61 protein-coding genes (2 of these 61 only partly in view) are annotated in these 54,592 nt (G+C 73.3%); 32 read left to right on the top strand and 29 right to left on the bottom strand.

Annotated features, from left to right (window positions below; translation table 11 throughout):
• The 7 genes in view from ABT369_RS41985 to ABT369_RS42015 are tightly spaced (at most 47 nt apart) and all read left to right on the top strand, a layout consistent with a single transcriptional unit that may run on beyond the window.
• Positions 1-896, top strand: partial view of an ABC transporter substrate-binding protein gene (locus ABT369_RS41985; protein WP_350621250.1) — the 3' portion only. The gene continues 124 nt to the left of window position 1, outside the view; the window shows 896 of its 1,020 coding nt (coding positions 125-1,020); its start codon lies beyond the left edge, outside the window; the stop codon is at positions 894-896.
• A 3-nt stretch (positions 897-899) separates the two neighbouring features.
• A complete protein-coding gene (locus ABT369_RS41990; protein WP_350621252.1) occupies positions 900-1,709 on the top strand; it encodes a class I SAM-dependent methyltransferase in 810 nt (269 codons plus the stop codon).
• A complete protein-coding gene (locus ABT369_RS41995) occupies positions 1,706-2,467 on the top strand; it encodes an ABC transporter permease (protein WP_350621254.1) in 762 nt (253 codons plus the stop codon). The genes ABT369_RS41990 and ABT369_RS41995 overlap by 4 nt, the downstream gene beginning before the upstream one ends.
• 15 nt (positions 2,468-2,482) lie before the next feature.
• Complete coding sequence (locus ABT369_RS42000; protein WP_350621256.1) at positions 2,483-3,271, top strand: ABC transporter ATP-binding protein; 789 nt, start codon at positions 2,483-2,485, stop codon at positions 3,269-3,271.
• A 9-nt stretch (positions 3,272-3,280) separates the two neighbouring features.
• On the top strand, positions 3,281-4,117 hold the full coding sequence (gene otsB / locus ABT369_RS42005) for a trehalose-phosphatase (protein ID WP_350621258.1): 837 nt from the start codon (positions 3,281-3,283) through the stop codon (positions 4,115-4,117).
• Positions 4,114-4,626, top strand: coding sequence for a tetratricopeptide repeat protein (locus ABT369_RS42010; RefSeq protein ID WP_350621260.1), 513 nt, complete (start codon positions 4,114-4,116; stop codon positions 4,624-4,626). The genes otsB and ABT369_RS42010 overlap by 4 nt, the downstream gene beginning before the upstream one ends.
• 47 nt (positions 4,627-4,673) lie before the next feature.
• On the top strand, positions 4,674-5,090 hold the full coding sequence (locus ABT369_RS42015; RefSeq protein ID WP_350621262.1) for a hypothetical protein: 417 nt from the start codon (positions 4,674-4,676) through the stop codon (positions 5,088-5,090).
• Positions 5,091-5,109: 19 nt separating this feature from the next.
• On the opposite strand, the gene ABT369_RS42020 is transcribed toward ABT369_RS42015, so the two are convergent.
• Genes ABT369_RS42020 through ABT369_RS42030 form a run of 3 tightly spaced genes read right to left on the bottom strand, consistent with a single transcriptional unit; the run spans position 5,110 to position 8,625 of the window.
• A complete protein-coding gene (locus ABT369_RS42020) occupies positions 5,110-6,306 on the bottom strand; it encodes a pyridoxal-dependent decarboxylase (RefSeq protein ID WP_350621264.1) in 1,197 nt (398 codons plus the stop codon).
• Positions 6,303-7,121, bottom strand: a complete 819-nt coding sequence (locus tag ABT369_RS42025) for a hypothetical protein (protein ID WP_350621266.1) — start codon at positions 7,119-7,121, stop codon at positions 6,303-6,305. The genes ABT369_RS42020 and ABT369_RS42025 overlap by 4 nt, the downstream gene beginning before the upstream one ends.
• 43 nt (positions 7,122-7,164) lie before the next feature.
• A complete protein-coding gene (locus ABT369_RS42030) occupies positions 7,165-8,625 on the bottom strand; it encodes an APC family permease (RefSeq protein WP_350621268.1) in 1,461 nt (486 codons plus the stop codon).
• A gap of 365 nt (positions 8,626-8,990) precedes the next feature.
• Here ABT369_RS42030 and ABT369_RS42035 point away from each other — a divergent pair, with 365 nt between their 5' ends.
• Together ABT369_RS42035 and ABT369_RS42040 are read left to right on the top strand one after the other, a co-directional pair.
• Positions 8,991-9,773 carry a protein kinase family protein gene (locus tag ABT369_RS42035; protein ID WP_350621270.1) on the top strand — a complete coding sequence of 261 codons (783 nt, stop codon included), beginning with the start codon at positions 8,991-8,993 and terminating at the stop codon, positions 9,771-9,773.
• Positions 9,774-9,811: 38 nt separating this feature from the next.
• Positions 9,812-10,195 (top strand): YccF domain-containing protein, encoded by a 384-nt coding sequence (locus ABT369_RS42040; RefSeq protein ID WP_350621272.1) that lies wholly within the window; start codon positions 9,812-9,814, stop codon positions 10,193-10,195.
• 6 nt (positions 10,196-10,201) lie between these two features.
• Here the strand turns inward: ABT369_RS42040 and ABT369_RS42045 are convergent, their stop codons facing one another.
• The 7 genes from ABT369_RS42045 to ABT369_RS42075 form a co-directional block, all read right to left on the bottom strand.
• Positions 10,202-10,522 carry a chaperone modulator CbpM gene (locus ABT369_RS42045; protein WP_350621274.1) on the bottom strand — a complete coding sequence of 107 codons (321 nt, stop codon included), beginning with the start codon at positions 10,520-10,522 and terminating at the stop codon, positions 10,202-10,204.
• On the bottom strand, positions 10,519-11,355 hold the full coding sequence (locus tag ABT369_RS42050) for a DnaJ C-terminal domain-containing protein (RefSeq protein WP_350621276.1): 837 nt from the start codon (positions 11,353-11,355) through the stop codon (positions 10,519-10,521). Before ABT369_RS42050 ends, ABT369_RS42045 begins: the two co-directional genes overlap by 4 nt.
• The gene (locus tag ABT369_RS42055) at positions 11,345-11,845 is read right to left on the bottom strand and encodes a nucleotide exchange factor GrpE (protein ID WP_350621278.1); all 501 of its coding nucleotides are present in this window, start codon (positions 11,843-11,845) and stop codon (positions 11,345-11,347) included. The genes ABT369_RS42050 and ABT369_RS42055 overlap by 11 nt, the downstream gene beginning before the upstream one ends.
• A gap of 9 nt (positions 11,846-11,854) precedes the next feature.
• Entirely contained in the window at positions 11,855-13,678 is a 1,824-nt protein-coding gene (gene dnaK, locus ABT369_RS42060) for a molecular chaperone DnaK (protein ID WP_350621280.1), read from the bottom strand.
• Between the two features lie 93 nt (positions 13,679-13,771).
• The gene (locus ABT369_RS42065) at positions 13,772-15,025 is read right to left on the bottom strand and encodes a glycoside hydrolase family 3 N-terminal domain-containing protein (RefSeq protein WP_350621282.1); all 1,254 of its coding nucleotides are present in this window, start codon (positions 15,023-15,025) and stop codon (positions 13,772-13,774) included.
• 23 nt (positions 15,026-15,048) lie between these two features.
• A complete protein-coding gene (locus ABT369_RS42070) occupies positions 15,049-16,713 on the bottom strand; it encodes a sulfatase-like hydrolase/transferase (protein WP_502891889.1) in 1,665 nt (554 codons plus the stop codon).
• Positions 16,713-17,423 carry a CDP-alcohol phosphatidyltransferase family protein gene (locus ABT369_RS42075; protein ID WP_350621286.1) on the bottom strand — a complete coding sequence of 237 codons (711 nt, stop codon included), beginning with the start codon at positions 17,421-17,423 and terminating at the stop codon, positions 16,713-16,715. The genes ABT369_RS42070 and ABT369_RS42075 overlap by 1 nt, the downstream gene beginning before the upstream one ends.
• Before the next feature lie 104 nt (positions 17,424-17,527).
• On the opposite strand from ABT369_RS42075, the gene ABT369_RS42080 reads away from it, so the two are divergent.
• The 8 genes from ABT369_RS42080 (at position 17,528) to ABT369_RS42115 (ending at position 24,079) form a co-directional block, all read left to right on the top strand.
• Positions 17,528-18,493: a zinc-dependent alcohol dehydrogenase gene (locus ABT369_RS42080; protein WP_350621288.1), complete on the top strand. Its 966-nt coding sequence runs from the start codon at positions 17,528-17,530 to the stop codon at positions 18,491-18,493.
• Between the two features lie 15 nt (positions 18,494-18,508).
• Positions 18,509-18,907 carry a 6-pyruvoyl trahydropterin synthase family protein gene (locus tag ABT369_RS42085; RefSeq protein WP_350621290.1) on the top strand — a complete coding sequence of 133 codons (399 nt, stop codon included), beginning with the start codon at positions 18,509-18,511 and terminating at the stop codon, positions 18,905-18,907.
• Positions 18,907-19,908: a glycosyltransferase family 4 protein gene (locus ABT369_RS42090; protein WP_502891890.1), complete on the top strand. Its 1,002-nt coding sequence runs from the start codon at positions 18,907-18,909 to the stop codon at positions 19,906-19,908. Before ABT369_RS42085 ends, ABT369_RS42090 begins: the two co-directional genes overlap by 1 nt.
• Positions 19,909-19,963: 55 nt before the next feature.
• Positions 19,964-20,914: a lysylphosphatidylglycerol synthase transmembrane domain-containing protein gene (locus ABT369_RS42095; RefSeq protein WP_350621294.1), complete on the top strand. Its 951-nt coding sequence runs from the start codon at positions 19,964-19,966 to the stop codon at positions 20,912-20,914.
• Between the two features lie 9 nt (positions 20,915-20,923).
• Positions 20,924-21,556 (top strand): GTP cyclohydrolase II, encoded by a 633-nt coding sequence (locus ABT369_RS42100; protein WP_350621296.1) that lies wholly within the window; start codon positions 20,924-20,926, stop codon positions 21,554-21,556.
• A 31-nt stretch (positions 21,557-21,587) separates the two neighbouring features.
• On the top strand, positions 21,588-22,283 hold the full coding sequence (locus ABT369_RS42105) for a RibD family protein (RefSeq protein WP_350621298.1): 696 nt from the start codon (positions 21,588-21,590) through the stop codon (positions 22,281-22,283).
• Positions 22,283-23,686: a ferredoxin reductase family protein gene (locus tag ABT369_RS42110; protein WP_350621300.1), complete on the top strand. Its 1,404-nt coding sequence runs from the start codon at positions 22,283-22,285 to the stop codon at positions 23,684-23,686. Before ABT369_RS42105 ends, ABT369_RS42110 begins: the two co-directional genes overlap by 1 nt.
• 123 nt (positions 23,687-23,809) lie before the next feature.
• Positions 23,810-24,079 carry a hypothetical protein gene (locus tag ABT369_RS42115; RefSeq protein WP_350621302.1) on the top strand — a complete coding sequence of 90 codons (270 nt, stop codon included), beginning with the start codon at positions 23,810-23,812 and terminating at the stop codon, positions 24,077-24,079.
• Between the two features lie 28 nt (positions 24,080-24,107).
• On the opposite strand, the gene der is transcribed toward ABT369_RS42115, so the two are convergent.
• The 4 genes from der to ABT369_RS42135 form a co-directional block, all read right to left on the bottom strand.
• Positions 24,108-25,433, bottom strand: a complete 1,326-nt coding sequence (der, locus tag ABT369_RS42120; protein WP_350621397.1) for a ribosome biogenesis GTPase Der — start codon at positions 25,431-25,433, stop codon at positions 24,108-24,110.
• Positions 25,434-25,483: 50 nt separating this feature from the next.
• Positions 25,484-25,741 carry a hypothetical protein gene (locus ABT369_RS42125; protein ID WP_350621304.1) on the bottom strand — a complete coding sequence of 86 codons (258 nt, stop codon included), beginning with the start codon at positions 25,739-25,741 and terminating at the stop codon, positions 25,484-25,486.
• Between the two features lie 101 nt (positions 25,742-25,842).
• Positions 25,843-26,514 carry a (d)CMP kinase gene (gene cmk / locus ABT369_RS42130; protein WP_350621306.1) on the bottom strand — a complete coding sequence of 224 codons (672 nt, stop codon included), beginning with the start codon at positions 26,512-26,514 and terminating at the stop codon, positions 25,843-25,845.
• Between the two features lie 333 nt (positions 26,515-26,847).
• A complete protein-coding gene (locus tag ABT369_RS42135; RefSeq protein WP_350621399.1) occupies positions 26,848-27,519 on the bottom strand; it encodes a MarR family winged helix-turn-helix transcriptional regulator in 672 nt (223 codons plus the stop codon).
• A 110-nt stretch (positions 27,520-27,629) separates the two neighbouring features.
• On the opposite strand from ABT369_RS42135, the gene ABT369_RS42140 reads away from it, so the two are divergent.
• Positions 27,630-28,193, top strand: a complete 564-nt coding sequence (locus ABT369_RS42140; protein ID WP_350621308.1) for an NADPH-dependent FMN reductase — start codon at positions 27,630-27,632, stop codon at positions 28,191-28,193.
• Between the two features lie 254 nt (positions 28,194-28,447).
• On the opposite strand, the gene ABT369_RS42145 is transcribed toward ABT369_RS42140, so the two are convergent.
• The 5 genes from ABT369_RS42145 to ABT369_RS42165 all read right to left on the bottom strand — a co-directional run bounded on the left by ABT369_RS42145 (position 28,448) and on the right by ABT369_RS42165 (position 33,447).
• Positions 28,448-29,443, bottom strand: coding sequence for a helix-turn-helix transcriptional regulator (locus tag ABT369_RS42145; protein ID WP_350621310.1), 996 nt, complete (start codon positions 29,441-29,443; stop codon positions 28,448-28,450).
• Positions 29,444-29,513: 70 nt separating this feature from the next.
• On the bottom strand, positions 29,514-30,347 hold the full coding sequence (locus ABT369_RS42150) for a pseudouridine synthase (protein WP_350621312.1): 834 nt from the start codon (positions 30,345-30,347) through the stop codon (positions 29,514-29,516).
• The gene (scpB, locus tag ABT369_RS42155) at positions 30,334-31,143 is read right to left on the bottom strand and encodes an SMC-Scp complex subunit ScpB (protein WP_350621401.1); all 810 of its coding nucleotides are present in this window, start codon (positions 31,141-31,143) and stop codon (positions 30,334-30,336) included. Before scpB ends, ABT369_RS42150 begins: the two co-directional genes overlap by 14 nt.
• A 257-nt stretch (positions 31,144-31,400) precedes the next feature.
• Positions 31,401-32,405, bottom strand: coding sequence for a segregation and condensation protein A (locus ABT369_RS42160; protein WP_502891891.1), 1,005 nt, complete (start codon positions 32,403-32,405; stop codon positions 31,401-31,403).
• Between the two features lie 106 nt (positions 32,406-32,511).
• Complete coding sequence (locus tag ABT369_RS42165; RefSeq protein WP_350621314.1) at positions 32,512-33,447, bottom strand: ParA family protein; 936 nt, start codon at positions 33,445-33,447, stop codon at positions 32,512-32,514.
• 172 nt (positions 33,448-33,619) lie between these two features.
• Here ABT369_RS42165 and ABT369_RS42170 point away from each other — a divergent pair, with 172 nt between their 5' ends.
• The 4 genes from ABT369_RS42170 to ABT369_RS42185 all read left to right on the top strand — a co-directional run bounded on the left by ABT369_RS42170 (position 33,620) and on the right by ABT369_RS42185 (position 37,234).
• Positions 33,620-34,924: a serine/threonine-protein kinase gene (locus ABT369_RS42170; RefSeq protein ID WP_350621316.1), complete on the top strand. Its 1,305-nt coding sequence runs from the start codon at positions 33,620-33,622 to the stop codon at positions 34,922-34,924.
• Between the two features lie 94 nt (positions 34,925-35,018).
• The gene (locus tag ABT369_RS42175; RefSeq protein WP_350621318.1) at positions 35,019-35,657 is read left to right on the top strand and encodes a SigE family RNA polymerase sigma factor; all 639 of its coding nucleotides are present in this window, start codon (positions 35,019-35,021) and stop codon (positions 35,655-35,657) included.
• The gene (locus tag ABT369_RS42180) at positions 35,587-36,780 is read left to right on the top strand and encodes a hypothetical protein (protein ID WP_350621320.1); all 1,194 of its coding nucleotides are present in this window, start codon (positions 35,587-35,589) and stop codon (positions 36,778-36,780) included. The genes ABT369_RS42175 and ABT369_RS42180 overlap by 71 nt, the downstream gene beginning before the upstream one ends.
• 232 nt (positions 36,781-37,012) lie before the next feature.
• Positions 37,013-37,234: a hypothetical protein gene (locus ABT369_RS42185; RefSeq protein WP_350621321.1), complete on the top strand. Its 222-nt coding sequence runs from the start codon at positions 37,013-37,015 to the stop codon at positions 37,232-37,234.
• 9 nt (positions 37,235-37,243) lie between these two features.
• Here ABT369_RS42185 and ABT369_RS42190 read toward each other — a convergent pair whose 3' ends face one another.
• Genes ABT369_RS42190 through ald form a run of 3 tightly spaced genes read right to left on the bottom strand, consistent with a single transcriptional unit; the run spans position 37,244 to position 39,922 of the window.
• Positions 37,244-37,810 (bottom strand): TetR/AcrR family transcriptional regulator, encoded by a 567-nt coding sequence (locus tag ABT369_RS42190; RefSeq protein ID WP_350621323.1) that lies wholly within the window; start codon positions 37,808-37,810, stop codon positions 37,244-37,246.
• A 37-nt stretch (positions 37,811-37,847) separates the two neighbouring features.
• Positions 37,848-38,789, bottom strand: a complete 942-nt coding sequence (locus ABT369_RS42195; RefSeq protein WP_350621325.1) for a site-specific tyrosine recombinase XerD — start codon at positions 38,787-38,789, stop codon at positions 37,848-37,850.
• Positions 38,790-38,794: 5 nt separating this feature from the next.
• Entirely contained in the window at positions 38,795-39,922 is a 1,128-nt protein-coding gene (gene ald, locus ABT369_RS42200) for an alanine dehydrogenase (protein WP_350621327.1), read from the bottom strand.
• Positions 39,923-40,075: 153 nt separating this feature from the next.
• On the opposite strand from ald, the gene ABT369_RS42205 reads away from it, so the two are divergent.
• Positions 40,076-40,783 carry an RICIN domain-containing protein gene (locus ABT369_RS42205; RefSeq protein ID WP_350621329.1) on the top strand — a complete coding sequence of 236 codons (708 nt, stop codon included), beginning with the start codon at positions 40,076-40,078 and terminating at the stop codon, positions 40,781-40,783.
• Positions 40,784-40,802: 19 nt separating this feature from the next.
• Here ABT369_RS42205 and ABT369_RS42210 read toward each other — a convergent pair whose 3' ends face one another.
• The gene (locus ABT369_RS42210) at positions 40,803-41,756 is read right to left on the bottom strand and encodes a TetR/AcrR family transcriptional regulator C-terminal domain-containing protein (RefSeq protein ID WP_350621331.1); all 954 of its coding nucleotides are present in this window, start codon (positions 41,754-41,756) and stop codon (positions 40,803-40,805) included.
• A 90-nt stretch (positions 41,757-41,846) separates the two neighbouring features.
• Between ABT369_RS42210 and ABT369_RS42215 the strand changes: the two genes are divergently transcribed.
• The gene (locus ABT369_RS42215) at positions 41,847-42,935 is read left to right on the top strand and encodes an FAD-dependent monooxygenase (protein WP_350621333.1); all 1,089 of its coding nucleotides are present in this window, start codon (positions 41,847-41,849) and stop codon (positions 42,933-42,935) included.
• Here ABT369_RS42215 and ABT369_RS42220 read toward each other — a convergent pair.
• Entirely contained in the window at positions 42,925-43,401 is a 477-nt protein-coding gene (locus tag ABT369_RS42220; RefSeq protein ID WP_350621335.1) for an anthrone oxygenase family protein, read from the bottom strand. The genes ABT369_RS42215 and ABT369_RS42220 overlap by 11 nt on opposite strands.
• A gap of 81 nt (positions 43,402-43,482) precedes the next feature.
• Here ABT369_RS42220 and ABT369_RS42225 point away from each other — a divergent pair, with 81 nt between their 5' ends.
• Complete coding sequence (locus ABT369_RS42225; RefSeq protein WP_350621337.1) at positions 43,483-44,421, top strand: AraC family transcriptional regulator; 939 nt, start codon at positions 43,483-43,485, stop codon at positions 44,419-44,421.
• Positions 44,418-44,804 carry a YchJ family protein gene (locus ABT369_RS42230; protein WP_350621339.1) on the top strand — a complete coding sequence of 129 codons (387 nt, stop codon included), beginning with the start codon at positions 44,418-44,420 and terminating at the stop codon, positions 44,802-44,804. Before ABT369_RS42225 ends, ABT369_RS42230 begins: the two co-directional genes overlap by 4 nt.
• On the opposite strand, the gene ABT369_RS42235 is transcribed toward ABT369_RS42230, so the two are convergent.
• Together ABT369_RS42235 and ABT369_RS42240 are read right to left on the bottom strand one after the other, a co-directional pair.
• On the bottom strand, positions 44,786-45,364 hold the full coding sequence (locus ABT369_RS42235; protein ID WP_350621341.1) for a GNAT family N-acetyltransferase: 579 nt from the start codon (positions 45,362-45,364) through the stop codon (positions 44,786-44,788). The genes ABT369_RS42230 and ABT369_RS42235 overlap by 19 nt on opposite strands.
• A gap of 9 nt (positions 45,365-45,373) precedes the next feature.
• Entirely contained in the window at positions 45,374-45,784 is a 411-nt protein-coding gene (locus ABT369_RS42240) for an ATP-binding protein (RefSeq protein ID WP_350621343.1), read from the bottom strand.
• 115 nt (positions 45,785-45,899) lie between these two features.
• On the opposite strand from ABT369_RS42240, the gene arfB reads away from it, so the two are divergent.
• The 6 genes from arfB (at position 45,900) to paaI (ending at position 50,536) form a co-directional block, all read left to right on the top strand.
• Positions 45,900-46,325, top strand: a complete 426-nt coding sequence (gene arfB, locus ABT369_RS42245; protein WP_350621345.1) for an alternative ribosome rescue aminoacyl-tRNA hydrolase ArfB — start codon at positions 45,900-45,902, stop codon at positions 46,323-46,325.
• Positions 46,326-46,337: 12 nt separating this feature from the next.
• Complete coding sequence (locus ABT369_RS42250; RefSeq protein ID WP_350621347.1) at positions 46,338-47,048, top strand: hypothetical protein; 711 nt, start codon at positions 46,338-46,340, stop codon at positions 47,046-47,048.
• Positions 47,049-47,053: 5 nt separating this feature from the next.
• Entirely contained in the window at positions 47,054-47,710 is a 657-nt protein-coding gene (locus ABT369_RS42255) for a Rossmann-fold NAD(P)-binding domain-containing protein (protein WP_350621349.1), read from the top strand.
• A 107-nt stretch (positions 47,711-47,817) separates the two neighbouring features.
• The gene (pyrG, locus tag ABT369_RS42260; RefSeq protein WP_350621351.1) at positions 47,818-49,524 is read left to right on the top strand and encodes a CTP synthase; all 1,707 of its coding nucleotides are present in this window, start codon (positions 47,818-47,820) and stop codon (positions 49,522-49,524) included.
• Positions 49,521-50,108, top strand: a complete 588-nt coding sequence (locus ABT369_RS42265; protein ID WP_350621353.1) for an NUDIX domain-containing protein — start codon at positions 49,521-49,523, stop codon at positions 50,106-50,108. The genes pyrG and ABT369_RS42265 overlap by 4 nt, the downstream gene beginning before the upstream one ends.
• The gene (gene paaI / locus ABT369_RS42270; RefSeq protein ID WP_350621355.1) at positions 50,105-50,536 is read left to right on the top strand and encodes a hydroxyphenylacetyl-CoA thioesterase PaaI; all 432 of its coding nucleotides are present in this window, start codon (positions 50,105-50,107) and stop codon (positions 50,534-50,536) included. The genes ABT369_RS42265 and paaI overlap by 4 nt, the downstream gene beginning before the upstream one ends.
• Before the next feature lie 129 nt (positions 50,537-50,665).
• Here paaI and ABT369_RS42275 read toward each other — a convergent pair whose 3' ends face one another.
• The 3 genes in view from ABT369_RS42275 to murJ are tightly spaced (each overlapping or abutting the next) and all read right to left on the bottom strand, a layout consistent with a single transcriptional unit that may run on beyond the window.
• Entirely contained in the window at positions 50,666-52,792 is a 2,127-nt protein-coding gene (locus tag ABT369_RS42275; RefSeq protein ID WP_350621357.1) for a hypothetical protein, read from the bottom strand.
• Positions 52,792-53,889, bottom strand: coding sequence for a glycosyltransferase family 4 protein (locus tag ABT369_RS42280; RefSeq protein ID WP_350621359.1), 1,098 nt, complete (start codon positions 53,887-53,889; stop codon positions 52,792-52,794). The genes ABT369_RS42275 and ABT369_RS42280 overlap by 1 nt, the downstream gene beginning before the upstream one ends.
• A protein-coding gene (murJ, locus tag ABT369_RS42285; RefSeq protein WP_350621361.1) for a murein biosynthesis integral membrane protein MurJ crosses the window boundary here: on the bottom strand, positions 53,889-54,592 show its final stretch. It continues 862 nt past the right edge of the window; 704 of the gene's 1,566 nt are visible here — the last part of the coding sequence; the start codon falls outside the window, past its right edge; it ends in the stop codon at positions 53,889-53,891. The genes ABT369_RS42280 and murJ overlap by 1 nt, the downstream gene beginning before the upstream one ends.

The raw sequence follows: 54,592 nt of genomic DNA on the forward strand, positions 1-54,592 counted from the left end.
TCACCTACCTGACGGCGTTCGGCGCGGTCGGCCGCGACGCGTTCGCCTGGGTGGCCCAGGACAAGGGGTACTTCAAGGAGGCCGGCCTCGACGTCACCATCCAGCTCGGCGCGGCGACGGGCGAGAATCTCAAGGGCCTCGCCTCCGGGCAGGCGCAGTTCGCCAACCTGGACCTGATCGGCGCCTGGATCCTCGCGGGCAAGGGCGATTACAAGGACTTCCGCACGATCGCCGCGATCCACCAGCAGACCCTCGTGTCCATCATCGCGCTGGAGGGCTCCGGCATCTCCGCGCCCAAGGACCTCGAGGGCAAGAAGCTCGGCGCCGCCACCGGCTCGGTGAACCAGCTGCTGTTCCCGGGCTACGCCAAGCTGGCCGGCATCGACCCGAGCAAGATCCAGTGGGTCAACGCCCAGCCCGCCCAGCTCCCCGCGCTACTGGCCGGCGGCCAGGTCCAGGCGCTGAGCACGTTCCTCATCGGCTCCAAGGGCATCGAGAAGGCGGCTGGCGGCAAGAAGGCCGTCGTGCTGCCCTACAGCAAGTACCTCGGCGACCTGTACGGCAACGGCATCATCACCACCGCGAAGATCGCCAAGGACAGCCCGGACCTCGCCCGCCGGTTCCGCGACGCCTGCCTCAAGGCGCTCAAGTACACGATCGAGCACCCCGACGAGGCCGCGCAGATCCTCAAGAAGGCGCAGCCGGCCGCGGACGTCACCGCCGCCGTCGGCGAGATCACGCTCATGACGCCGTACGTCAGCTCCGGCAGCGCGATCGGCGTGATGGAGCAGGAGCGGGTCGCCCGGGCGATCGCCACGCTCCAGGCCGCCGGGCTCATCCCGGCCGGCCTGACCCCGGACGCGGTCGTCGACTTCTCGCTCACCCCGAAGGCCTGAGCCGTGAGCACCTCCATCGACCCGGGCCCGTCGCGCTACTCGTTCGACAACGACGACCCCGAGTCCGTCGGCCGGCACAGTCACCTGTCGGACATCCTCGACCCGCTCACCTTCGAGCGCCTCGGCTCGCTCGGCGACCTGGCCGGGCGGCGCTGCCTCGAGGTCGGGGCGGGCGGCGGCAGCGTGGCCCGCTGGCTCGCCGAGCGGGGCGCGGACGTGCTGGCCACCGATCTCAACGTGCGGCACCTGCCGCTCGACGCCGGGTTCCGGGTGCTGCGGCACGACCTGGTGCGCGAGCCGGTGCCGGACGGGCCGTGGGACGTCATCCACGCCCGGCTCGTGCTGCTGCACATCCCCGAGCGCGAGGCGGTCCTCGAACGGCTCGCGGCCGCGCTGGCCCCGGGCGGGGCCCTGGTGATCGAGGACTGGGCGACGGAGTTCGGCAACCTGTGCCTCGCCGCGCCGGACCGCGAGACGGCGCAGCTCATCGAGGAGTACCGCGACATCCTGGTGAACCGGGTGCTCCCGGCCCGCGGCAACGACCCCACCTGGGCCGCGCGGGTGCACGCCACGATGCTCGCGCACGGGCTGACCGGGGTCGACACCGTCATCAACGCCGCCTCCTGGCCCGGGGGCAGCCCGGGGGCGGTGCTGATCGCGGTCAACGTGGCCCAGCTGCGCGAGGACTTCGTCGCCGCGGGGTTCACGCCGGAGCGGATCCGGCAGTTGTACTCCGCCGTGCGGGATCCCCGCCTGGTCGTCCGGAGCCATTTCACGTACTCGACCATCGGCCGGCGACCGGACGGGTCATGAGCTCGCGATGGGCCGGACTGTCGCTGCCCCTCGCCGGGGCGGCGGTGGCCGTCGGGCTGTGGTGGGGTGCGACCGCGCTCTTCGGCATCCGGTCCTTCTTCCTGCCCTCGCCCCCGGATGTCGTCTCGGCGTTTCGGGCGCAGCCGCGGTACCTGCTCACCGAGGCCGGGGCGACGCTGCGCGAGACGGCCCTGGGGTTCCTGATCGCGCTGGTCGCGGGCCTGCTCATCGCGATGCTGCTGACCATGTCCCGGGCGGTCGAACGGGCCACCCTGCCGCTGCTCGTCGCCCTGAACTCGATCCCGAAGGTGGCCCTCGCGCCGCTGCTGATCGTGTGGCTCGGCTACGGCCCCGGCCCGAAGATCGTGATGATCGTGCTCATCAGCTTCTTCCCGATCGTGGTGTCGGCGGCCGCCGGGCTGTCGTCGACCCCGGCCGACCTCGGCGAACTGGCCACCTCACTGTCGGCGTCGTGGTGGCAGGCGTACCTCAAGGTGCGCCTGCCCTGGGCCCTCCCCCAGGTGTTCGTGGGGCTCAAGCTCGGCATCTCGCTGGCCGTCATCGGCGCCGTCGTCGCGGAGATCAGCAGCCCCAACGGCGGCCTCGGCGCGGTCGTCGTGCTCTCCGGCACCTCGCTGGACACCCCGCTCGCGTTCGCCGCCATCACCCTGCTGGCGGTCCTGAGCATCGCGCTGTTCTACCTCGTCGTGGGCCTGGAGCGGCTGCTGCTGCCCTGGGCCCGCGCGATCTCCGCCTAGTTCTCCGGAGGGGTCATGATCGAGCTGGACGGGGTGTCCCGGGTCTTCCGCACCCGCTCCGGCGACGTCGAGGCGCTGCGCGCGATCGACCTGACCGTGGCGGCCGGCGAGTTCCTGGCCGTCATCGGCCGCTCGGGCTGCGGCAAGTCGACCCTGCTGCGGCTCGTGGCCGGTCTGCTGGCGCCGACCGCGGGCCGCGTCACCATCGGCGCGGCCCCGGTCGCCCGTCCCCGCCCCGACGTCGCCCTGATGTTCCAGCGCCCGGCCCTGCTGCCGTGGCGCTCGGTGCTCGGCAACGTCCTGCTGCCGCTGGAGCTGCGCGGCCGGGTTCGCCCGCCCGACCGCGCCCGCGCGCAGTCCCTGCTGGACGCGGTCGGCCTGGCCGGCTTCCACCGGCGTCTGCCCCATGAGCTCTCGGGCGGCATGCAGCAGCGCGTGGCCCTGTGCCGCGCCCTCATCCAGCGCCCGAGCGTCCTGCTGATGGACGAGCCCTTCTCGGCCCTGGACGCCCTCACCCGGGAGGAGCTGGCGGGGCAGCTGCAGCAGGTGCACATGGAGATGCGCCCGACCACGGTCTTCGTGACCCACTCGATCCAGGAGGCGGTGCTGCTGGCCGACCGCGTGGCGGTGCTGAGCAGCCGCCCGGGCCGGGTGCAGCGCATCATCACGGTCGACATCCCCCGGCCGCGCTCCTTCGGGCGCAACGCCCACCTGACGGACGTCGCGGCCCGCGTGGCCGAACTCACCGACCTGTTGCACGCCACCGATGCCGCCGTTCCCCTCCTGGACACGAAAGCGATCTAAAATGGCGCGATGGCGACCGACGGATGTGAGGTCCAGATGACGGAACCGGACGCCACGATCGAGCTCCTGACCGCGGCGCCCGGGCGCGCCGGGCTCGTGATGGACTTCGACGGGGTGCTCTCACCGATCGTCACCGACCCGGCCGCGAGCCGTCTGCTCGACGGCACCGCCGAACTGCTCGCCGGGATCGCCCGGCGCCTCGATCTCGTCGCCCTGATCTCGGGCCGGCCCCTGGCGTTCCTGCGTGACCGGGCGCCGGTCGACGGCGTGGCGCTGCTGGGCTCCTACGGCCTCGAGGAGCTGCGCGACGGCGTCACCCACACCGAGCCGGCCATCGAGGCCTGGCTTCCCGCGGTGCACGAGGCGAGCGCGGAACTGCACCGGACGTTCGACGACGCCGACGGCGTCAAGGTCGAGGACAAGGCCGTCTCGGTCGCGGTGCACTGGCGGCTGGCCCCGGACCGCACGGCGGCGGCCGAGGCCGTGGCGGCGGCCCTGCGCGAGATCTCCGGCCGCACCGGCCTGGTGGCGGAGCCCGGCAAGCTCGTCGTGGAGCTGATCCCGCCCGTCCGGCAGGACAAGGGCACCGCGCTGACCCGGCTGGTCGACCGGCTCGGGCTGGCCCGCGTCGTCTACGCCGGCGACGACCTGGGCGACCTGCCGGCCCTGCACGCGGCGGTCGCCGGCGGCGGCCACGCGCTGGTGGTGACCCACGGCCCGGAGACGCCGCCGGACCTGCTCGGGGTCGCCACCCGCACGTTCGACGGCGTCGAGGCGTTCGCGCAGTGGCTGGGCCGGCTGCGCGCCACGCTCGACGCCGCGGAGGCCCCGGCCGAGCCGGCGTGAGCGACTGGGAGCGGCGGGTCGGCGAGGCCTGGGCGGCGATCGACGAATACGAGGGCCGCGAGGACGCGTTCCGCGCGCTGATCGACGAGCTCGCGGACGAACTGCCCGCGGACGATCCGGTCGCGGCCTTCGAGCGGGCCGGCGCCTGGGACTCGACCGGGCACTCCGACCGGGCCGTGCCCCTCTACCGCTTCGCCCTCGAGCACGGCCTCACCGGCTACCGGCGGCGCCGCGCGGTGATCCAGATGTCCAGCTCGCTGCGCAACATCGGCCAGGCCGGCACGGCGGTGGCCCTGCTGGAGGCCGAGCGGGCCCTCGACCCGGCCGGGCTCGACGAGCCGACGCGCGGGCTGGCCGACGCGATCAGCGCGACCCTCGCCCTGTGCCTGGCCGACACGGGCCGCGAGCGGGAGGCCGTGTCGGTGGCGGTCGCGGCGCTCGCCGCGCACCTGCCGCGCTACCAGCGATCGATGGCCGACTACGCCCGCCGGCTGGTCGAACCGGGCTGATCCCGGGCCGCCTCCGCTGCGTACACCGGGGTGAGGAGGTGCCGCACGTGGTCCGATTCAGCAAACGCGCCGAGGACGCGGACCGCGACCCCGGGCCCAGGGCCGCCGGGGATCGTTACGCCAACCGCGAGACCGCCGCCGGGCTGTTCAGCCGCCCGCCGCCCCCGATCCCGCCCAAGCCGCCACCGATCCCACCGCACCCGGCGCCGGCGCGGCACGAGCCCGAGCCGCAGGCGCCGCAGCTGTCGATACGGCCGCTGCGAGAGCCGGCGCCGGCCGTCACCACGATCCGGGTCGAGCCCGTGCCGATCGACGGGTTCGAGTTCGAGACCGCCGCGCCCTGGTGCAGCGATCCCCCGCCGGAGCCGCCCCGCCCGCCGGTCCCGCGACCCGCGCCGCGCCCGATCTTCGAGCCGCTCGCCCCGCGGCCCGAGCGCCGCACGATCACCTGGCTGGACGAGTGAGGAGCGGGCCGCCGCCCGCTCAGCTCGCCAGGGCGCCCGGCACCAGCCCGGACGCGGTGGCGACGGTGTCGCGCAGGTCGGCGACGAAGCGGTCGACGCGTTCGGGCGGGACGCCGGGCATCAGCACGACGTGGGCGTTGCCGCGCTCGTCGGTCGCGAGCGGCCACCGGTCCAGCAGCGGCTGCGGCGGGCGCGGGAACACCACGGTGAAGGCCCGCGGCTGGGCGCGCCAGGCCGGCCAGCCGACGCCGCGCAGCTGCTGCTCGGTGTACCGCGCCAGCGCCCGCGCCCCCTCCGCCCGCGCCCGCAGGCCGGCCGGGCCCCAGTGCCGCATCAGGTACCACAGCCACAGCGGCGCGTGCCCCGAGCGCGAGCCGGTGATGGTGCTGTCGGGCGCGGCCGTGTACGTGATGTCGCCCCGGCCCGTGTGCCGGTCGGCGAGCGCCACGACCACGCCGCACGGGAACGGCACCGCCAGGAACTTGTGCCCGCTGACGGCGATGCTGTGGGCGCCGTCGGTGAACGTGAACGCGGGGCGGCCGACGGACTCGTCCAGGGCCAGCGGCACGCCCGCCAGCGCGGCGTCGGCGTGGACCCAGCGCCGATGCGGCTCGACCCCGGCGGCGTCGAGGGCCGCGCCGATGCGGGCGACGTCGTCCACCGCCTCGGTCATCGTCGTGCCGATCGAGGCCACCACGATGACGCCGGTGCCGCGCCGGTGCCGCGAGTCCCGGCTCACCGCCGCGTGGAGCAGGTCGTATCGCATCTCCCCGCGCTCGTCGGCCGGGATCTCGCGCAGCCGCAACCGCAGCAGCTCCGCGGCCTTGGCCACGCTGTAGTGCGCCGCCGAGGAGCAGTAGACGGTCGCGGCCGCGAGCTGCCGCCGCGCCTGCCACAGCGCCCAGTGGGTGCTCTCGGTGCTGCCGGTGGTGACGTACCCGTGCCGGTTGTCCAGCGGCGCCCCGAACAGGTCCGCCAGGAACCCGATCACCTCGTACTCGAGGTGCTTGGTGTGCAGGCGGTACGCGCCGCCGGGTGCGAACGGGTGCCCGACGTTGTTGAGCAGCAGGCGCTCGAACGGCACCAGGGCGCTCACGTCCGGCAGGTCGGTCGCGCCGGGGAAGCCGAGGTCGTAGTCGCGGTGCTGGAGCAGGTCGGCATGCAGCTGGTCCAGCCGGCCCGCCACCGTCGGGTCGCCCGGCAACCCCGGGGTCATCGCGGCCGCGACCCGTGGTCGACGATCCGGCCGATCTCGCCCATCCACCGCCACACGTGGTAGATGGGGTCGGACTCGGGCGTCTCGGCCAGCGCCGGGTTCCAGCGCCAGTGCATGCTCGGGGTGCCGTACTGCGTGTTGCCGTCCCGCACCGAGCAGTCCACGGTGAGGGCGTTGAACTGCTGCTCCCCGCCGCGGTCGAGCACCAGCATCGTGCCGTCGATGAGGCGGGCGTAGCAGCGGCCCGGCAGGTCGGCCTCGCTGCGCGCGGTGCGCTGGGCGGTGGCCCAGTCGCCGTACTGCGTGTCGAGCGTGACGACCCCGATGCCGGCGAACACGGCGTGGCCCGACATCGAGTCGGTCTTGTTGCACATGGTGGTCCGCGGGTCGAAGCGCGGATCGGCGGCGTAGCCCTCGCGGGCGTGCTGGGCCATCCCGTACAGCAGGTGCGGCAGGGAGGCGGCCTCGTCGTCGGCGAGGAAGATCCGGGTGGCCGTGCGCAGCTGGTCGTACAACCGGCCGTCCGGCTCGCTGTAGAACAGGGCCACCCCGTGCGGCGCGAGCGGGTCGCGGCGGCGACGCTCCCAGGCGTGCCGCGCGTGCAGGAACGAGAAGCGCCGCAGCCGCGCCACGACCGCGCCCCGATACGTCGGCGTGATGTCCACGTTCGGCGGCGGTGGCGACGGTACCGACTCGGGGCCGGCCGGCACGCTCTGCATGTGCCGCGGGCCGGGCGCGCGGGTCTCGGGCTCGGGCGAGAAGCCCGGCGGCGGTGTCTGCCCCTCGTTCGTGCGCTCGAGCGCCCACCATGGCACCGAGGAGGATGATGAGGAGGACGGCGAGGGGCTGATGCGCGGGTCAGACATCGAGGTCCTGCAGCCGCTGGTCGAGCACCCGCAGCGGGTCCGGCCGGCCCTTGCCGACCTCGGCGAGCACCGGCGCCTTGCGGGCCCGCAGCGCGAAGCCCCACACCACGCCGACGACGACCGTCAGCACCACCACGGCCGGGATGATGGCCTGCAGCGGCGAGCTCTCGGCGATCTGCAGCAGCGAGGACAGGTGCGACACCATGATCGCGAGCACGACCAGGCCGCCGATCACGCCGAGCGAGGGCAGCACCGTGGTGACGAACAGGCCCTCGGTGCTCCCGCCGCCGCGGCGGTAGAAGCGGATCGCGCCCGTCGAGATGAGCACGAGCATGACCAGGATGCCCACGGCGCCGGCCGCGGAGAACCAGGTGAAGATGACGCCGATCGGGTCCGCCCCGGCCGCGGCGAAGACGCCGACGACGAGCAGGGCCGAGACGCTCTGCACGAGCGAGCCGCCGGTCGGCGCGCCCTGGGCCCGGCCGCTGGTGCCGGTGCGGGCCAGCCACGCCGGCAGCACGCCCTCGCGGGCCATGGCGAAGAGGTACCGCGCGATCGTGTTGTGGAAGGACAGCATGGCCACCGTCACGCTCGTGACGAGCAGGAGCGTGGCGAGCAGGCTCAGGCCGCTGCCGTACCACTGGTCGAACAGCGAGAACGGCAGGCCCGAGTCCGGGTTGGCGGCGGTCGCCGCGATCTGCCGGTCGCCGACGGCCACCGCGAGCGCCCAGGCCGAGACCCCGTAGAACAGGGCCATGAAGAGCACCGCGGCCAGCGTGGAGCGGCCGATGCTCCGGCTGGTGCGGACCTCCTCGGAGTAGGCCGGGGCGGTGTCGAAGCCGATGAACGCCGCGATGCCGAGCGCGAAGGCACCGCCGATGCCGGGCGCCCACAGGCCGCTGAGGGTGATCGGCGCGGCGGTGATCGAGCCGCCGAACGGGTGCGTGAAGCTCGCGATGTCGAACAGCGTGATGACCGCGAGCTCGACGCAGAGCACGCTGCCGACGACGAACGCCGACAGCGAGACGTGCAGCAGTCCGCAGATGGCGACGACGAGCCAGATGACCGCGGCCCAGATCAGCCACGATCCGCCGATCAGGCCCGCGATCGTGACGCCGATCAGGCCGTACAGACTCATCTGGATGGCCGAGTAGAACACCAGCGCGAGCGCCCCGCCCGCGAGCCCGGCCACCGGCCCGAAGGCGTGGGCGAGCAGCGCGTAGGCCGGGGCGGCGTGCGGCACCGTGCGCGACATGGCCACGTATCCGACCGCGAGGAGCCCGAGCATGACGCCGAGCAGCGGGAACGTCAGCGGGGTGGCGACGAGTCCGGTGGCCGCGTAGGTGGCGACGATACCGCCGGCGAGCACCGCCATCGGCGAGCTCGCGCCGACCTGGAAGAGCCACACACCCCCGCCGCTCATCTTGCGGCGAGTAAGGCCTTGCGTCGTCACCGGACCCCACCGTCCACAGTGGAGATGTTCCGGATTGCGGGCACGGGTGTAGCGGAAGGACGCATCGCGGCGCGCTCTCCAAGGCTCTGATGGGGCCGAATACGATCCGGCCACGGCAGTCAATGTGATAAATGTCGCCGCGAAGTGTATAGGTGTGGATCACTGAGCGCCTACCACTCAGGGCTGCGTGGAAATTCACATTCCGCGTCGTCATGATCACCTTGCGTTGACCTTGTCGTACGACAACAAAGGATCCTTACTCGAGTCGGAAATCCGATCGGAAAACTGCCACGAAGGCCGCACCGGCGACCGGCGGCGCGGAAAATCGCGCGGGGGTTCGGCGGCCCGCGAGTAGCGTCCGGCCGATGACAGAACCTGAGAAGCCCGAGAATCTCGAAGGCGGCCGGACGACCGGCGCACAACGCCTCGGAGACACGATCCGAAAACCGGCCCGGCCGTGGACCCCGGCCGTCCATGCGGTGCTCGCCCACCTGGAGGCGGCCGGGTTCGAGGGCGCGCCCCGGCCCCGCGGCCTCGACGACCAGGGCCGCGAGGTGCTGACGTACCTGCCCGGGGAGACCATCGGCAACGTCACGCCGTGGGCCCCGTGGGTGTTCGACGAGACGACGCTCGACCTCGTGGGCGCCTGGCTGCGCGGGCTCCACGACGCCACCGAGGGCTGGGTCCCGCCCGCCGACGCCGTGTGGATGTCGGGCGCCTCCTGGCGGCCGGGTCTCGTCATCGGCCACCAGGACGCCGGGCCCTACAACGCGGTCTGGAACGAGGGCCGGATCGCCTTCGTCGACTGGGAGGTCACCGGGCCGTCGAGCCGCGAGTTCGACCTCGCGTTCGCGGCGCTGTGGTGGGTGCCGCTGCACGCCGAGCACATCGCCCGGGCCGTCGGCTTCACCGCGTTCGAGGATCGCGCGCGGCGGCTGCACCGGCTGCTCGACGCGTACGGCTACGAGGGCGACCGCCGGGCGTTCGGCGTCACGGTGGCCGCCCGGATCCGGCGCAACGCCGAGGTGCTGCGCCGGCTGGCGGCGACCGGCGACCCGGTGTTCGTCCGGAACCTGCCGATGACCGAGGACCTGGAGACGGCCGCCCGTCAGGTGGAGGCGTTGCCCGAGTCCTTCTGGACCGCCTGACTTTGTGCGCGGTGGCGGCGGTACGTCATGATCGAGGGGTGATTCGCTTTGTCCTCAACGTCCTGTGGGTCATCTTCGGCGGCGGGTTCGTGCTGTTCCTCGGCTACGCCCTGGCCGCGCTCATCTGCCTCGTGCTCGTGGTGACGATCCCGTTCGCGATCGCGTCGTGGCGGCTGGCGGTGTACTCCCTGTGGCCGTTCGGCCGGACGGTGCAGGCCAAGCCCGGCGGCTCCGGCGTGGTGACCGGCCTCGCCAACGTGCTCTGGGTGGTGCTCGCCGGCTGGTGGCTCGCGCTGACCCACATCTCGGCCGGCATCACCCTGTGCGTCACCATCATCGGCATCCCGTTCGGCATCGCGCACTTCAAGCTCGTGCCGGCCGCGTTCTGGCCCCTGGGCCGCGAGGTCGTCGACCTCGACTAGGCCTGCTCAGACCCGGTCGGGCCGGTCCGGGTGCGCGTGGCGCAGCTGCGCCTCGAGCTCCTCGATGCGGGCGAGCAGGTCCAGCACGACACCCAGCGCGGCGTAGTTCAGCGGCAGCTCGGCGTGCAGGCGGCGGATGCGGGCGAGGCGGGCCAGCTGGGCGTCCGGAAACTCGGGCGCCCCGCCGGCCCCCGGCACCGGATCCAGCAGGCCCAGGGCCACGAACCGGGCGACCAGGCGCGGATGCACGCCCGCCGCGGCCGCGAACGCCTCCAGCGAGCGGACGCGCGCGGTCTGTCTCGTCGTGTGCACGATGGCCAGGGTCATGAGGCGCTCCGCGGGTCGTAGGCCGATGCGCGCGCCAGCTCCTCGAACAGCCGGCGCTCCTGGGGTGTCGGGTCGGGCGGGACCATCACGCGCACCTCGGCGTAGAGGTCGCCGGGGCGCGCGCCCGGCAGGCCCTGGCCCCGCAGGCGCAGGCGGCGGCCGGACGAGGAACCCCGCGGCACGTCCAGGAGCACCTCTCCGGCCGGCGTGCGCAGCGGGACCTTCGCGCCGAGGGCCGCCTCCCACGGGGCGACGGGGAGCCGGACGGTGAGGTCGCGACCGTCCACTGTGTACCGCGGGTCCGGCGCGAACCGCACCACGAGGTGCAGGTCGCCGCGGGGCCCGCCGCCGAGGCCGCCCGCGCCCTGCCCGGCGAGCCGCAGGCGCTGCCCCTCGGCGATGCCACGCGGGATCGTGACCCCGAGCCGGGTGCCGTCGGGCAGCGTCACGGTGCGGTGGCCGCCGCGGTACGAGTCCTCGAGCGTGATCGTGATCGTCGCCTCGGCGTCGGCCCCCCGCACCGGCCCGAAGCCGAACAGGTCCTCGAAGTCCGCGAAGTCCTGAAACCCGCCGCCGGGGCCGCCGCCGGCAGCGGGGCCGCCGCGGAAACCGCCGCCGCTCGGGACCGAGGCCCGGGCGTCGTACTCGCGGCGCAGCGACGGGTCCGAGAGCACCCGGTACGCCTCGGTGATCTCCTTGAAGCGATCCTCCGCGCCAGGCTCCTTGTTCACGTCCGGGTGGCTGCGGCGGGCCAGGGTGCGGTACGCCCGCTGGATCTCCTCGCCCGTCGCGGTCTTCGCCACCCCGAGCACCGCGTAGAAGTCACGCGCCATCGTCGGGCCGTTCCTCCCCCGGGTCCCCGCCCGAGTCCTCCCCCGGGTCCGTCCCGGAGTCGTTCCCCGAGACGGCGACGGCCACGGCCGCGGGGCGCAACAGGCCGTCCGGGCCGCCGTAGCCGGGGCGGATCACCCGCACCACGGTTCCGGCGCCGCCCGGGCCGCCCGCGACCGCCTCGGTCGCCTCGTGCCGGGCCGGGTCGAAGACCTCGCCGGGCGCGCCGAGCGGCTCGAAGCCCAGGCGGCCCAGCACCGCCCGGCCCTCGTCACGCACCCGCTCGACGCCGGCGACGATCGTGGCCGGGTCGGCGCCGGCGTGCTCGAGCGCCAGGTCGAGGTCGTCGAGCAGCGGCAGCCACGCGGCCGTGCACCGGGCCCGCTCGGCCGCGGTGCGCTCGGCGACCAGCCGATCGCACCGCTTCCGCGCGTTGTCGGCATCGGCCGCGGCCCGCCGCCACCGCTCCTGCCAGTCGACGTCATCCATCATCACGACCACTCACGAGAACTCGGCGTCGACGACGTCTTCGTCCGCGGCGGCCGAGGAGGTCGCGGGGCCGCCGCTGTGCGCGTACACCATCTGGCGCAGGTCCTCGGTCACCCGTGGCACGTCATCGTCGCCGGCGGATCGGGCCTCCTCCAGCAGCAGCTGTGCCCGCTCGCGCTCGTGCGAGGGGACCTCGCGCTCGGTCAGCAGGCGGCGCACCTGGTAGACGGCCCCGTCGAGCTCGTTGCGCGCCTCCACCGAGCGGCGCGTGCGCTCGTCCTCGCCGCGGAAGCGTTCGGCCTCTTGCACCATGCGCTCCACCTCGGCCTGGTCCAGGGTGCCGCTCTCGGTGATGGTGATCTGCTGCTCGCCGCCGGTGTCGCGGTCCCGGGCCGAGACCTGCAGGATGCCGTTGGCGTCGATGTCGTACGTCACCTCGATCTGCGGCCCTCCGCGCGGCGCCGAGCGGATGTGCTCGAGCCGCAGCCGGCCCAGCACCCGGTTGTCGGAGGCCCGCTCCCGCTCGCCCTGCAGCACCACGACCTCGACCGCGGGCTGGTTGTCCTCGGCGGTCGTGAACGTCTCGGTGCGCCGGGTCGGGATGGTCGTGTTGCGCTCGATCACGCGGGTCATGAGGCCGCCGAGGGTCTCCACGCCGAGCGAGAGCGGGGTCACGTCGAGCAGGACGACATCGCGCACGTCGCCCTTGAGCACCCCGGACTGGATCGCGGCGCCGAGCGCGACGACCTCGTCCGGGTTGACGCTCATGTTCGGGTCCTTGCCGCCGGTGAGCCGCCGGACCAGGGCCTGCACGGCCGGCATGCGGGTCGCGCCGCCGACGAGGATCACCTCGTCGAGGTCGCCCTCCCCCACCCGGGCGTCGCTCATCGCCTGGCGCACCGGGGCGAGGGTGCGCTCCAGCAGGTCGTGGGTGAGCTCCTCGAACACGGCCCGCGTGACGGTCGTCGTGAGGTGCTTGGGGCCGTTCGCGTCGGCGGTGATGAACGGCAGGTTCACGGTGGTCTGGGGCACCGTCGACAGCTCGATCTTGGCCCGCTCGGCGGCCTCGATGAGCCGCTGCAGGGCCTGCGGGTCGCGGCGCAGGTCGATGCCCTCGTCGCGGCGGAACTCCTCGGCGAGGTGGTCGACGAGCCGGTGGTCGAAGTTGTCGCCGCCGAGGTGGGTGTCGCCGGCCGTCGCGCGCACCTCGACCACGCCGTCGCCGACGTCGAGGATGCTCACGTCGAAGGTGCCGCCGCCGAGGTCGAAGACCAGGACGGTCTCGTGGCCCTGCTTGTCCAGGCCGTAGGCGAGCGCCGCCGCGGTCGGCTCGTTGATGATGCGCAGGACCTCGAGCCCGGCGATGCGGCCCGCGTCCTTGGTGGCCTGGCGCTGCGCGTCGTTGAAGTAGGCGGGCACCGTGATCACGGCCTCGGTGACCTTCTCGCCGAGGTACTTCGCGGCGTCGTCGGCGAGCTTGCGCAGGACCTGGGCGGAGACCTCCTCCGGTGAGATCCGCCGTCCGCGCACGTCGAACCGGACCGCCCCCTCGGGGCCGGGCACGACGGTGTAGGTGACGGTCGCGGCCTCCTCGGGGATCTCGTCGAAGCGCCGCCCGATGAACCGTTTCGCGGAGGTGATGGTGCCCTCGGGGTTGAGCGCCGCCTGGCGCCGCGCCAGGTGCCCGACGAGCCGCTCGCCGCCCGGCGTGTACGCGACCACCGACGGCGTGGTCCGGCTGCCCTCGGCGTTGGGGATCACGGTCGGCGCCCCGCCCTCGAACGCGGCGATCACCGAGTTGGTCGTCCCGAGGTCGATGCCTACTGCCCTGGCCATGGGAATCGGTCCTTCCGACGCGAGTGACGTCTTCGGGATCCAGGGTTGCCGCGGGTCCGCGGCCGGAGCGTCCTGCGAACCGGATGACCCGGGCTAGCCGCAGGTCACGAGCCCGGCCCGGACCTTGCTGCGCACCACGCGGGTCGCGGACTGGGTCACGCGCTGGGCGAACGCCGGGTCGGCCTTCGCCGCGGCGACGAGCGCGTCCGTCATCGGCTCGGCGTCGGAGAGCCGCACGCTCAGCGGCATGTCCCCGCCGGCCTGCACGAACTTCACGGCCCGCTGCCCCACCGGGACCGAGGACACCGCGACCGCCGCGCCGAGGTCGTCCGACATCACGAGCCCGTCGAAGCCGAGCTTCCCCCGCAGCAGGTCGGTCACGATCGGCGCCGAGAACGCGGCGACGTTCTTCGCGTCGAGCTTCGGGTATGTCGCCGAGGAGATCATCACCGCGGCCGACCCGGCCTTGATGCCGCTCGCGAACGGCTCCAGCGACGCGTCGTCCGCGGTCGTCAGGTCGTCGCGCGCGCCCGTCGTGGTGTCGGTGTTCACGCGCACGCGGCCCAGGCCGGGAAAGTGCTTGAGCGTGGTCTGCACGCCCGCGCCCTGGATCGCGGTCACCACCGTGGCCACGTCCTCGGCGACGGGCCCGGGCGTCGAGCCGTACTGCCGCTCGAACCCCCCGATCGGCGGGTTGCTCTTGCCCACGTCCGCGGGCACCACGTCGGCGACGGGCGCGAGGTCGATCGTGATCCCGATGCCCTTGAGCCGCCCGGCCCACTCGGCGGTGCGGCTGTTCAGCGTCGAGGCGTCGAGGCGGCCCTGGCTGACCGCGGTCGGGATGGCCGGGAAGTCGTCGCCCTTGAGCGTCTGGACCTGGCCGCCCTCCTGGTCGATGCCGACCTGCAGCGCGAGCCCGCCGCCGGCCCGGGCCGCGTCCTGGAGCTGGGTGATCTGCTGGCGCAGCGTGGCCGCCGAGGCCGAGGAGCGCCCGGCGAGGAAGATACCGCCCAGTTTGTACTTCTGCAGCGTCTGTGTCGCCCCGAGCGGCGAGCTCAGCGGCGTGCCGATCATGAGCAGCTGGGCCGCCTGCAGTTCGAGCGGCAGCTTGGCGACCACCGACTCGGCGCACCCCGCGGCGGCGGACGACGCCGGTGCCGCGGCGCTCGCGCGCGCCGACCCGCCCTCGGAGGCCACCGCCCCGGGCGACGGGGAGTCGTCGCCCCCGGACACGGCGTAGGCGACTCCGGCCCCGACCAGCACGACCACGGCCACCGCGATGACCGCCCACACCGGGAACGGCCCGATCCGCCCCCGCTCGGCGTTGCGGCGCGTTCCTTTCGGCATCCGTCGAGGATACGCAAGCGCCGCTAGCGGTAGGCGGTCAGGAACTTGTCGCGGAACTGGTCCATTCGCCACACTGGCGCCCCGTCGGCGGGCCGCAGCCCGTCCTGCCAGCCCCAGCCCGAGATCTTCGCGAGCACGGCGGGGTCGCGGGCGACGATCGTGATCGGCACGTCGTGGCTCGCGGTGTCCCCGACGATGACCGGCGACGGCTGGTGGTCGCCGAGGAAGACGACCACGAGGTTGTCGTCACCGTAGGTCTCCACGTAGGAGATCAGCGAGCTCAGCGAGTACACGATCGAGTTGCGGTAGGCCGTGCGGATCTTCTCCGAGGTGCGGATCACCGAGTCCGGCGGGTCGCCCTCGGTGCTCATCGAGCGGTAGACGGTGCCGTCGCCGACCTCGTCCCAGCCGACCAGCTGCGGAATCGGCGTCCAGGGCGCGTGGCTGGAGACGAGCGGGATCTCCGTGAAGGTCGGCTGGTGGCCCGGCGCGCGCTCCAGGCGCTGGTAGGCCGCCAGCGTGAACTGGTCGGGCACGGGCACGTAGCTGAACTTCGGGCCCTTGTAGCCCATGTTCCGCGAGTCGTAGAGGTCGTGGTACTGGAAGAACTTGCCCTCGGGCCAGTCGCGGTCGTTGGCCGGCATGATCCCGCCGACGTGCCAGCCGCCCCGGCGGAACGCGGCGTTGAGCGTGAACCGGTCGCCGGCCAGCAGCGACGAGCTGCGCTGGTTGTTGTCGACCCACAGGCCCGACAGCAGCGTCTCGTGCGCCATCCAGCTGCCGCCGCCGGTGATCGGGGAGGTCAGGAACGCCGAGCGGGCCTGGAAGCCCTTCGCCGCCAGCCGCTTCGTGCCGTCGTCGAGCACCGCGTTGACCTGGGGCGCGTACTGCGGATTCTGCACCGCGTCGCGCCCGTAGCTCTCCACGAACGTGAGCAGCACGTCCTTGCCGCGCAACGCGGTGAGCAGCTGCGAGCCGGGCACGTCGCGGAACGCGTCGATCTGGGACTGCCGGCCGAACTTCTCGCCGTCGTCGAGGTCGCGCCGCACGAGCGAGACCTGGGTCCCGAGCGCGCCGACGGCCCCGTCGGAGGCGACCGGCACCCCGCTCGCGGCCTGCACGTCGAAGACCGCGAACACCGCCCAGGCCGCGGCCAGGATCGCGGTGCCGCGGGTGGTGGCCACCTGGTGCCGCACGGCCAGGCGGGCGAGCCGGCGCAGCGTGAGCGTCATCACCACGGGCACGCTGAGCACGACCAGGCTGAGGATGACCGTGATCACGATCGCGGCCGATTCCCCGAGCGAGGACTTGACCAGGCCGTACGCCGGGTCCAGCAGCACCCAGTCGAGCACCGGGTCGAACGGGCGCGCGAGCGCGGTGTAGAAGCCGAGGTTGAACAGCCGGATGATGAACAGCGCGCCGAGCAGGATCCCGGCCGCCCAGAGCACCACGGTCCGGGCCCGGCCGCGCACGGCGAGGAACAGCGCGACGAGCAGCAGACCCTCGATCGGGATCCGCAGGAAGGCCCCGAGGGTGTACTGCGTGAGCCGATCCGGCGTGACCAGCGTGAACAGCACCACCGCGGCCCCGAGCAGCGTTCCCGCCCACACCAGGACCGTGCGCGACCGGGACCGCCTCGGGGGCGACGGCGGCGCGGGGGTCTCGACGTCGGGTGCCAGCACGGACATCAGGATGACACCGCGATCCGCAGCGACTGCCGGCGCCAGCGCCACAGCACCTCGGAGCCGAACGACTCGACGAGGAACAGCAGCGAGATGGCCACGACGGTGGTCGTGACCGCGAGCGGCAGGAGCCCGGACGCGGCGACGGCGAGGGTCACACCCTGCATCGCGGCGACCACCTTGCGCCAGTACCGGGGCGGGACCGGCCCGCGCAGCCAGGGCACGAGCCACGTGGCGACCCCGATCACGTAGCGCATCGCCCCGATCGCGAGCACCCACGGCCCGACGGACTCGGCCACGAACGCGCTGAGCACGAGGATCAGCCAGGCGTCGGTCTCCATGTCGAAGCGCGCGCCGAGCGGGGTGACCCCGCCGGTGCGCCGGGCGACGTTGCCGTCCACGGCGTCCAGGGCGAGGGCGACCGCGGCGAGCACGCACAGCACCGGGACCGACACGGGCCGTGTGAAGGAGTCGGCGGTAAGCGCGGCCACACCCCCGGCGAGCCCGGCCCGGGTCAGCGTCACCCAGTTCGCGGCGCCGAAGGCCTCGGCCCCGGAGCGCTGCAGGCCCGCCTCGAGCGCGATCGAGACGACCAGACCGCCGGCGAGACCGACCGCCCAGCCCGCCGTTCCCAGCCCGACCGTCCCCGAGAGGACGCCGAGCACGGCAACATGGAAGATCAGTCCAATGACCGGACCGGTTCGAACCTTCGGCATCGTCGCTCCGTGTACGAGGCTGTGCTTGCTGACCATGGACCCGTCAGTGCATACGCGCATTCGGGCGTGACGGTTCGATCTGCACGATTCCAGGGAGTTTTCGCATGCCAGTGGCGTACGCGTTCTGGACCACCGAGTCGGGGGGCGAGATCCGCCCGGTCGAGGTGCCCGCGCCGGGCGAGGACGAGGTGCTGGTCCGGACGTTGTACTCGGGCGTGAGCCGCGGCACCGAGACCCTCGTGTTCGCCGGGCGGGTGCCGGCCGACCAGCACGAGGCGATGCGCGCGCCGTTCCAGGAGGGCGGCTTTCCGTTCCCGGTGAAGTACGGCTATCTGAACGTCGGCGTGGTCGAGGCCGGCCCGGCGGACCTGCGCGGCCGGACGGTGTTCTGCCTGTATCCGCACCAGACCGAGTACGTGGTGCCGCGCGCGGCGGTGGTGCCGCTGCCCGAGGGGGTGCCGCCGCGCCGGGCCGTGCTCGCCGGCACCGTGGAGACGGCCGTGAACGCGCTGTGGGACGCGGCCCCGCTGATCGGCGACCGGGTGAGCGTGGTCGGCGCGGGGATGGTCGGCTGCAGCGTCGCCGCACTGCTGGCCCGCCTGCCCGGGGCCGAGGTCGAGCTGGTCGACACCGACCCGTCGCGCCGGGCCGTCGCGGACGCGCTCGGGGTCGCGTTCGTCGGCCCGGACGAGGCGTCCCGGGGCCGCGACCTCGTGATCCACGCGAGCGCGTCCGAGCGGGGGCTGCAGACGGCGCTCGGGCTGCTGGCCGCCGAGGGGACGGTGGTGGAGCTGAGCTGGTACGGCGACCGCCCGGTCACCCTCGCGCTGGGCGGGGCGTTCCACTCGGGCCGGCTCACGATCCGCAGCAGCCAGGTCGGCACCGTCTCGCCGGCCCGGGCCGCCACCCGCACCTACGCCGACCGGATGGCCCTGGCGCTGCGCCTGCTGCGCGACCCCGCCTTCGACGCCCTCATCACCGGCGAGTCCCCGTTCGCCGAGCTGCCGGCGGTGCTGCCGCGGCTCGCCGACGGGACGCTGCCGGCCCTCGGCCACGTGATCACCTACTGAACAGGAGCATGCCGCGTGTACAGCCTCACCGTCCGTGACCACATGATGATCGCCCACAGCTTCCGCGGCGAGGTCTTCGGGCCCGCCCAGCGCCTGCACGGCGCGACCTACGTCGTGGACGTGACCTTCTTCCGCCGGCAGCTCGACGCCGACAACCTGGTGGTGGACATCGGCCTGGCGTCGCAGCAGCTCAAGGACGTCCTGGCCGCGTTCAACTACCGCAACCTCGACGACGAGCCCGACTTCAGCGGCGTCAACACGTCGACCGAGATGCTCGCCGCGGTGGTCGCCGACCGGCTGGCCGAGCGGGTCGCCGCGGGGGCGCTGGGGGCGGGCGGGGCCGGGCTGGAGCGGCTGTCCGTGACCCTGCGCGAGTCCCACGTGGCCTGGGCCACGTACGAGCGCGATCTGTGATCTTCTTCGTCCTGCCCAACGACATCGACGACCCCGGCTCGCCGAGCGGCGGCAACCGGTACGACCGCGAAATCTGCGACCGGCTGACCGTCCTCGAACGGCCGGCCTTCGGTGCGTGGCCGGGGCCGAGCGCCGGGGAGCTCGCGGCGCTCGGCACCCTGCTCGCCGGGATTCCGGACGGCTCCGCGGTACTGATCGACGGCCTGATCGCCTCGTGCGCGCCCGCGGTGCTGGAGGCGCACACGGCCCGCCTGCGGCTGGTCGTGCTGGTGCACATGCCCTTCGACGCGCTCCGGGCCTCCGAGGCCCGGGCGCTGCGCGCGGCGAGCGGGGTCATCGCGACCAGCGGCTGGACCCGTCGCCGATTGATCGAGTTGTACGGTCTGAGCCCCGAAACCGTGCATGTGGCGACCCCGGGCGTCGATCCCGCGCCACTCGCGGAGGGTTCGGGCGGCGCCGGGTCGCTGCTCTGCGTCGCCGTGGTCGGCGCCCACAAGGGCCACGACGTGCTGGTCGAGGCCCTCGCGCGGGTCGCCGACCGGGCCTGGACGTGCGTCTGCGCCGGCTCCCTCGACCACCACCCGGGCTTCGTCGCCACGCTGCGCGGGCGCATCGACGCGCTCGGTCTCGGCTCCCGCATCGAGCTGACCGGCCCGCGCGCCGCCGGCGGCCTGTACGCGGCCGCGGACCTGCTGGTGCATCCGTCGCTGGGCGAGACCTACGGCATGGTCGCCGCCGAGGCCCTCGCCCGCGGGGTCCCCGTCCTGGCCACGACCGCGCAGGGGCTGCCGGACGCGATCGGGGCCGCCGCGCCGCCCGGCTGGCTGGTGCCGCCCGGCGATCCCGGCGCCCTGGCCGGCGCCCTGCGGAACTGGTTCGACGACGCGGCGCTGCGCGAGCGCCTCCGAACCGCCGCGCTCGCCCGCCGGGCCACCCTCACCGGGTGGGACGACACCGCCCGCGCGATCGAGGCGGTTTTCCGACACGCGGCGGTGGACTGAACCCGATCGGTCCGGGCGGCGTATGACAAGAGAGATCGTCCGGAAGGGAGCCCCCATGGCCAACGCCGCCGCCGTCGTGCCCACCACGGGTCGCCGGGCGATCAACTGGGGTCTCGTGCGGACCGTCGCCGGCCTCGCCGTGCTCGCGGTGCTCGTCTGGCGGGTCGGCAGCGGCCCCTTCATCGCCGGGCTGCGCATGATCGACGCGTGGGCGATCGTCGCCGCGGTCGGCGTCGGGGCGGCCACGATCGTCGCGTGCGCCTGGCGCTGGCGGCTCGTCGCCCGCGGGCTGGGCCTGCGGCTGCCGCTGCACACCGCGGTCGCGGAGCTGTACCGGGCCGTGCTCATCAACTCCACGCTGCCGGGCGGGGTGCTCGGCGACGTCGACCGGGCCGTCGGCCACGGGCGCGCGGACGGCGACGTCGGCCGCGGCATCCGCGCCGTCGTGTGGGAGCGCACCGCCGGCCAGGTCGTCCAGCTCACCCTCGCCGTCGGGCTGCTCTGGGCGCTGCCCTCGCCGGTGCGCCCGCTGATGCCCCGGATCGCCGCCGTCGCGGCCGCGCTCGCGCTGGTCGTGGCCGTGCTCGCGCTCGTCGCCGGGCGGCGCGGGCCGCAGTGGTGGCGCCGGGCCGTGCGCACCGCCCGGGCCGACGTCCGCGAGGTGCTGCTCGCCCGGCGGATCTGGCCCGGGGTCGTCTTCTTCTCCGCCGTCGCGGTCGCCGGTCATCTGGTCACCTTCATCGTCGCCGCGCGCACCGCCGGCCTGACCGCGCCGGCCGGGCAGCTGCTGCCGCTGACGCTGCTGGCGCTGCTGGCGATGGGGGTGCCCGCGAACATCGGCGGGTTCGGGCCGCGGGAGGGCGTCGCCGCCTGGGCGTTCGCCGCCGCGGGCCTGACCGCCGCGCAAGGCGTCGCTACGGCGACCGTCTATGGGGTACTGGTGCTGGTGTCGAGCCTTCCCGGCGTCGTGGTCCTGCTGTTCCGCCGACGCACCGTGGCCAGCTGAAGGAGAGGGATGTTCGAAACACTGCCTGGGGCAACCACGCGCACGCAGGTGACCGTGCCGCTGCGGCTCCTCGACGGGTACTCCACCACCGCCCGCCTGTTCACGTTCCACGGCCTGGTCGACGGCCGCGAGCACGTCGCCTTCGGCCTCGGCGACTGGGCCGGCGCGGTGCGCCGCAGCGGCGACGGGGGCGCCGCGCCGCTGGTCCGCCTGCACAGCGAGTGCCTGACCGGGGACATCTTCGGCAGTGAGCGCTGCGACTGCGGGCCGCAGCTGCGTGAGGCGATCGAGCGGATCGCCGAGTCCGGGGGTTTTCTGCTGTACCTGCGGCAGGAGGGGCGGGGCATCGGCCTGTACTCGAAGCTCGACGCGTACGCGCTGCAGGACACGGGCCTGGACACCTTCGAGGCCAACATCGCGCTCGGCCACGCCGAGGACGAGCGGGACTACTCCGCGGCCGCCCAGATGCTCGACGCGCTCGGCGTGGACCGCATCCGGCTGCTGACCAACAACCCCGACAAGGCCGACCAGCTCGGCGGGCTCGGGATCACGGTGGCCGACTCCGTGCCGACCGGGGTATTTCTCAGCCCGGCCAACGCGGGATACCTCGCGGCAAAGGCGAGCCGTGCCGCCGCTCGGTGAGGCGACGCTCGCGCCTTGGGACAATGCGGCCGTGCAGACTTCGCGGGCGCGACCCTACGTGCTGCTGAGCTGCGCGATGTCGCTGGACGGGTATCTCGACGACGCGACCGACGAGCGGCTGGTGCTCTCCAACAGCGAGGACCTCGACCGGGTCGACGCGATGCGGGCCGGCTGCGACGCGATCCTGGTCGGGGCCAACACCATCCGCCGCGACAACCCGCGGCTGCTCGTGCGCGCGGCCGAGCGCCGGGAGCGGCGGGCCGGCGACGGGCTGCCGCCCCCGGCGAAGGTCGCGATCCTCGGCCACGGCGACGTCGACCCCGGCTCGCGGTTCTTCACCGAGGGCGACACCGAGAAGATCGTGTACTGCGCGACGACGACCGCCCGCCACAACCGGGCCCGGCTCGGCGGGCGGGCCGAGGTCGTCGACGGCGGCGAGCCCGTCGACGCCGCCTTCGTGCTCGAGGACCTCGCCGCCCGCGGGGTCGGGCGGCTGCTGGTCGAGGGCGGCAGCACGATCAACACGATGTTCCTCACCGCCGGGCTCGTCGACGAGCTGCAGCTCGTGATCGCGCCGTTCTTCGTCGGCGACGGGCGGGCCCCGCGGTTCGTCGGCGACGGCCGCTTCCCGTGGCACCCGGGCCACCGCGCCACGGTGGTGGACGTGCGGCAGATGGACGACGTGGTACTCCTGCGCTACGCCCTTTCCGACCGATTCGAGGCCTGATGAGCACCCCCACGAGCAGTGTGCAAGCGCCGATCCGGATGCACGACCCCAGGGCCGCCATCTCGGAACGGGTGCAGCGGCACCGGCGGCCGCGAGGCGGGACGGGGCCCCAGCGGGCGACGTCCGCGCTGGTCGCCGCCGCGCTCGCCAACGCGGCCGTGGTCGAGGTGCTGTTCTTCACCGCGACCGACGCGCCGAGCGCCATGCTCGCCGCTGGGCGCTTCCTCGGCCTGCACGCCGCGGTGCTGCTCGCGCTGCAGCTCGTGCTCGTGGCCCGGGTGCCGTGGCTGGACCGGCGGCTCGGGCTCGGCCAGCTCACCGCCTGGCACCGCTGGGTCGGCATCGGGCTCGCCTGGACGATCGTGGTGCACGCGACGCTCGCTTCGTGGGCGTACGCCCGCATCAACCACTGGCCGTTCGGCACCCTCGCGGACAAGTGGCTCGGCTCGCTCGGAACCCTCGCCGGCGTCATCTCGGGCACCCTGCTGTTCGTCGTCGTGCTCGCCTCCACCCGGGCGGTGCGGCGGCGGTTGCCGTACGAGCTGTGGCACCTCGTCCACCTGGGCACCTATGCGGTCATCGGGTTCGCGATCGTGCACCAGACCATCGAGAACCCGATCTCCCAGCCGGCCACGTGGGCCAAGGTCTACTGGTGGGTCCTGTGGACGGTCGCGATCGGGCTGTTCGTGCTCGGCCGGATGGCGCTGCCGCTGTGGCGCAACCTCCGCCACGGCCTGCGCGTGTCCGCCGTCGTGGCCGAGTCCGACGACGTGACCTCGGTGTACGTCACCGGGCGGGGCCTGGACCGGATGCCGGCGGAGGCCGGGCAGTTCATGCTGTGGCGCTTCCTCACCCCGGGCCGCTGGTGGCAGGTCAACCCGTTCTCCCTGTCGCAGGCGCCGGACGGCCGGACCCTGCGGCTCACCGCCAAGGCCGTCGGGCACGGCACGGCGGGCCTGCGCAAGCTCCGCGTCGGCACCCGCGTCTTCGTCGAGGGCCCCTACGGCGCGTTCACCGCCAAGCACCGCACGAAGTCCTCGACGCTGCTGATCGCGGGCGGGGTCGGCATCACCCCGATCCGGTCGCTGATGGAGGTGCTCGAGGGCCCGATCGTGCTCATGTACCGCGTCCGCTCCGAGGCCGACGCCACGCTGCTGGGCGAGCTGCGCGACCTCGCGCACACCAAGCGCGCGACGCTGATGCTCGTCGTGGGCCGCACCAAGGACACGAACCCGCCGCCGCTGAGCCCGGAGCACCTGACCACGCTGGTGCCCGACATCCGCCAGCGCGACGTGTACGTCTGCGGGCCGACCGCCATGACGGACACGGTCCTCGCGTCGCTGCGCAAGCTGGGCGTGCCCAAGACCCAGATGCACGCGGAGGTCTTCGCCCTGGCCGACTGATTCTGGGGTCAGCCGACTGATTCTGGGGTCAACCGGGTGCGGTCCGGTGCCCGGTGCTCACGGATGCCCCGGGCACGCCGAAGTCAGCCCTGGAACCGGCCGGACTTCGACAGGGAGCGCACCTTGGGACTCACCGTGTTCGTGGTACTCGTCGTGCTCGCCGCCGGCGCCGAGGCGCTGCTCCCCCGGCGCAACCGCCCCGCGCCCGAGATCGCCGAGCCGGAGGACCTCTCGTTCGTCCTGCGCTCCGGGCTGGCGCCGATCCGCGGCTACGCGGAGATCCTCGGCGACCGCGTGAGCGGCGACGACGACCGGCGGATGATCCGGGCCATCGAGCACCACGCCGACCGGCTCACGGTGCTGGCCGATCGCCTCCGCACCGAGCGCGCCTGACGCTACTGCTTGTTCTTCCTCCGCCGCTTTACTTCTTGTTCTTCTTTCGCGGTTTCACCGTGATGTGGATCGGCGTGCCGGTGAAGTCGAACTCCTCGCGCAGCTTGCGCTCGACGAAGCGGACGTAGCCCGGGTCCAGGACGCCCGTCGTGAACAGCACGAACTTGGGCGGCGACACACCGGCCTGGGTCGCGAACAGCACGCGCGGGGCGCGGCCGCCGCGCACCGGGTGCGGGGTCGCCTGGACGAGCGCGGTGAGCCACTGGTTGAGCTGCCCCGTCGGCACCCGGCGCTCCCAGTTGGCCAGCGCGGTGCGCAGGGCCGGCGCCAGCTTGTCCACCGCACGGCCGGTCAGCGCCGAGACGTTCACGCGCACGGCCCACGGGACGCGGCGCAGCTCGCGGTCGATCTCCTTGCCGAGCTGGTAGCGCCGGTCCTCGTCGACCAGGTCCCACTTGTTGAACGCGATCACGAGCGCCCGGCCGGCCTCGATCACCATCGTGATGATCCGCTGGTCCTGCTCCGAGATGACCTCGCTCGCGTCCAGCAGCACGATCGCGACCTCGGCGGCCTCGATGGCCGCGTTGGTGCGCAGGGACGCGTAGTACTCGGTCCCGCTCGCGTGCGAGACACGCTTGCGCAGGCCGGCGGTGTCGACGAGGTGCCAGGTCTCGCCGCCGAAGTCCACGAGGCTGTCCACCGGGTCGACGGTGGTGCCCGCGACCGAGTCGACGACCGCGCGCTCCTCCTTGGCCAGCTTGTTGAGCAGGCTCGACTTGCCCACGTTGGGGCGCCCGACGAGCGCGATGCGGCGCGGGCCGGCCTCGCGCGGCTCGACCTTGCGAGCTGCGGGCAGGTGCTCGAGGATCTTGTCGAGCAGGTCGCCGGAGCCGCGGCCGTGCAGGGCCGAGACCGGGAACGGCTCGCCCAGCCCGAGGCCCCACAGGCTGGCGGTCTCGCCCTCGATCCGGTCGTTGTCGACCTTGTTCGCGACGAGGATCACCTTGCTCGCGCTGCGGCGCAGCATGCGCACCGCGGCCTCGTCGTCGGCGGTCGGCGGGATCGTGGCGTCGACGACGAAGAGGACCACGTCGGCGGTCTGCGCGGCGATCTCGGCCTGGGTCGCGATGGCCCTGGCCCGCTCGCGGGCGTCGGGCAGCCAGCCGCCCGTGTCGACGATCGTGAAGTTCCGGCCGGACCACTCGGCGTCGTAGGCGACCCGGTCGCGGGTCACCCCGGCGACGTCCTCCACGACCGCCTGGCGGCGCCCGAGGACCCGGTTGACCAGCGTGGACTTGCCGACGTTGGGGCGGCCGACGACGGCGACGATGGGCAGGCTGAGCTCGATGTCCATGTCGTCGCTCTCGTCGAGAACGTCGCGGGAGACGTCCGCGGGCATTGCGTTCACGCCGTCACCTTCCAGCGCATCCCGGCTCGGTCCTTGTTGCACATCCCGGCTCGGTCGTTTTTGCGGATTCCGGCCCGGTCCTCGTTGCGCAACCCGGCTCGGTCGTTTTTGTCCTCGTTGCGCGACCCAGCTCGGTCGCTCGTGCGGATCCCGGCCCGGTCCTCGTTGCGCGATCCGGCTCGGTCGTTTTTGTCCTCGTTGCGCAACCTGGCTCGGTCGCTTTTGCGGATCCCGGCCCGGTCCTCGTTGCGCAACCCGGATCGGTCCGAGCGTTCGTGTGCGGGTCGTGGTCCGCCGGTCGCGCAGCCGGGAACCCGGCGTATCCCGGCCCGGGAGACGTCCGCTGGGGCTGCGTTCACGCCGTCACCTTGTCGAGCATGCGCCGCAGCCGCTCGACCACCTCGTCGATGCCGAGCGCGGTGGTGTCGAGCACCACGGCGTCGTCGGCCTGGCGCAGCGGGTCGGCGGCGCGGGTCGAGTCGAGCCGGTCGCGCCGCGCGAGGTCGGCCGCGGTGGCGGCCCGGTCGGTCGCGTTCTCGCTGCTGCGGCGGCGGGCGCGCTCCTCGGCGTCGGCGGTGAGGTAGACCTTGAGGTCGGCATCGGGCGCCACGACGGTGCCGATGTCACGTCCCTCGACGACGATCCGCCCGGACTCGGTGATGATCGCGCGCTGCTGGGCGACGAGCCGGGCACGCACGGCCGGGACCGCCGAGACGGCCGACACCGCCCGGGTGACCTCCGCCCCGCGAATCTCCCGGTCGACACCGACGCCGTCGACGCTCACGTGCGGGCTCACCGGATCGGTGCCGACGACCAGCTCGACGCCGTCGGCGACCGCGGCGATCTTGTCGGCGTCGCCCAGGTCGACGTTGTCGCGCAGCACCGCGTAGGTGACCGCGCGATACATGGCGCCGGTGTCCAGGTAGCGCGCGTTGAGCGCCTGGGCGACTCGGCGGGAGATGGTGGACTTGCCGGAGCCGGACGGCCCGTCGACGGCAATCACCAGTTGCCGGCCCTCGTCGTGCACGCCCGTCTCCTCTGACTCGATGAAGCCCTTCAAAACAGTACTTGACCCGCCGATGACGCCCGCCCACGGGAGGCCGCCGTCACATCCGGTTTCCCCGGGATGGCACAGCGCACCGACGCGCTCGTTCGCTCGCTCAACGAGTGGCCGGCTCGCCCGCCTTTCTCAGCGAGTAGCCTCGCCCGCCTCCGGCCCGCCCGCCTCCGGCCCGCCCGCCTCCTCAGCAAGTAGCCGGCTCGCCCGCCTCGCCAATGAGTAGCCGACTGGCCTGCCCGCCTCCTCAGCAAGTAGCCGACTGGCGCGCCTCGCCAACGCGTAGCCGGCCCGCCCGCCTCCTCAACGAGTGGCCGGCTCGCCCGCCTCGTCGCAGTCCGCGGGAGCCTCGTCACACGGCGGAACCTCCTCGCCGGCCGCATCACAGGGCGGAACCTCCTCGCCGACCGCGTCGCAGGACCCGGCACCGACCCCGCGCGGCGAACATTCCGACATTTCGGAAATGTCGGAATCGCCTGGGCAAACGGGGCGCTGCGTGCACGGCTCGCCCATCGTGCGGTCGGCCTCGGGCAGGCGCGACAGCACCGAGTCGGCGATGCCCAGCAGCGCGTCCACCTGCTCGGGGTCCAGCGCGTCGAAGAACCAGTGCCGCACGTGCGCCACGTGCCGGGGCGCCGCCGCGGCCACCGCCTCCCAGCCGGCCTCGGTCAGCACCACGAACGCCCCGCGCGGGTCGTCGGCGCACGGCTCCCGGGCCACCAGCCCCCGGGCCGTCATCCGGGTGATCTGGTGCGTGAGCCGCGTCTTCTCCCAGTCGGCCGCGACTCGCAGCTGGAACACGCGCAGCCGCCCGCCCGGCGCCTCCGACAGGCGCGCCAGCACCGCGTACTCCGCGATCGTGAGCCCCGTCTCCCGCAGCAACTGCCGGGCCGTGCGGCGCTGGACCTCGGCGTTGAGGGCGAGGTACGCGCGCCACGCCCGCTGCTCCCGCTCGTTCAGCCACCCCGGATCCATCACACCGGCAGTCTACGGGTGTGGGTGACACGTCACCGTAGTTGTGAGCTATCGTCTCGGTGACACGTCACCCTTCCCCGGTGGCGCCACGCAGAAAGAGGAACCACGCTGTGACCAAGGTCGGAATCATCCTCGGCAGCACGCGTCCGGGCCGTAACGGCGAGGCCGTGGCCAAGTGGGTCTACGACATCGCGAGCCGCCGCGCGGACGCGGAGTTCGAGCTGGTCGACCTGCTCGACTACAACCTGCCGCACCTGGACGAGGCCGCGCCGCCGTCCTTCGGGCAGTACGCCAACGAGCACACCAAGCAGTGGTCGGCCAAGATCGCCGAGTTCGACGCCTACATCTTCGTCACGCCCGAGTACAACCACTCGACCAGCGGCGCGCTGAAGAACGCGATCGACTACCTCTACGGCGAGTGGAACAACAAGGCGGCCGGCTTCGTGAGCTACGGCTCCGCGGGCGGCACCCGCGCGGTCGAGCACCTGCGGCTGATCGCGGGCGAGCTGCAGATCGCCGACGTGCGCGCCCAGGTCGCGCTCTCGCTCTTCACCGACTTCGAGAACTTCTCGGTCTTCAAGCCGGGCCCGCAGCACGAGTCCACGCTCACCACGGTCCTCGACCAGACGATCGCGTGGGGCAACGCCCTGAAGACGGTCCGCAAGGCCGCCTAACTCGCATATACGAAATGTCGGATATGTCGCGGCGCGCCAGCGCCCGACATATCCGGTTCGACCGTTCGGTGCGGGAAAAGTCGAGGCAACAAGAGCCCGCGTCACTGAGCCGGAGCGGGCAAGAGTTCGACGCGACAAGAGCTCGCGCCATAGAGCTGGTGCGGCAAGAGGTCGGCGTGGCCTGAGCTGGTGCGGCCTCGAAGCTGGTGCGGCCTCGAAGCTGGTGCGGCCTCGAAGCTGGTGCGGCCTCGAAGTTAGTGCGGCACCGTGCTGGTGCGGCCCGAGCCGCGGGCGAACCGCTCGGCCAGGGCCGCCCCGGCCTCGACCAGCTCCGGCGGGCCCACCAGCTCGAAGTCCGCGCCGAACATGCCGAACCACGCGGCCAGCCCCACCCACGACCACGAGCCCGCCGTCACCCGGCACCGGTCCGGGCCCGCGTCCTCGACCAGGGCCTGCCCGCGAATCCAATCGTTCGCCGCCGCGGCCGGGACGTGCAGGATCGCCGTTCCCTTGCACGGGGACAGGTCCTGGCGCTCGAAGCGCTCCGCCACGAAGTCGGCCACGTCCGCGGCCGGCAGCGGGCGCGGCTGGAAGCGGGGGCCGTTGGGGGTGCGCGGGGTCATGCGGTCGACGCGGTACATGCGCCAGTCCGCCCGGTCGAGATCCCAGCCGATCAGGTACCACCGCCCGCCCCAGGTCACCAGGTGGTGCGGCTCGGCGCGGCGCGGCGGGCGCTGGCCGGCGGGACCCTCGCGCATCTCGCGGCGGCCCTCGTAGTCGAAGCGCAGCACCTCGCGGGCGCGGACCGCCGCGCCGATCGCGAGCAGGCGCTCGGCGTCGATGTCGCCCTCGCGCCAGGAGCTCTTCGCCACGCGCGTCACCTGCAGGGCGTCGATGCGGTGGCGCAGGCGCGCGGGCATCACCTGGCGCACCGTGGCCAGGGCCCGCAGCGCCGCCTCCTCGACGCCCTGGACCGACATCGTGGCCGTCTGCAGCGCGACCGCCACGGCCACGGCCTGGTCGTCGTCGAACAGCAGCGGCGGCAGCTCGGAGCCGGCGTCGAGCCGGTAGCCGCCGTCCGGCCCGCGCGTCGCCTGCACCGGGTAACCCAGCTCGCGCAGCCGGTCCACGTCCCGGCGGACCGTGCGCGGGCTGACCTCGAGCCGGTCGGCGAGCGTCTGGCCGGGCCAGTCGCGGCGGGCCTGCAGCAGGGACAGCAGGGCCAGCAGTCGCGCCGAGGTTTCGAGCATGGGCTCAGTATCGCCCGCGTACAGGACAGGGCCTGTCCGCATCCTGGTCCGATGCGGACAGGCGGAGGCGCTACTCCCCGACGGCCTTGAAGAGCGCCCCGATCTCGGCCTGCGACAGGTGCCGCGTGCGCGCCGGCCGCAGGTCGCCGAGGCGGATCGGGCCGATCTGGGTGCGGATGAGCCGCTGCACCGGGAAGCCGACGGCGTCGAACATGCGCCGGACGATGTGGTTGCGGCCCTCGTGCAGGACCACCTCGACGAGGGCCACCTTGCCGTAGGCGTCCACGACCCGGAACGAGTCGACCTTCACCGGGCCGTCCTCGAGGGCGACGCCGGACTTGAGCTCGCGGCCCATCGCGCGCGGGACGGGGCCGGGGATCTCCACCTGGTAGGTCTTGGCCACCTCGTAGGACGGGTGCATGAGCTTGTGCGCGAGCCCGCCGTCGTTGGTGAGCAGGATCAGGCCTTCGCTGTCCTGGTCGAGCCGGCCCACGTGGAACACCCGCGACTCGATGTTGGGCACGAGGTCCGAGATCGCGTTGCGGCCCTTCTCGTCGTCCATCGTGGAGACGACGCCGCGCGGCTTGTTCAGCGCGATGTACACCAGCCGGGTGTCGGTCACCAGGCGCTGCCCGTTGACGTGGATGGCGTCGCGGCTGGGGTCGGCCTTGTCGCCGAGGCTCGCCTCACGGCCGTTGACCGTGACCCGGCCCTCGTCGATCATGCGCTCGCAGGCGCGGCGCGACCCGAGGCCGCCGGCGGCGAGGATCTTCTGCAGCCGCTCCTCGCGCCGCGGCACCTCGGCGTCGGGCGGGGCGTCGAAGGCCGAGCCCTCGAAATCGGGTCCGGCGAACCCGGGCGCGGGCACGGAGTCGGAGTCAACTGACGGGTCAACGCTGGGCATCGGCGATCTCATCTATGTCGTCGGGCAGGAACGGGGCGAGCGGGGGCAGCTGCTCGACGCTGTCCAGGCCGAGTTTCTCCAGGAACAGCGTGGTCGTCTTGTAGAGGAACGCGCCGCTCTCGGGCTCGCTGCCGATCTCCTCGATCAGGCCCCGCGTTACCAGCGTACGGACCACGCCGTCACAGTTCACACCCCGGATGGCGGAAATGCGCGACCTGGTCACCGGCTGCTTGTACGCGATCACGGCGAGTGTCTCCAGCGCGGCCTGCGTCAGCCGGATCTGCTGCCCGTCGAGCACGAACTTCTCGACATAGGCCGCATACTCGGGCCGGGTGTAGAGCCGCCAGCCCCCGGCCACGCGCCGAAGATCAAAACCGAAACCCAGCCGGGTGTACTCCGCTGAGGCCGCCTCAAGCGCCGCCACCACCCGTTCGACCGGCTGGTCGAGCACCTGGGCGATCGTGACCTCACTGGTCGGCTCGTCGACGACGAGCAGAATGGCCTCGACGGCGCCCCGCAGCTCGGCGTCGCCCATCTCGGGCTTGACGGGTTCCGCGGCAGCTGGCTCCGCGGCCGCCGAAGGGGCAGGCGCCTCGAGCCCGGGCAGCGTGTCGGCAACCGGCTCGCCCTCGGGCTCAGCGACAACCGGCTCGACTTCCACCTCGGGCTCAGGCTGCGGCTCCGGCTCTGGCTCAACCTCGGGTGCAGCGGCAACCGGCTCAACTTCCGCTACGGGCTCCGGCTCCGGCTGGACCTCGGGCTCAGGCTCAGGCTCAGGCTCAGGCTCAGCGACAATCGGCTGAACTTCCGCCTCGGGCTCAAGCTCCGGCTCAATCTCAGCTCCAGCCTCAACCTCGCCCTCAGCTTCAGGCTCAATCTCAACCGCAGCCTCAGGCGAGGGCGAGGGCGAGGGCTCCCCCGCGGGCTCGTCGGACTGCCACTGGAGCTCGGGAAACGACTGAGCGGCCGGCGGCTCCGGCTTCGGACGCGCCCACGGCGGCACCCAGCTCGCGGCCTGATCGGCCAGCGACCCGGCGGGCTTGTCGTCCTCGTTCACTCGTCCACCTCGTTGTCCACGTCCGCCGCGGCCGAGGCGAGCTCCGCCCCCGGCGACTCCGAAGCTGCCACCGAACCGGCGCCATCGTCCACGGATCCTGCGGCGTCGCCCGGTTCCGGCTCCTTGGCGGCGGGCGCCGGCGACCCCTCGTACTCCTCGACCTGGATCTCCACGTTCGCGTCCTCGGAGGCGGTCCAGCGCACGATCAGCTCGCCGAGGGCCTGGACCTGTTCGAAGCCGACGAGGTTCTCGCGGTACAGCTCCAGCAGCGCCAGGAACCGGGCCACCACCTCGAGGGTCGTCTCGCAGTCGGCGCAGAGCTCGGCGAAGGTCGCCACCCGGCGCTCGAACAGCCGGTCGCGCAGCAGGTTGGCGTGCTCCCGGACGCTGACGCGCACCTGGTGGATGTGCGCGACCGAGACCACCGGCGGCACCTTGGGCGTGAACGCCCGGACGGCGATCTTGAGCAGCCGCTTCGGACCGATGCCGAGGACCAGGTCGGGCAGGGCCTCCGCGTACTGCGGCTCGAGGGAGACCGCGCGCGGGTACCGCCGCGACCCGACGGCCTCGAGCCCCTGGATGTGCGCGGCCGCCTCCTTGAACGCCTTGTACTGCAGCAGCCGCGCGAACAGCAGGTCCCGCGCCTCGAGCAGCGCGAGGTCCTCCTCGTTCTCGACCGTGGCCGAGGGCAGCAGCCGGGCCGCCTTCAGGTCGAGCAGCGTGGCCGCGATCACGAGGAACTCGGAGGTCTCGTCGAGGTCCCAGTCGTCGCCCATCGCGCGGATGTAGGAGATGAAGTCGTCGGTGACCGTGTGCAGCGCGACCTCGGTGACGTCGAGCTTGTGCTTGCCGATGAGCTGCAGCAGCAGGTCGAACGGCCCCTCGAAGTTGGACAGCTTCACCTGGAAGCCGGAGGGGGCCGGCGTCGCCGGCGGGACGTCCGGCACGTCCGGCACGTCCGGCGCCGGCGGGTCGGGAGCGGGCGCGTCGGGAGCCGGCACGTCGGCGAGCACCGGCGCCTCGGCGTCCACCGCCGCGGGCGCCGATGACTCCACAACCGGCTCAGTCACGCGAAGAACCTAGCGCACGAACAGCGAAAAGCCCCTATTAGAGACGCCGCTCGGCCTGCTGCGCGATGACCTCCCGCGCCAGCTGCCGATAGTTGCGCGCCCCCGACGAGGCCGGGTCGAGCGTGGTGATGGGCGCGCCCGCGACCGTCGACTCCGGGAACTTCACGGTCTTCGTGATGACGGTCTGGTACACCTTGTCGCCGAACGCCTCCACGACGCGCTGCAGCACCTGGCGGCAGTGGGTGGTCCGGCTGTCGTACATGGTCGCGAGGATGCCCTCGAGCTCCAGGTCGAAGTTGAGCCGCTCGCGCACCTTGTCGATCGTGTCCAGCAGCAGCGCCACCCCGCGCAGCGAGAAGAACTCGCACTCCAGCGGGATCATCACACCGTGCGCGACGGTGAGCGCGTTGATCGCCAGCAGGCCGAGCGACGGCTGGCAGTCGATCAGGATGAAGTCGTATTCCTTGAGGACCGGCCGCAGCACGCGGGCCAGCGCCATCTCGCGCGCGACCTCGGTGACGAGCTGGATCTCGGCCGCCGAGAGGTCGATGTTCGCGGGCAGCAGGTGCAGCCCGGCGATGTCCGTCTTGATCCGGATGTCCTCGACCGTCACGTCGGAGTCCATCAGGATGTTGTAGATCGTGAGGTCGAGGTTGTGCGGGTTGACACCGAGGCCGACCGAGAGGGCGCCCTGGGGGTCGAAGTCGACGAGCAGCACCCGCCGGCCGTATTCCGCGAGCGCCGCGCCCAGGTTGATGGTCGACGTGGTCTTGCCCACGCCGCCCTTCTGGTTGGCCATGGCGATGATCCGCGCCGGGCCGTGCCGGTCCATCGGCATCGGCTCGGGGATCGGCTTGCGCATCGTGTACGCGGTCGGGTCCGCCGGCCCGAGCTCCGCACCGAGGTCAAGCGAGGCCTGCTCGGCGCGCATCGTGGTGGTCCACGACTCCGCCTGGTCGCCCATGCCTGTCATCGCTGTCTGCGCCCCTCCCGGCGGCGTTGTCTCCGCCCCAGGGACCGAAATCGGCGTTCAGCCTTAGGGGGGAGCGAGTCAGCCGTTGCCCGACTCTACCGTCCCCGCAGCGTACATACCGCGCCGCGCGCCCGGCGTGTCGCGAAGCTCATCGTTGGGTACGGTCATTGCCGTGTTGGGACCAGGGGACGTGCTCGGCGACCGGTACCGCCTCGAGGAGTTCGTCGCCAGCGGCGGCATGGGGCAGGTCTTCCGTGCCACCGACAAGACGCTCGGCCGCACCGTGGCCGTGAAAGTGCTGCTCCCGGGCCACGGCAGGAACGCCGAGTTCGGCAGCCGTTTCCGCTCCGAGGCGCGGATCATGGCCTCGATCGGCCACCCGGGCGTCGTCGGTGTCTACGACTACGGCGAGACCCCCGAGGGCACGCTGTTCCTGGTCATGGCGTTCGTCGACGGCCGGCCCCTGGGCGAGCGCATCACGGCCGCGGGCACCCTGTCGGTCGGCGAGACCCTCGACGTCGTGGCGCAGGCGGCCGACGCGCTGCACGCCGCGCACGAGATGGGGATCATCCACCGCGACGTCAAGCCCGGCAATCTCCTGGTCGGCGAGTACGGCGCGGTGACGCTGGTCGACTTCGGCGTGGCCCGCTCGGCCCAGGTGACCGCGGTGACGAAGCTCAACGCGGTGATCGGCACCGCGCTGTACATGTCGCCGGAGCAGGCGTCGGGCCATCCGATCTCGCCGTCGGCGGACATCTACGCGCTGGGCGTGGTGGCGTACCACTGCGTCACCGGCGCCCCGCCGTTCACCGGCAACTCCCCGCTCGAGATCGCCATCAAGCACCTGCAGGACGAGCCGCCGCCGCTGCCCGCCGACCTGCCGGCCGCGACCCGGGCGCTGATCGAGCGCGCGATGGCGAAGGACCCCGAGGACCGGTTCCCGACGGCCGCGGCGATGGCGGCCGCGGCCCGCGCCGCGCGCGACGGCACCGCGGAGGACCCGGCGCTCGCCCCGGCGGTCCGCGCCTCCGCGCCCACCACGGTGATCACCGCGCCGGGCGCCGTCCCCGGCGACGAGGACGCCCCCGGCCGGCCGGTCTGGATGCCGATCGCCGCCACCGCGGCCGTGATCGCCCTGGTCGCGGGCGTGATCCTGGCGGTCGTGGCGCTCAGCCGCAAGGCGTCCGACCCGAGCTTCCCGGACGCCCGCCCCACCACGTCGGCCACGCCGGCGGTCTCGGAGCCGGGCAAGGTCCCCGGCGCCCCGAACGCGTCGCACAACCCGACCCCGGGCGCATCCGCCGGCGGCCCCAGCGCGACGGACACGGCCCCGCCCAGCTCCCCGGCGCCGGGCAACAATCCGGCCTCATCGGCCCCGCCGGTGACGAAGACCACCACGCCACCCCCGCCCACCACGGAGGCCCCGACCCCGCCACCGGTGTCGGTCGAGGCGACGATCGCCAACGGTAACGGCTGAAATACGGACAAACAGCCGTCGAAAATTCCTCGGACCGTGTGCAACCCTTCCCGGGGCGCTTGCGTCTACCCCCGGACGAAGGGAGCCCGAACGGGTGAACCAAGACGACGAGGCGCACTTCCGCGAATTCGTCACCGCGCGATTCGACGGGCTGCGCTCGCTCGCCTACCTGACGTGCGGGGACTGGCACGCCGCCGAGGACGCGGTGGCCGCGTCCCTGGCCAAGCTGTACGTGCGCTGGACGAAGGTGGACACCCCGCTGGCGTACGTGCGGCGGGCGATCGTGCACGCGCTGGTCGACGAGTCGCGGCGGCCCTGGCGGCGCCGTGAGCGGTCGGCCGGCTACGCGCTGCCCGAGCTGCCCGGCCCCGACCACGCCGATCAGGTCGACGAGCGGCTCCGGATTCGCGCCGCGCTCGCCCGTATGGCACCGGGCCAGCGCGCCGTGCTGGTCCTGCGGTACTACGAGGGGCTGAGCGTTGAGGAGACCGCCGAGGTGCTCGGCCGCCAGCCGGGGACCGTCAAGAGTCAGACCGCCCGCGGGCTCGCCGCGCTCCGCGCGCTCCTGGGCACGGACGAGCTCCGTGTCCGTGACGACCTTGCGCAGGGCACTCCAGCGGGTGGTATCGGGATCGGCCGCGAGCAGGACGGGAGGGAAGGGCATGGAACAGGATCTGCACACGCTGCTGACGTCGGTCCGGGACGACGCGCCACCACCGCGGCTCAGCGTTGACGACATCACCGCCGCGGGCCGGCACCTGGTGCGGCGCCGCCGGCGGCTGACCCTGCTCTCCTCCGTCGGCGGTGGCGCGGTCACCGCGATCGCGGCGGTCACCGCGGTGCTGATGCTCACCGGTGCGCCCCGCGCGCTGACCCCGGCCGTGGACCCGAGCGGGCTGGCCAGCCCCGCGAAGCCGGTGCCGACCGCGTTCGCCGAGGCGGCCGCGTTCAGCACGACCTACCAGGGCTACAAGGCCGGGCCGTATCAGGTCGACGACCCCGACGTGGTGACCAACGCCTACCAGCAGTCCACGATCGTGACGGTGCCCCGTGCCGAGCCGACGCCGTCGGAGTCGGCCGAGGCGGCGGACCCGGTGCAGTCGGCCGCTCCGGGCGTGCCGGCGAAGGCGAAGGGCGTTCCCGCCGGCGGGCTCCTCGTGGTGTACCGCCCGGGCGCCTTCGCGCCGGCGCTGTTCGAGAAGGGCGGCGAGAAGGTCCAGCTGCGCGACGGCGGCGCCGGGCTGCTCGCCTACGCCGGCAGCATGAACGCGCCGACGACGCCGGGCGACCGGGCGTTCATCGGGCGCGCGAGCCTGGTGCCGGCGCTCGCCTGGCAGTACACCGGCGACGCCTGGGCGGCGATCTACTGGTCGGCGTGGGAGAACGTGCCCGACCGCGAGCATCTGCTCGCGATCGCGGACGGGCTCGTGCCCTCGGTGCCGCGGCAGTTCCCGGTGGCGTTCCAGTCGGCGACGGTACCGCGGGGCTACCAGCTGCTGTCCGTGAGCTACGGCGGCGACGTGTTCACCGGCGACGAGGTGGTGTCGGCCGCACGGCTGACGGCGAAGCCCCCGGCGCTGCCGATCTACCAGCCGTACATCTTCGAGGACCTGCCGGTGCTGACCCTGGCGGCCGGGCGCACGGACGCGGGGCCGAAGCTGGCGGGCCGGCTCGACTGCGAGGGGCAGATCCGCTGCACGAAGGTGGCCGACACCGGCACGACGTACGTCTACGCCGAGGCCGGCAACACGAAGCTCACCGCCCCGCTCACCCAGATGACGCTCGGCATCAAGCTCGAGGGCGATCTCGGCGACAGCGGCAGCTGGCCACCCGCCGCGAAGGTGTTCGCGAACTGAGCCGGTCATGACGGCACCCCGGCCGCGGAGGAAAAATGCGCGTGCGCGACCGGCCGGGGTGCTGTTACCGTGGGTCCATGCGTTTCTGAGCCCATCGACGCCGCGCGTGCCGCCGCTGACCGCCTGAGCCGGTCCAGCCGGACGGCCCCCGTTGTGGGTTCATCTCTTCCCCCTTCGCCGCGCGGCCGTAGCCTGCCAACCAGCCAGCCCGCCGTCCGCGAAGGAGACGCTCATGCCTGCCGTGAACCACGAACCGGAAGACACCACCACCGAGGCGACCGAGGCCGCCGAGGCCGCCGAGAGCCCCGAGGACCAGCCGGCCAACCCGCTCGAGGCGATTCGCCGGGCCCAGGCCAACCGCACGTTCCCGACCGGGGGCGGCGGCCGGGGAGGCCGGGGCATCGGCAAGGGCGGCAACCCGCATGCGCCGAGGATGTACAACCGCCACAAGTGAGCGAGGGTGTCACGGGGCGCCGGTGAGGTACTGCTGCACCGTCGCCCCGATCCGCTCGACCACCGTCTCGGCCGGCATGTGCGCGACCGGCGGGATGCGCAGGATGTGCCGGCAGATCGCCAGCCCGAGCATCTGGGTGGCGAGCAGCCCGGCCCGCTGCTGCGCCTCGGCCTCGTCGCCGCCGCAGAGCCGGCGCACGATGGGCACGATCTGCTCGGCGAAGACGCCGCGGACCCGCTCGGCGACGGTCTCGTCGGTGGTGGCCGAGCGCAGCAGGGTCAGCAGCACGTCGCCGGTCGGGTCCTCCTCCCAGCGGCGCACCCAGTGCCGCACCAGCTCCGGCCCGATCCGCTCCGGCGGGATGGCCGAGACGTCGGGCATGCGCAGGTCGATGTCGACGGCCGCGGCGAAGAGGCGCTCCTTGCTGCCGTAGTACCGCATCACCATCGACGGGTCGATGGCGGCGTCGGCGGCGATCGCGCGGATGGTGGCCCGCTGGTATCCGTCCTCGGCGAAGCGGATCCGGGCGGCTTGCAGGATGGCGGCGCGGGTGGCATCCGAGCGGCGAACGGTCACAGGCGCGACCCTAGGCCAACAAGCGTTGGCCTCCAAGTCAGCGGGCGCGGGGATGGGCGGTGGCGTACACCTCGCGCAGGCGGTCGACGGTCACCAGCGTGTACACCTGCGTCGTGGTCACCGAGGCGTGCCCGAGCAGCTCCTGGACCACCCGGATGTCGGCCCCGCCGTCGAGCAGGTGCGTGGCGAACGAGTGCCGCAGGGTGTGCGGCGACACCCCCGACGGCCCGTCGACCGGCAGTCCGGCCCGGTCGGCGGCCTTGCGCAGGATGGTCCACGCGCTCTGCCGCGACAGCGCGCCGCCGCGGGCGTTGAGGAACACGTTCGGCGACCCGGTGCCGTGGGCGGCGAGGGCGGGGCGGGCCCGGACCAGGTAGGCGTCCAGCGCCGAGCGCGCGTAGCTGCCCATGGGCACGAGCCGGGTCTTGCCGCCCTTGCCGTGCAGGGTCGCCATCCCCGGCCGGGCGTCGAGGTCGAGGTCGTCGACGGCGAGCCCGACCGCCTCCGAGATGCGGGCGCCGGTGCCGTAGAGGAACTCCAGCAGCGCCGCGTCGCGCAGGTCGAGCGGCCCGCCCTGGGCGGCCCCGGGCACGGCCAGCAGCCGCGAGACCTGATCGACGTCGAGCGCCTTCGGCAGCCGCTTGGGCAGCGCGGGCGGCTTCACCTCGCGGGACGGGTCGCTCGGGGCGAGGCCCTCGAGCAGGGCGAAGCGGTGCAGGCCACGCACGGCGCTGGCGGCGCGGGCGGCCGAGGAGGCCGAGAGCGCCACGGCGTCCCCGGCGGGCGCGCGCAGGTCGGCGACGTGGGCGGCGATGTCCCGCGTGGTCACGTCGGCGAGGTCGGCGATGCCCGCCGCGACCAGCCAGTCCAGATACCGGTCGAGGTCGCGGCGGTACGACGCCAGGGTGTTGGCGGCCAGCGCCCGTTCCACCGTGAGGTGGTCGAGATAGGAGTCGACGGCGCGGCGCAGGTCCACCATGCGTCCTATGCTGATTTCCCTGTCAAGACCTCTTCCAGGGCGACGTGGGCCATGCCGTGCGCGTCGGCGACCGGGCCGTAGGTGACGTGCCCGTCGTGCGTGTTGAGGCCGAGGGCCAGGGCCGGGTCGCGGCGCATGGCCTCGCGCCAGCCGCGGTTGGCCAGCTCCTGCACGTAGGGCAGGGTGACGTTGGTCAGCGCGTAGGTGCTGGTGTGCGGCACCGCGCCGGGCATGTTCGCCACGCAGTAGAAGATCGAGTCGTGCACCCGGTAGGTGGGCTCGTCGTGCGTGGTCGGCCGCGAGTCCTCGAAGCAGCCGCCCTGGTCGATCGAGATGTCGACCAGCACGCTGCCCGGCTTCATGCGCTTGACCAGCTCGTTGCTGATGAGCTTGGGCGCCTTCGCGCCGGGCACGAGCACCGCGCCGATCACGAGGTCGGCGTCGAGAACGGCCTTCTCGATCTCGTACCCGTTCGACGCGATCGTCTGCAGGTGCCCCTGGTAGATGGCGTCGGCCCCGCGCAGGCGGGCGATGTTCTTGTCGAGCAGCAGCACCTCGCCCTGCATGCCCAGCGCGATCGCGGCGGCGCTGAGCCCGGAGACGCCGGCCCCGATGACGACGACCTTGGCCGCGTAGACGCCGGAGACGCCGCCGAGCAGCACGCCACGCCCGCCGCCCGCGCGCATGAGGTGATAGGCGCCGACCTGCGGGGCCAGCCGCCCGGCGACCTCGGACATCGGGGCGAGCAGCGGCAGTGAGCGGTCCGCCAGCTCGACGGTCTCGTAGGCGATGCCGGTGACCTTGCGCTCGACGAGGGCCTGGGTGCAGTCCTTGGACGCGGCCAGGTGCAGGTAGGTGAAAAGGACCTGGCCGGCGCGCATCCGGTGGTACTCCTCGGCGATGGGCTCCTTGACCTTGAGGATGAGCTCGCCCTCGGCCCAGGTGTCGTCCGCGGACGGCAGGATGGTGACGCCGGCCTCGCGGTACTCCTGGTCGGTGATCGAGGAGCCCTCGCCGGCCCCGGTTTCGACGAAGACCTCGTGCCCGTTCGCGGCGAGCTCGTGGGCGCCGGCGGGCGTGATCGCCACGCGGTACTCGTGGTTCTTGACCTCGCGCGGAATTGCGACCTTCACGTTGACCCCTCTCCACTCAGCGCGTCATTGCACTGTGTGTCCAAGGCGGAGTTTATGGCGCTGTCCCACTACCCGTCGGCCGCACAGTGTGAACTCCTGAGCAGCGGGATTGACAGGTTGTCGGGGGCGGACGGTGATCTATGCTGTGCGGCCATGACCGTCTACGGCGGGCCCCGCCCCTCGCTGCCCGGGCCGAAGCACGACAAGGTCCTGCTCGGCGCGGCCGCGGTCGCCGTGCTGGCGGTCGTCGTGGGCATCGTCTTCGGGGCCCGGGCGTTCATGTCCGACGATCCCCAGGCGGTCAGCGCGACGCAGGCCCCGCTCAGCGCCGGCGAGGACTCCTCCGCGCCGGCTCCCCCGCCGTCGGCCGCGCCCCCGCCCAGCCCCACCCCGAGCCCGACGCCGTCGCCGACGCCGCCGAAGGCCGCGCTGCTGGCCGCGAAGCCGTCGCTGATCCGCCCCGACCACTCGCAGCTGTGCCTGCAGGCCAACGGGGGCAACGGCGGCAACACCACCCAGCAGGGCTGCGACGGCAACAACGCGACCGAGATGTGGGTGCCGCAGGCGATCGGCGCGTCCCAGGACACGTTCCAGTTCGTCAACGCGGCCGACAACCGGTGCCTGAGCGTGAGCAACAACTCGAAGGACAACTACGCCCAGGTGTGGCTGTGGGACTGCCACGCCGACATCGGCCAGCTGTGGAAGCTGGTGCCCGACAACGGCGGGTACCGCCTGCTCAACCCCAACAGCAACCGCTGCCTGACGATCGAGGGGGGCAACCCGCAGCCGGGCGCGGTCGCGCGGATCTTCGACTGCAACGGCCAGCCCGACGAGCGCTACCGCTTCCAGCCCTTGGGCTAGGCCCTGAGCTAGGCCTGAGCTAGGCCCTGTCCTGGTCGGCGAAGACGGTGGCGGCCAGGCCGTCCAGCAAGGTGCGCAGGCCCAGCTCGAAGATCCGGTCCAGGTCGAGCTCGTAGCCGCCGTCCGCGGCGAAATCGCCCATGAGCGCGGCGAAGCCGGGGTAGCGGCCGGTGGCGGCGATCGCCGCCAGGGCCGGGCCGTGCTCGTCCATCCAGTCGTCCTCGCTGAGCCCGGTCGCCGCCTGGGCCTGGGTCTCCGCCTCGAGCTGCACGGCGAGGCCCTGAATGTGGGTCAGCAGCATCACCTGCAGGTCCAGCCGCGCGGTCGCGTCGAGCCCGCGGCCGGCCAGCGGCCCCAGGAACGTCTCGCTGTGGCGCAACAGGTTGGGCAACGGCAGCGGGCGGGTCAGCGGGGTCACGTGAGCGAGCCAGGGATGGCGGCGGTACAGCGCCCACAGCGTCCGCCCGACCGCCTCGAACGCGGCCCGCCAGCCCGGCCCCGGATCGTCGGCCTCCAGCTCCCCGTATGCGGTGTCGGCCATGAGCGCGACCAGCCGCTCCTTGCTCTCCACGTGCCGGTACGTCGACATCGTGGGCACCCCCAGCTTGGCCGCCACGCCCCGCATGGACAGCGCGGCGAGCCCCTCCGCGTCGGCGATCTCGATGGCGGCCCGCACGATGTCCGCGGTGGTCATCGGTCCCCGGGGCACCATCGCGGGCGCGGTGACGGTGGAGCCGCCGCCCGGCGCGGTGAGGGTGGAGCCGCCCGCCACCACCGTGCCCGAGCGCGGCTTGGCCACCACCAGGCCCCTCTGCTGCAGCACCGCGAGCGCCTTCGTGGCCGTGGCCAGCGCGACGCCGTGGTCCCGGGCCAGCCGGCGAGTGGCGGGCAGCCGCTCGCCCGGCCGCAGCCGCCCGTCGGCGATCCGCTCGGCGATGTCGGCGACGATCCGCTGGTACGGCGCAACTGTCATAGCACACATTCCTCCTTGCTGACCGTAGAACAGCGTACATACAGTTGCGTACGTCGTACAGATCAGCATGAGGGACACCGAGGAGGAACGATGCGGGTACTCATCAGCGGCGCGGGCATCGCGGGACCGGCGCTCGCCTACTGGCTGCGCCGCCACGGCGCCGAGGCGACCGTCGTCGAGCGCGCCCCGGCGCCCCGCCCCGGCGGCCAGGCGCTCGACGTGCGCGGCGTGGCCCTCGACGTGGTGGACCGGATGGGGCTGCTCGGCGACGTGCGCAAGGCGCGGACCCGGATGCGCGGATCCTCGATGCTGGCCGCGGACGGCACCGAGCTGTTCCGCTCCACCGAGTTCGCGCCGAGCAGCGGGCGGCTGGACTCCGACGACGTGGAGATCCTGCGCGACGACCTGGCCGAGCTGGTGGGCCGCGCGGCCGACGGGGTCGAGTACCGCTACGGCGACGCGATCGCCGGGCTGGAGCAGGACGCCGACGGGGTGGACGTGCGGTTCGCAAGCGGCGCCACCGGCCGGTTCGACCTGGTGGCCGGGGCCGACGGGCTGCACTCCAAGGTCCGCCGGACGATCTTCCCGGCCGCGGCGCCGCACCACCTCGGCGCCTACGTGGCCGTCTACACCGCGCCGAACGTGCTCGGGCTGGACGAGTGGCAGGTCTGGCTGCGCGGCGAGGAGATCGGGGCCGGGGCCGGCATCTACACCGCCCGCGACAACGCGGAGCTGCGGGTCAACGTGGGGTTCATGTCGGACGTGCTGCCGTACGACCGCCATGACCTCGATGCGCAGCGCACCCTCGTGCGGGAGCGCTGCTCGGGCCTGGGCTGGGAGATCCCGCGCCTGCTGGCGGCCATGGACGCGGCCCCGGACTTCTACTTCGACGCGATGGCCCAGGTCCGGCTGGACGCGTGGTCCTCCGGGCGGATCACGCTGCTCGGCGACGCGGGCTACTGCCCCTCGCCGCTGTCCGGGCAGGGCACGAGCCTGGCCCTGGTCGGCGCCTACGTGCTGGCCGAAGAGCTGGCCCGCTCCGGCGTGGGCGGGCTGGCCGTCTACGAGACCCGGATGCGCCCGTTCGTGGAGCTCAACCAGGCCCTCGCCACCGAGAACCCCGGCGGCCCGGCCGCCCCCGAGTCGATCGACCGGGCCAAGGTCGCCATCACGCTCTGATCAGGGCCAGCGCCAGGGTCAGCAGCGAGCCGCCCGAGGCGACGGTGCGCACCAGGTTCCAGCCCGTCCACGGGCCCTCGAAGGCCTGGCGCACCGCGGCCGGGTCGGCGATCTGCGCGACCGGCCCGGCGGCCTCGAGCGTGTTGTTCATCGGCACGTTGATCGCCATCGTGACCGCGACGACGACGAGGTACAGCACCGCCGTCGCCACCAGCCAGGGCAGCGGCCCCCGGTGGCCGGACGACAGGTGCAGCAGCACCGCGACGACGGCGAGCAGCAGCGCGCCGAGGAACGCGGTCATGAACCAGCCGTTGACGATGACCCGGTTGATCCGCTGCATCACGTCGATGAAGGTCCGGTCCTCGACCTGGTGCAGGGCGAGCATGACCGAGGTGGAGTAGGCGAAGAAGACGCCGGCGGAGAGGCCGACGAGCAGGGTGGTGGCGGCGAGGACGACGTTTCTCATGCATCCCAGTGAATCGGCCCGGGCTGAGACGCACCATGGCCGAGACGCGCCGATGCATACGCCACCGTCTACGGTGGTGGGGTGGACGCGCTCACCGCACTGCTCGACGGGCCCCGGGCCCGCGGCGCCTTCCTGCTCCGCTCGGTCCTGACGCCGCCGTGGTCGCTGCGCATCCAGGACGAGGCCGCGCTGGCCATCGCGGCGGTGGTGCGCGGCGAGGCCTCCTACGTCGGCGACGACGGCGAGATCGTGGTCGCCGGGCCGGGGGACGTGATGGTGATCCGGGGGCCGGAGCCGTACACGGTCGCCGAGCCGCCCGGCACCGCCCCGCAGATCGTGATCCACCCCGGGCAGCGCTGCGCCACCCCGGACGGCGTGGACCTGGCCGAGGAGATGCACCTCGGGGTGCGCACGTGGGGTACCGATCCCGACGGCCCGACGCTCATCCTCACCGGCGCCTACCAGCTCGCCGGCGAGGTGAGCCGGCGGCTGCTCACCGCCCTGCCCCGGGTGCTCGTGGTGCCCCGGGACGAGTGGGACACGCCGCTGGTGGCGCTGCTGGCCGACGAGATCGCCAAGGACCGGCCCGGGCAGGAGGCGGTGCTCGACCGGCTGCTGGACCTCATGCTCATCACGGCGCTGCGCACCTGGCTGGCCCGGCCGGGCTCGGGGGCGCCGGGCTGGTACCGCGCCCAGTCCGACCCGATCGTCGGCCAGGCCCTGCGGCTGCTGCACCACAACCCGGCCCTGTCCTGGACGGTCGGCGACCTCGCGGCGAAGGTCGGCGTCTCCCGCGCGCTGCTGGCCCGGCGCTTCGGCGAGCTCGTCGGCGAGCCGCCGATGGCCTACCTGGCCGGCTGGCGCCTCGCGCTCGCCGCGGACCTGCTGCTGGAGCCGGACGCGACGCTCGCCGCGGTCGCCCGGCGGGTCGGCTACGGCAGCGCGTTCGCGCTCAGCGCCGCGTTCAAGCGTGTCCGCGGAGTGTCGCCCCAGACCCATCGGGAACAATGTTCGGCATGACCTCAACCGGCCTGCCCGACACCTGCCCCTGCGGCCTCGGCGAGCCGTACGACGAGTGCTGCGGGAAGTACCACCGCGGCGCGGAGCCGCCGAGCGCCGAGCTGCTGATGCGGGCGCGGTACTCGGCCTACGTCGTCGGCGATCGCCGGTTCCTGCTGCGCACCTGGAGCGAGAGGACCAAGCCGCGGGCCCTGACGCTGGAGGCCGACCAGAACTGGCAGGGGCTGACGATCCTCGACCGGTCCGGCGGCGGCCTGTTCGACACCGAGGGCATCGTGGAGTTCCAGGCGCGGTTCGTCACCGACGGCCGGCCGGGCAAGATGCACGACCGGAGCCGGTTCGAGAAGGTCGGCGGGGCCTGGCGCTATGTGGACGAGGTCTGACGGCCGCGCCACTCGCGGTCGAGCATGGCGTAGATGTACTGGTCGCCGTACTCCCCCTTGAAGATCTCGTCCTCGACGAAGTGTGCCTCGCGGCGCATGCCGAGCCGGGTGAGCAGGCCCCACGAGGCGGCGTTGCGGGTGTCGCAGGCGGCGTAGATCCGGTGCAGGCCGAGGCCCTCGAAGCCCAGGCGCAGCATCGCCTCGGCCGCCTCCCGGGCGTAGCCGCGCCCCTGGAAGGCGGGGCTGAGCGTGAAGCCGAGCTCGCCCTGCCGGTGCGCGACGCTGGCCCAGCGCAGCACCACCTGCCCGACGACCCGCGGCTCCCCGTCGGGCGCGGCCTGCATGGCCAGCGTCAGCCACTGGCCCTCCTCGGTCAGGGCGGCCTGACCCTTGCGCCGATCGAGCGCGGCCCGGGTCTCGTCCGGGGTGTGCACCTCCCAGTAGAGGTACCGCACCACCTCGGGGTCGCCGGTCATCAGGTGCAGGTCGTCGTAGTCGCCGTCGGCGAAGGGGCGCAGCGTGAGCCGCTCGGTCCGGATCGGGTAGTCGGGTCGCAACACTCGCGCAGACTAGTCCGACAGGGCGCTGCTCAGCCGCACAATTGTTCCGGCCTCGCCGGTCGTCACGAGCACGTCGTCGACCAGGTGCCGGGCCAGCCACAGCCCGCGGCCGCTGATCGCGCTGCTCGGCGGCAGGGCGGCCTCGCCACTGAGCCGCTCCTCGGGGATGCCGGCACCCTTGTCCACGACCTCGCAGGCGAGCACCCCGTCGGCCACCCACATCCGCAGGGTTCCGCCACCGCCCGCGTGGCGCACGGCATTCGTGACGATCTCGTTGACCGCGAGCACGAAGTCCTCGAGCCGCTGCCCGATCAGCCCCGCTCCGGCGGCGCCGCGGTTCACGGCGTGACGGACGGCGGTGATCAGTGCGACGTCAAAGTCCTCGACCAGCAGCGCCGTCGTCTGAACGGCTTCAGCCACGGTGTCACCTTTCCGCTGCGTCTCGCCTCGCTGAGCGTACATCGAGCTTCCGCCGAGCCGCCGTCAAGTCACCCTGGGGTGCAAGGTGCATTCCGCGACACGCATGCTGGACGCCATGGATGACGACCTGCGGGTGACGGACGACATCACGCTGCCCCGGGCCGAGCTGAGCTGGCGGTTCAGCCGCTCCGGCGGCCCCGGCGGGCAGTCGGTGAACACCACGGACTCGCGCGTCGAGGTCCGCTTCGACCTGCTCGCGACGGGTGCACTGCCCGAGCCGCTCAAGGCGCGGGCCCTGGAGCGCCTGGCCGGCCGGCTCGTCGACGGCGTCCTGTCGATCACCGCGTCGGAGCACCGCTCGCAGCTGCAGAACCGCCACGCGGCCGAGGAGCGCCTGGTCGCGGCCATCGCCGCCGCGATCGCCCCGCCGCCCCGGCCGCGCAAACGGACAAAGCCGTCGAAGGGCGCGGTGGAGCGGCGCCTGGAGGCCAAGCGGCACACGGCTCGGCGCAAGCAGCAACGGCGCCCACCCGACGAGTGACAAAATCCGGATGTGATTCGCAAACTGCTCATTCCGCTCACCGCCCTCCTGCTGGCCGGGTGCGGCGGTGACGAGCAGCCAGCGGCCCTGGCGAGCGAGCCGCCCGGCCATCCCCCCGAGACCGGCGCCTACCCCGGAGAGTCCAGCGCGGCGCCGATCCCCGCGATCACCGGCCGGACGGTCGAGCTCACCGGCTGGGAGGTGACCGTCTATTACACGGCGGTCGAGAGCCTGCACACGGACAAGAGCACCGAGGTCACCGGCTGCCCCACCATCGACTGTGGCAAAAATCGCAACCAGCAGCGGCTCGGCGCCTTCCCGGCCTCGTTCGTCAAGGCGGTCAAGGACGAGGGCACGGGCCGCACGAGCGACGGCCGGTACCTGAACTGGTCCTACGACACCGGCTACTGGATGGACACCGCCCCCCGCGACACCGCCGGCCGCCCGCTGCGCCCCTGGATCTCGGCCGCCGCCGACGCCGGCGCGCTCAAGGCCGGCAGCCGGTTCACCGTCCAGCGCTGCGGCACCGCCGAGGTGACCGCGGAGGTGTGCGCGAAGCTCAAGGCGCCGACGTGGACGATCGTCGACGAGTTCACCCCCGGGCTCGGCGGCGACAAGCACGTGGACGTGTACATCGGCGAGGAGACGGGCCCGGGCTTCACCGACTCGGACCTCTACACCACGCTGGAGAACGCGACCCTCTCGGCGATCAAGGCACAATGAAGGACATGAAGGTGATCGTCTTCGGCGCCACCGGCATGGTGGGCCAGGGCGTGCTGCACGAGTGCCTGCTGGCCGCGGACGTGTCCGAGGTCCTGGTGGTGACCCGCACCCCGACCGGCGTGACGCATCCCAAGCTGCGCGAGGTGATCCACGCCGACTTCGCGGATTTCGGATCCGAGGACTTCGGCGGGTACGACGCCTGCTTCTTCTGCCTGGGCGTGAGCTCCGTGGGCATGGACGAGGCGAAGTACACCCGGATCACCTACGACTACACGCTGGCCGCGGCCCGGCGGATGGCCGCACAGCAACCGGGCATGGTGTTCGTCTACGTCTCCGGCGCCGGCACCAACCGCGCCGGGCGGCAGATGTGGCAGCGGGTCAAGGGCCGCACCGAGGACGACGTCGCCGCGCTCGACCTGGCCGGCTACGCGTTCCGGCCCGGCTTCATCCAGCCCCGGCACGGCGCGGCGTCCCGCGTGCGCTGGTACCGCGTCGCCTACACCGTGCTCAGCCCGCTCGCCGCGCTGCTCGTGCGCTTCGCGCCGGGCATCGCCACCAGCACCGATCAGCTCGGCCGGGCGATGCTCGTGGTGGCCCGCACCCGGCCCGAGCAGCGGGTCTGGGAAAGCCGCGACATCGCCGGGGCGCGCCTGAAGATGTGACGCTTGTGACGTCCGGTGCGTCTTCTGCACCGCCGTTTACCTGCTGTTAGGCTGGACTCCCGTGGATCGCTGACTCGGCAGCGTGACAGACCCCACGGGAGCAGGCTTTGTCCTCTGTAGCACGGACCGGTGCGAGCCGGCAGGCTAAGCACATCTTCGTCACCGGGGGCGTCGCCTCCTCACTCGGCAAGGGCCTTACGGGGTCCAGCCTCGGCAGCCTGCTCAGCGCGCGCGGGCTGCGGGTCGTCATGCAGAAGCTCGACCCCTACCTGAACGTCGACCCCGGCACGATGAACCCCTTCCAGCACGGCGAGGTGTTCGTCACCGAAGACGGCGCCGAGACCGATCTCGACATCGGTCACTACGAGCGCTTCCTCGACCAGGACCTCTCGCGCAACGCGAACGTGACCACGGGCCAGATCTACTCGGCGGTCATCGCCAAGGAGCGCCGCGGCGAATACCTCGGCGACACCGTCCAGGTCATCCCGCACGTGACCAACGAGATCAAGGCGCGCATCCGGGCGATGTCCGCCCCCGACGCCGACGGCGTCACGCCCGACGTGATCATCACGGAGGTCGGCGGCACCGTCGGCGACATCGAGTCGCTGCCGTTCCTCGAGGCCATCCGGCAGGTCCGGCACGACATCGGCCGCGACAACTGCTTCTTCCTGCACGTGTCGCTGGTGCCCTACCTGGCCCCGAGCGGCGAGCTGAAGACGAAGCCGACGCAGCACTCGGTCGCGGCCCTGCGCAGCATCGGCATCCAGCCCGACGCGCTGGTCTGCCGCTCCGACCGGGAAATCCCGGAAAAGACCAAGAACAAGCTCGGTCTGTACTGCGACGTCGACGCCGAGGCCGTGGTCTCCGCGCCCGACGCGCCCTCGATCTACGACATCCCGCGGGTGCTGCACGAGGAGGGGCTGGACGCCTACGTGGTCCGGCGCCTGGGCCTGTCGTTCCGCGACGTGGCCTGGAAGAAGTGGGACGACCTGCTCGACCGGGTGCACCACCCGCGCCAGACGGTCACCGTGGCGATCGTCGGCAAGTACGTCGACCTGCCCGACGCGTACCTCTCGGTCACCGAGGCCGTGCGCGCCGCCGGCTTCGCCCACCGGGCCCGGGTCGAGATCCGCTGGGTGCCCAGCGACGCCTGCACCACCCCGGCCGGCGCGGCCCAGGCCCTCGCGGGCGTCGACGGCGTCATCATCCCGGGCGGCTTCGGCGTGCGCGGCATCGAGGGGAAGATCGGCGCGGCGCAGTACACCCGCGAGCGCGGCATCCCGACCCTCGGCCTGTGCCTGGGCCTGCAGTGCATGACCATCGAGGTGCTGCGCAACGTGGCCGGGATCAAGGGCGCGAACTCGCTGGAGTTCGACCCGGAGGCGAACGAGGCGGTCATCTCGACCATGGCCGACCAGCACGACATCGTGGCCGGCAAGGGCGACCTCGGCGGCACCATGCGGCTCGGCGCCTACCCGGCCGTGCTCGCCCCGGGGACGCTGACCGCCGAGGCCTACGGCGAGACCGAGGTCTCCGAGCGCCACCGGCACCGCTACGAGGTCAACAACGCGTACCGCGACGCCATGACCGGCGCCGGGCTGCGCATCTCGGGCACCTCCCCCGACGGCCGGCTGGTCGAGTTCGTCGAGCTCGACCGCGAGCAGCACCCGTTCTTCGTGGCCACCCAGGCCCACCCGGAGCTCAAGAGCCGCCCGACGCGGGCGCACCCGCTGTTCGCCGCGTTCGTCGGCGCCGCGGTGACCTACAACGCCGCCGACCGCCTGCCGGTCGAGCTGGAGACGGTGGACGCATGACGGCCTACGAGGTCCGCTCGCACACCGAGCGCCTGCGCAACCGCGTCTTCTCCGTCGTCACCGACGCCGTGGAGATGCCCGGTGGCGAGGTGGTCGACCGCGACTACATGGTCCACGTCGGCGCGGTCGGCGTCGTGGCCCTCGACGGCGAGGGGCGGGTCGCACTCGTGCGGCAGTACCGTCCCGCCGTCCGCCAGGTCCTGTGGGAGCTCCCGGCCGGCCTGATCGACGTGCCCGGCGAGGCCCTGGTCGACGCGGCCGCCCGCGAGCTGGCCGAGGAGGCCGACCTGGTCGCGGCCAGGTGGGACCTGCTGGCCGAGGTGCACACCACGCCCGGCTGCTCCAACGAGAAGATCCGCCTCTTCCTGGCGCGCGAGGTCGGCCCGAAGCCGGACTCGGACACCTACGAGCGCACCCACGAAGAGGCCGACCTGGAGCTGCACTGGGTCGACCTGGACGAGGCCGTGACGATGGCCCTGTCCGGCGAGATCACCAACGCCGCGTGCGTGATCGGCGTCCTCGGCGCCGCCCAGGCCCGCGCCCGCGACTGGAAGACCTTGCGCCCCGCCGCCGACGCCGGGTGACACCCCAGGAACTCGCCGAGGCCTGCGCCGCCGCTCTGTATGCCACGGACACCGCAACGCGGTCGCTGGGCATCACGATCGGCGGCGTGGCCCCGGGCCGCGCCACGGCGTGGATGACGGTGACCGGGTCCATGCTGAACGGCCACGCCATCGGCCACGGCGGCTACGTCTTCCTGCTCGCCGACACCGCGTTCGCGTTCGCGTGCAACACCTACGACCGCGTGACGGTGGCGGCGGGCGCGGACGTGTCGTTCCTGGAGCCGGCGCGGCCGGGCGACGAGCTGACGGCCACGGCGGTGGAGCGCAGCCGCCGGGGCCGGTCGGGCCTGTACGACGTGACGGTCAGCCGCGCGGACGGGACGGTGCTGGCCGAGTTCCGCGGCCGCTCGCGCAGCTCCACCAGCCCGATCCTGGGCGCCGGCGGTTGATCGAGGTGCCCGGCGGTTGATCGAAATGTCCGACGCTTCGCGATCGGACATGTCGCTTTTATACCTTGTCGGGAGATAAATCCGATATGTCGCGGCACGAAGTGCCCGACATATCGGGAATGCCCGGGATCAGCTCTCCAGCGCCGCCTCGGAGACGCGCGGAGCCGGGGTCCGGTCGTCGGCGTGCTCGAGGACGCGCAGGCACGACAGCACCACCAGCGGCAGGGCCGTGGCCAGGGCGGCGCCGAGCACGTTGAACGACACGCCCTCCACGACGCCGGCCAGCAGGCACGCCACCACCAGGCCCGAGAGGGCCGCGCGGACCGGCGGGAAGACGCCCAGCAGCCGCCGCAGGCCGCCCCAGTCGCGCAGCAGGACGAACGTCGCGTACAGCACGCACCCGAGCACCAGCACCGTCAGCGGGCTGGTGACCGTCGTGACCACGTCCGCCTCGGCGATGCGCCGGGCGATGAAGCCCGCGGTGCCGTCCTGGGTGCGCACGAGCAGGCGGCCGACGCTGCTGCGCTGCTCCTCCGGCCGGAACAGGTCCAGGATCGCGAAGCCCGAGCTCACGAAGAGCGCCGCGGCCGCGGCCCAGAGCAGGCGCGTGATGGTGAGCCAGCCGCCGATGGCCATGGCCGCCGCCACGCACATGCCGGCGGTGAGGGCCACGGCGCCGGAGGCGTCGGCACCGAGGTACGGACTGCCGATCACCACCACCCCGACCGCCCCGATCACGGCCATGACGAACGGCCTCCACCGGCGCTCGAAGCGCTGGGCGAGCGCGGCCCCGCCGAGCAGCGCGCCGGTCACGAGCAGGCCCAGGCCGATGACGCCGACGCCGGCGTACCGGCCGCCGACCACCGCCGAGTAGCCGGCCACCCCGTTGAGCTGCAGCCGCGACCCGGTCAGCACGTCGAAGGCGACGGCGAGCGCGGCGACGGCCGCGACCCCGCCGAGCGGCGCGATGGCGCGGCTGCGGCGGCTCAGGAACGCGATCGCGAACGTCGCCACGCCGGTCACGGCCAGGGTCACCCCGCCGAAGCCGAGGCCCGGCCCCGACCAGCGCCACCAGGGCAGCAGGTCGGCGACGAGCGCGGCGGGCACGGCGAGGGACGCGGCGATGAGCAGCACCTCGGCCGCCCGCACGACCGCGCGCGGGATCGGCTTGTGGGTGAGCGGGCCGGCGGGGCGGCGGGCGCGCTGCAGCAGCGGTACCACGGCCAGGAACAGCAGCAGCTCGGCGACGACGAGGGTGGTGAAGAAGTTGGTGCCGACCCGGCGCTGGATGCTCGCCTCGCGGTCGGCGTCGGCGAGCCGGCTCACGGCCGCGGCGACGTCCGCCGGCCGGCCGCTCGCGCTGGTCGAGGCCGCGCCGCCGGCGAAGAGCCGCCCGGGCAGGGGCCGGTCGAGGGCCGCGAGGGCGGTCGGGGCGAGGTCAACGACCTGGATGTACCCCGGCCGCGACGTCGACGGCGAGGTCAGCCAGCCGCCCGTGAACCCGGGCCCCTGGGCGATCGCCACGTGCAGCCGGCTCGTGGCGTCGAGGTCGGACAGCCCGGCGAGGACGACCACCGAGTGCTCAGGGCGGGCGGCGAGGATGCCGGCGAGCGCGGCATCGGCGCGGCGGGCGTCGGTGGCCCGGGAGACGGGGTCGTCGCCGGCGATCTCGCCGAGGTCCACGAGCGTCAGGGCGCAGGAGTCCAGCTGGCCGTCGTCGAGGCCCTCGGAGTACCTGTCGACCCGGCCGTACGGTCGCGCCGCCGCCAGGGCCGCCCCCGGCCCGATCGCGGTGGTGCAGCGCACGCCCTCGGCCAGGGCCCCGGGCTGGGCGCCCCAGTGCAGGTTGCGGTTGCGGGTGACGATGTCGCTCTGGTCGGGCAGCGTCGCGCTGGTCACGTTCTGGTTGATCGACACGTTGAGCCCGGGGCAGACGGGGGTGACCGCGCCCGGGGTGTAGATCGCGAAGTTGCCGGAGCCGAGGGTCAGCCAGCCGTCGCCGGCGCAGGTGATCCGGCGGGCCGAGCGCACCGACAGCGCCCCGATCGCGCCGCCCTGGGCCATCTGCCACATCGCCGGGGTGTCGGACGCGTTCACGTCGTCCCAGCGCAGCCCGGCGACGCCGACGACGATCACGTAGTCCGCGGTCGGCTGGGCCGGGACGGCGGCGGGGCGCGGGATGAGTCCGGCCACGCCGGCGAGGCCGGCCAGCAGCGCCAGCAGCGCCGGGGAGAACCGGTGCAGCCAGAGACGCATCAGCTCCCCCCGCGGGCGGCGCGCAGCTCGGCGTACACCGCCTCGACCTGGTCGATCGTGTCGTGCTCGGTGGGCCAGGCGGCCGCGCGGTCCAGGCCGCGGCGGGCCAGCTCGGCGCGGGCCTCGGGGTCGTCGAGCAGCTCGACGACGGCGTCGTGCACGGCGTCGACGTCGGCCGGCGCGACCAGGCGCGCGGCGGAGCCCACGACCTCGGGCACGCCGCCGACGGCGGTCGACACCAGCGGTACACCCGCCGCCAGGGTCTCCTGGATGAACAGCGGCTGGCCCTCCCACACGCTGGTCGCCACGACCAGGTCGGCCGCGCCGAGCAGGTCGGGCACGTCGTCGCGGTGGCCGAGCAGGTGGACCGGCGCGTGCTCGACGGAGATGCGCTGGGCCAGCGACATGTAGGACGGCCCGCTGCCGGCGATCGCGGTGAACGGCTCCGGGTCCCGGTCGCGCCAGCGCGCCGCGGCGGAGACGAGCGTCTCGAAGCCCTTCTGCGGGTGCAGCCGCCCGACCGCGAGCACCAGCGGCTGCCCGGGCTCGGCCCCGAGCTCCTCGCGGATCTGTTCGGGGGTGTGGGCGACGGGCCGGGGCTTCGGCGCCGGTACCTTCGCCAGCCGCACGTCCCGCCCGCCGAGCTCGGTGGCGCGGGCGGCGAGGTCGCTGGACACGGCGAGGGTGACGTCGGCGGCGCGGGCGACCCGGCGCTCGAGCGGGTGGTAGAGCCGGGCCCGCAGGCCGGTCGCGAGGACGAGGTTGTGCCAGGTGACCACGAGCGGGGTGGCGTCGGCGCGGGCGAGCGCGGCGACGAGCCCGGCGCGCAGGCTGTGGGCGTGGATCACGTCGGCGTCGCGGACGCTGCGGCGCAGGGCGCGCACGGCGAGCACGTCGCCGGGCTGCGGGCTGGGCGGGATCTCCACGGGCACGAACCGCGCGCCGCGGGCGGCGAAGCCGAAGGCCTCCTCGGTCGCGGCCGGGCCGTGCACGCTGACCTCGTGGCCGCGCGCGACCAGGCCCTCGGCGAGCATGCCGACGTGCCGGCCGATGCCGCCCGTGCTGGAGGCCAGGACCAACGCGATGCGGGCGCCCACTACCCATCCCTTCGTCTGACAAGCCGCCGCAGGGTCTGCCGGTCCGCGAGGGCCGCCCCGGCGAGGAACACCACCGCCACCACGACTCCGCACAGCATGCCCTGCACGACGGCCCCGCCCGCACCCGGGGTGACCAGGTGGGAGCGCACGAGCAGCCCGGCGCTGGTCGCGACGGCCGCGGCGGCGACGCCGATCGATACCGTGCGCAACGTGCCGGCGAGGGCCGCGCGCCCGGCCCGGCGGCCGACGGCCACGAGCAGCGCGCCGCCGAGCACGAGCATGCCGATGGAGTTCGCGGCGGCCACGGCGGCGATGCGCTGCTCGATCGGCAGCGCGGTGGCCAGGCTCAGGGCCGCGACCGCGGTCGCGGCCCAGCCGACGGCGGTGGCCACGGCCGCCGGGTACGCGTTCCCGCCCGCGTAGAGGGCCCGCGACAGCAGGGCGAACAGGCCGTAGCCGAGCAGCCCCGGCGCGAACCAGGCGATCCCGCCGGCGAGCGGCCCGACGGCGGGCGGGTGCGAGGAGGCGGCGGCGAGCAGTACGGCGATGGGCCGGGCGAGCACGATCAGCGCGGCGGCGCCGAGGCTGCACAGCAGGACCACGGCCCGCACGGCCGGGGCGAGGGCCGCGGCGAACCCGGCCCGGTCGCCGGCCGCGCCGTGCTCGGCGAGCGCCGGGTACGCCGTCGTGGCCACCGGCACCG

Origin of the sequence: Dactylosporangium sp. NPDC000244, assembly GCF_040300725.1 — a bacterium.
In the GTDB taxonomy this organism is placed as follows: domain Bacteria; phylum Actinomycetota; class Actinomycetes; order Mycobacteriales; family Micromonosporaceae; genus Dactylosporangium.

What these genes read in the sequence shown, in the direction of transcription:
- ABT369_RS41995 (WP_350621254.1), top strand. Translation starts at nt 1,706, where the DNA reads ATGAGCTCGCGATGGGCCGGACTGTCGCTGCCCCTCGCCGGGGCGGCG.
- ABT369_RS42000 (WP_350621256.1), top strand. Translation starts at nt 2,483, where the DNA reads ATGATCGAGCTGGACGGGGTGTCCCGGGTCTTCCGCACCCGCTCCGGC.
- otsB (WP_350621258.1), top strand. Translation starts at nt 3,281, where the DNA reads ATGGCGACCGACGGATGTGAGGTCCAGATGACGGAACCGGACGCCACG.
- ABT369_RS42020 (WP_350621264.1), bottom strand. Translation starts at nt 6,306, where the DNA reads ATGACCCCGGGGTTGCCGGGCGACCCGACGGTGGCGGGCCGGCTGGAC.
- ABT369_RS42035 (WP_350621270.1), top strand. Translation starts at nt 8,991, where the DNA reads ATGACAGAACCTGAGAAGCCCGAGAATCTCGAAGGCGGCCGGACGACC.
- ABT369_RS42045 (WP_350621274.1), bottom strand. Translation starts at nt 10,522, where the DNA reads ATGACCCTGGCCATCGTGCACACGACGAGACAGACCGCGCGCGTCCGC.
- ABT369_RS42050 (WP_350621276.1), bottom strand. Translation starts at nt 11,355, where the DNA reads ATGGCGCGTGACTTCTACGCGGTGCTCGGGGTGGCGAAGACCGCGACG.
- ABT369_RS42055 (WP_350621278.1), bottom strand. Translation starts at nt 11,845, where the DNA reads ATGATGGATGACGTCGACTGGCAGGAGCGGTGGCGGCGGGCCGCGGCC.
- dnaK (WP_350621280.1), bottom strand. Translation starts at nt 13,678, where the DNA reads ATGGCCAGGGCAGTAGGCATCGACCTCGGGACGACCAACTCGGTGATC.
- ABT369_RS42065 (WP_350621282.1), bottom strand. Translation starts at nt 15,025, where the DNA reads ATGCCGAAAGGAACGCGCCGCAACGCCGAGCGGGGGCGGATCGGGCCG.
- ABT369_RS42070 (WP_502891889.1), bottom strand. Translation starts at nt 16,713, where the DNA reads ATGTCCGTGCTGGCACCCGACGTCGAGACCCCCGCGCCGCCGTCGCCC.
- ABT369_RS42075 (WP_350621286.1), bottom strand. Translation starts at nt 17,423, where the DNA reads ATGCCGAAGGTTCGAACCGGTCCGGTCATTGGACTGATCTTCCATGTT.
- ABT369_RS42080 (WP_350621288.1), top strand. Translation starts at nt 17,528, where the DNA reads ATGCCAGTGGCGTACGCGTTCTGGACCACCGAGTCGGGGGGCGAGATC.
- ABT369_RS42095 (WP_350621294.1), top strand. Translation starts at nt 19,964, where the DNA reads ATGGCCAACGCCGCCGCCGTCGTGCCCACCACGGGTCGCCGGGCGATC.
- ABT369_RS42100 (WP_350621296.1), top strand. Translation starts at nt 20,924, where the DNA reads ATGTTCGAAACACTGCCTGGGGCAACCACGCGCACGCAGGTGACCGTG.
- ABT369_RS42110 (WP_350621300.1), top strand. Translation starts at nt 22,283, where the DNA reads ATGAGCACCCCCACGAGCAGTGTGCAAGCGCCGATCCGGATGCACGAC.
- der (WP_350621397.1), bottom strand. Translation starts at nt 25,433, where the DNA reads ATGGACATCGAGCTCAGCCTGCCCATCGTCGCCGTCGTCGGCCGCCCC.
- ABT369_RS42135 (WP_350621399.1), bottom strand. Translation starts at nt 27,519, where the DNA reads ATGGATCCGGGGTGGCTGAACGAGCGGGAGCAGCGGGCGTGGCGCGCG.
- ABT369_RS42145 (WP_350621310.1), bottom strand. Translation starts at nt 29,443, where the DNA reads ATGCTCGAAACCTCGGCGCGACTGCTGGCCCTGCTGTCCCTGCTGCAG.
- ABT369_RS42150 (WP_350621312.1), bottom strand. Translation starts at nt 30,347, where the DNA reads ATGCCCAGCGTTGACCCGTCAGTTGACTCCGACTCCGTGCCCGCGCCC.
- ABT369_RS42165 (WP_350621314.1), bottom strand. Translation starts at nt 33,447, where the DNA reads ATGACAGGCATGGGCGACCAGGCGGAGTCGTGGACCACCACGATGCGC.
- ABT369_RS42180 (WP_350621320.1), top strand. Translation starts at nt 35,587, where the DNA reads ATGGAACAGGATCTGCACACGCTGCTGACGTCGGTCCGGGACGACGCG.
- ABT369_RS42185 (WP_350621321.1), top strand. Translation starts at nt 37,013, where the DNA reads ATGCCTGCCGTGAACCACGAACCGGAAGACACCACCACCGAGGCGACC.
- ABT369_RS42195 (WP_350621325.1), bottom strand. Translation starts at nt 38,789, where the DNA reads ATGGTGGACCTGCGCCGCGCCGTCGACTCCTATCTCGACCACCTCACG.
- ABT369_RS42205 (WP_350621329.1), top strand. Translation starts at nt 40,076, where the DNA reads ATGACCGTCTACGGCGGGCCCCGCCCCTCGCTGCCCGGGCCGAAGCAC.
- ABT369_RS42210 (WP_350621331.1), bottom strand. Translation starts at nt 41,756, where the DNA reads ATGACAGTTGCGCCGTACCAGCGGATCGTCGCCGACATCGCCGAGCGG.
- ABT369_RS42215 (WP_350621333.1), top strand. Translation starts at nt 41,847, where the DNA reads ATGCGGGTACTCATCAGCGGCGCGGGCATCGCGGGACCGGCGCTCGCC.
- ABT369_RS42220 (WP_350621335.1), bottom strand. Translation starts at nt 43,401, where the DNA reads ATGAGAAACGTCGTCCTCGCCGCCACCACCCTGCTCGTCGGCCTCTCC.
- ABT369_RS42230 (WP_350621339.1), top strand. Translation starts at nt 44,418, where the DNA reads ATGACCTCAACCGGCCTGCCCGACACCTGCCCCTGCGGCCTCGGCGAG.
- arfB (WP_350621345.1), top strand. Translation starts at nt 45,900, where the DNA reads ATGGATGACGACCTGCGGGTGACGGACGACATCACGCTGCCCCGGGCC.
- ABT369_RS42255 (WP_350621349.1), top strand. Translation starts at nt 47,054, where the DNA reads ATGAAGGTGATCGTCTTCGGCGCCACCGGCATGGTGGGCCAGGGCGTG.
- ABT369_RS42265 (WP_350621353.1), top strand. Translation starts at nt 49,521, where the DNA reads ATGACGGCCTACGAGGTCCGCTCGCACACCGAGCGCCTGCGCAACCGC.
- ABT369_RS42275 (WP_350621357.1), bottom strand. Translation starts at nt 52,792, where the DNA reads ATGCGTCTCTGGCTGCACCGGTTCTCCCCGGCGCTGCTGGCGCTGCTG.